This is a genomic window from Paenarthrobacter sp. NPDC056912 (genome assembly GCF_042786555.1).
Lineage (GTDB): Bacteria > Actinomycetota > Actinomycetes > Actinomycetales > Micrococcaceae > Arthrobacter.
This window is the reverse complement of sequence record NZ_JBHUCD010000001.1, coordinates 111051-168388: the sequence shown is the minus strand read 5'-3', so window position 1 is coordinate 168388 and position 57338 is coordinate 111051. Positions and strand designations below refer to the sequence as shown.

Annotated in this window: 49 protein-coding genes, 1 tRNA gene, 1 other RNA gene and 1 pseudogene (2 of these 52 cut by a window edge); 32 read left to right on the top strand and 20 right to left on the bottom strand. The window is 63.2% G+C overall.

The window, feature by feature from the left end:
* Positions 1 to 125, bottom strand: partial view of a MarR family winged helix-turn-helix transcriptional regulator gene (locus ACFRJ9_RS00820; protein ID WP_377663375.1) — the 5' portion only. Its footprint begins 253 nt before the window's first position; 125 of the gene's 378 nt are visible here — the first part of the coding sequence; it begins with the start codon at positions 123 to 125; its stop codon lies off the left edge, out of view.
* 96 nt (positions 126 to 221) lie between these two features.
* On the opposite strand from ACFRJ9_RS00820, the gene ACFRJ9_RS00815 reads away from it, so the two are divergent.
* Both ACFRJ9_RS00815 and ACFRJ9_RS00810 read left to right on the top strand, forming a co-directional pair.
* Positions 222 to 1664: an MFS transporter gene (locus tag ACFRJ9_RS00815; RefSeq protein WP_377663373.1), complete on the top strand. Its 1443-nt coding sequence runs from the start codon at positions 222 to 224 to the stop codon at positions 1662 to 1664.
* Positions 1665 to 1703: 39 nt separating this feature from the next.
* The gene (locus ACFRJ9_RS00810) at positions 1704 to 2615 is read left to right on the top strand and encodes an oxygenase MpaB family protein (RefSeq protein ID WP_377663371.1); all 912 of its coding nucleotides are present in this window, start codon (positions 1704 to 1706) and stop codon (positions 2613 to 2615) included.
* Between the two features lie 138 nt (positions 2616 to 2753).
* On the opposite strand, the gene ACFRJ9_RS00805 is transcribed toward ACFRJ9_RS00810, so the two are convergent.
* On the bottom strand, positions 2754 to 6215 hold the full coding sequence (locus ACFRJ9_RS00805) for a bifunctional proline dehydrogenase/L-glutamate gamma-semialdehyde dehydrogenase (protein WP_377663369.1): 3462 nt from the start codon (positions 6213 to 6215) through the stop codon (positions 2754 to 2756).
* A 123-nt stretch (positions 6216 to 6338) separates the two neighbouring features.
* Between ACFRJ9_RS00805 and ACFRJ9_RS00800 the strand changes: the two genes are divergently transcribed.
* The gene (locus ACFRJ9_RS00800; protein ID WP_377663367.1) at positions 6339 to 7280 is read left to right on the top strand and encodes a LysR substrate-binding domain-containing protein; all 942 of its coding nucleotides are present in this window, start codon (positions 6339 to 6341) and stop codon (positions 7278 to 7280) included.
* Positions 7281 to 7353: 73 nt separating this feature from the next.
* On the opposite strand, the gene ACFRJ9_RS00795 is transcribed toward ACFRJ9_RS00800, so the two are convergent.
* A tRNA-Ser gene (locus ACFRJ9_RS00795) sits at positions 7354 to 7438 on the bottom strand.
* Positions 7439 to 7742: 304 nt separating this feature from the next.
* On the opposite strand from ACFRJ9_RS00795, the gene ACFRJ9_RS00790 reads away from it, so the two are divergent.
* Positions 7743 to 8066, top strand: a complete 324-nt coding sequence (locus ACFRJ9_RS00790) for a hypothetical protein (protein WP_377663365.1) — start codon at positions 7743 to 7745, stop codon at positions 8064 to 8066.
* Between the two features lie 15 nt (positions 8067 to 8081).
* Here ACFRJ9_RS00790 and ACFRJ9_RS00785 read toward each other — a convergent pair whose 3' ends face one another.
* Complete coding sequence (locus tag ACFRJ9_RS00785) at positions 8082 to 8570, bottom strand: hypothetical protein (RefSeq protein WP_377663363.1); 489 nt, start codon at positions 8568 to 8570, stop codon at positions 8082 to 8084.
* A gap of 465 nt (positions 8571 to 9035) precedes the next feature.
* On the opposite strand from ACFRJ9_RS00785, the gene ffs reads away from it, so the two are divergent.
* From ffs to recR, 3 genes are all read left to right on the top strand, one after another.
* Positions 9036 to 9132, top strand: an RNA gene (gene ffs, locus ACFRJ9_RS00780) — signal recognition particle sRNA small type.
* Positions 9133 to 9165: 33 nt separating this feature from the next.
* The gene (locus tag ACFRJ9_RS00775; RefSeq protein ID WP_377663361.1) at positions 9166 to 12456 is read left to right on the top strand and encodes a DNA polymerase III subunit gamma and tau; all 3291 of its coding nucleotides are present in this window, start codon (positions 9166 to 9168) and stop codon (positions 12454 to 12456) included.
* Positions 12457 to 12489: 33 nt separating this feature from the next.
* Positions 12490 to 13089, top strand: a complete 600-nt coding sequence (recR, locus tag ACFRJ9_RS00770; RefSeq protein ID WP_377663359.1) for a recombination mediator RecR — start codon at positions 12490 to 12492, stop codon at positions 13087 to 13089.
* Positions 13090 to 13148: 59 nt separating this feature from the next.
* Here recR and ACFRJ9_RS00765 read toward each other — a convergent pair whose 3' ends face one another.
* Entirely contained in the window at positions 13149 to 14228 is a 1080-nt protein-coding gene (locus tag ACFRJ9_RS00765) for a hypothetical protein (protein ID WP_377663357.1), read from the bottom strand.
* Positions 14229 to 14421: 193 nt separating this feature from the next.
* Here ACFRJ9_RS00765 and ACFRJ9_RS00760 point away from each other — a divergent pair, with 193 nt between their 5' ends.
* Positions 14422 to 15768, top strand: a complete 1347-nt coding sequence (locus tag ACFRJ9_RS00760; RefSeq protein WP_377663355.1) for an aspartate kinase — start codon at positions 14422 to 14424, stop codon at positions 15766 to 15768.
* Positions 15769 to 15840: 72 nt separating this feature from the next.
* Here the strand turns inward: ACFRJ9_RS00760 and ACFRJ9_RS00755 are convergent, their stop codons facing one another.
* Positions 15841 to 16512 (bottom strand): TetR/AcrR family transcriptional regulator, encoded by a 672-nt coding sequence (locus tag ACFRJ9_RS00755; protein WP_377663353.1) that lies wholly within the window; start codon positions 16510 to 16512, stop codon positions 15841 to 15843.
* Between the two features lie 110 nt (positions 16513 to 16622).
* Here ACFRJ9_RS00755 and ACFRJ9_RS00750 point away from each other — a divergent pair, with 110 nt between their 5' ends.
* The 3 genes from ACFRJ9_RS00750 (at position 16623) to ACFRJ9_RS00740 (ending at position 20847) form a co-directional block, all read left to right on the top strand.
* Positions 16623 to 17894 (top strand): MFS transporter, encoded by a 1272-nt coding sequence (locus tag ACFRJ9_RS00750; protein WP_377663351.1) that lies wholly within the window; start codon positions 16623 to 16625, stop codon positions 17892 to 17894.
* Entirely contained in the window at positions 17894 to 20392 is a 2499-nt protein-coding gene (locus ACFRJ9_RS00745) for a beta-glucosidase (RefSeq protein ID WP_377663349.1), read from the top strand. Before ACFRJ9_RS00750 ends, ACFRJ9_RS00745 begins: the two co-directional genes overlap by 1 nt.
* A 155-nt stretch (positions 20393 to 20547) precedes the next feature.
* Positions 20548 to 20847 (top strand): DUF4193 domain-containing protein, encoded by a 300-nt coding sequence (locus tag ACFRJ9_RS00740; protein WP_011773410.1) that lies wholly within the window; start codon positions 20548 to 20550, stop codon positions 20845 to 20847.
* Between the two features lie 116 nt (positions 20848 to 20963).
* Here ACFRJ9_RS00740 and ACFRJ9_RS00735 read toward each other — a convergent pair whose 3' ends face one another.
* The 3 genes from ACFRJ9_RS00735 to ACFRJ9_RS00725 form a co-directional block, all read right to left on the bottom strand.
* Positions 20964 to 21323: a lipopolysaccharide assembly LapA domain-containing protein gene (locus ACFRJ9_RS00735; protein WP_377663347.1), complete on the bottom strand. Its 360-nt coding sequence runs from the start codon at positions 21321 to 21323 to the stop codon at positions 20964 to 20966.
* Between the two features lie 5 nt (positions 21324 to 21328).
* Positions 21329 to 21562, bottom strand: coding sequence for a hypothetical protein (locus tag ACFRJ9_RS00730; protein WP_377663345.1), 234 nt, complete (start codon positions 21560 to 21562; stop codon positions 21329 to 21331).
* A 189-nt stretch (positions 21563 to 21751) separates the two neighbouring features.
* The gene (locus tag ACFRJ9_RS00725; protein ID WP_377663343.1) at positions 21752 to 21976 is read right to left on the bottom strand and encodes a hypothetical protein; all 225 of its coding nucleotides are present in this window, start codon (positions 21974 to 21976) and stop codon (positions 21752 to 21754) included.
* Between the two features lie 97 nt (positions 21977 to 22073).
* Here ACFRJ9_RS00725 and ACFRJ9_RS00720 point away from each other — a divergent pair, with 97 nt between their 5' ends.
* The 4 genes from ACFRJ9_RS00720 to ACFRJ9_RS00705 all read left to right on the top strand — a co-directional run bounded on the left by ACFRJ9_RS00720 (position 22074) and on the right by ACFRJ9_RS00705 (position 24550).
* Positions 22074 to 22553 (top strand): MarR family winged helix-turn-helix transcriptional regulator, encoded by a 480-nt coding sequence (locus ACFRJ9_RS00720; RefSeq protein WP_377663341.1) that lies wholly within the window; start codon positions 22074 to 22076, stop codon positions 22551 to 22553.
* A 128-nt stretch (positions 22554 to 22681) separates the two neighbouring features.
* Positions 22682 to 23206, top strand: a complete 525-nt coding sequence (locus ACFRJ9_RS00715) for an SSI family serine proteinase inhibitor (protein ID WP_377663339.1) — start codon at positions 22682 to 22684, stop codon at positions 23204 to 23206.
* The gene (locus ACFRJ9_RS00710) at positions 23193 to 24131 is read left to right on the top strand and encodes a 3-methyladenine DNA glycosylase (protein ID WP_377663853.1); all 939 of its coding nucleotides are present in this window, start codon (positions 23193 to 23195) and stop codon (positions 24129 to 24131) included. Before ACFRJ9_RS00715 ends, ACFRJ9_RS00710 begins: the two co-directional genes overlap by 14 nt.
* A 29-nt stretch (positions 24132 to 24160) precedes the next feature.
* Positions 24161 to 24550 carry a serine protease inhibitor gene (locus ACFRJ9_RS00705; protein WP_377663337.1) on the top strand — a complete coding sequence of 130 codons (390 nt, stop codon included), beginning with the start codon at positions 24161 to 24163 and terminating at the stop codon, positions 24548 to 24550.
* A 32-nt stretch (positions 24551 to 24582) separates the two neighbouring features.
* On the opposite strand, the gene ACFRJ9_RS00700 is transcribed toward ACFRJ9_RS00705, so the two are convergent.
* Positions 24583 to 25971 carry an MFS transporter gene (locus tag ACFRJ9_RS00700; protein WP_377663851.1) on the bottom strand — a complete coding sequence of 463 codons (1389 nt, stop codon included), beginning with the start codon at positions 25969 to 25971 and terminating at the stop codon, positions 24583 to 24585.
* Positions 25972 to 26223: 252 nt separating this feature from the next.
* Between ACFRJ9_RS00700 and ACFRJ9_RS00695 the strand changes: the two genes are divergently transcribed.
* Positions 26224 to 27099 carry a helix-turn-helix transcriptional regulator gene (locus tag ACFRJ9_RS00695; RefSeq protein ID WP_377663335.1) on the top strand — a complete coding sequence of 292 codons (876 nt, stop codon included), beginning with the start codon at positions 26224 to 26226 and terminating at the stop codon, positions 27097 to 27099.
* Between the two features lie 56 nt (positions 27100 to 27155).
* On the opposite strand, the gene ACFRJ9_RS00690 is transcribed toward ACFRJ9_RS00695, so the two are convergent.
* Together ACFRJ9_RS00690 and ACFRJ9_RS00685 are read right to left on the bottom strand one after the other, a co-directional pair.
* The gene (locus ACFRJ9_RS00690; RefSeq protein ID WP_377663849.1) at positions 27156 to 30239 is read right to left on the bottom strand and encodes a S8 family serine peptidase; all 3084 of its coding nucleotides are present in this window, start codon (positions 30237 to 30239) and stop codon (positions 27156 to 27158) included.
* A 366-nt stretch (positions 30240 to 30605) separates the two neighbouring features.
* Positions 30606 to 33611 (bottom strand): exo-alpha-sialidase, encoded by a 3006-nt coding sequence (locus tag ACFRJ9_RS00685; RefSeq protein WP_377663333.1) that lies wholly within the window; start codon positions 33609 to 33611, stop codon positions 30606 to 30608.
* 129 nt (positions 33612 to 33740) lie between these two features.
* Here ACFRJ9_RS00685 and ACFRJ9_RS00680 point away from each other — a divergent pair, with 129 nt between their 5' ends.
* Positions 33741 to 34679 carry an NAD(P)-dependent oxidoreductase gene (locus tag ACFRJ9_RS00680; RefSeq protein WP_377663331.1) on the top strand — a complete coding sequence of 313 codons (939 nt, stop codon included), beginning with the start codon at positions 33741 to 33743 and terminating at the stop codon, positions 34677 to 34679.
* A 66-nt stretch (positions 34680 to 34745) separates the two neighbouring features.
* Here the strand turns inward: ACFRJ9_RS00680 and ACFRJ9_RS00675 are convergent, their stop codons facing one another.
* Positions 34746 to 36002 carry a nitrate/nitrite transporter gene (locus tag ACFRJ9_RS00675; protein ID WP_377663329.1) on the bottom strand — a complete coding sequence of 419 codons (1257 nt, stop codon included), beginning with the start codon at positions 36000 to 36002 and terminating at the stop codon, positions 34746 to 34748.
* An 848-nt stretch (positions 36003 to 36850) separates the two neighbouring features.
* Here ACFRJ9_RS00675 and ACFRJ9_RS00670 point away from each other — a divergent pair.
* Positions 36851 to 37606: an alpha/beta hydrolase family protein gene (locus ACFRJ9_RS00670; protein ID WP_377663327.1), complete on the top strand. Its 756-nt coding sequence runs from the start codon at positions 36851 to 36853 to the stop codon at positions 37604 to 37606.
* Positions 37607 to 37942: 336 nt separating this feature from the next.
* Positions 37943 to 38410, top strand: coding sequence for a MarR family winged helix-turn-helix transcriptional regulator (locus tag ACFRJ9_RS00665; protein WP_377663324.1), 468 nt, complete (start codon positions 37943 to 37945; stop codon positions 38408 to 38410).
* Positions 38411 to 38460: 50 nt separating this feature from the next.
* On the opposite strand, the gene ACFRJ9_RS00660 is transcribed toward ACFRJ9_RS00665, so the two are convergent.
* Positions 38461 to 39630, bottom strand: a complete 1170-nt coding sequence (locus ACFRJ9_RS00660; protein WP_377663322.1) for an FAD-dependent oxidoreductase — start codon at positions 39628 to 39630, stop codon at positions 38461 to 38463.
* Between the two features lie 268 nt (positions 39631 to 39898).
* Here ACFRJ9_RS00660 and ACFRJ9_RS00655 point away from each other — a divergent pair, with 268 nt between their 5' ends.
* The 6 genes and pseudogenes from ACFRJ9_RS00655 to ACFRJ9_RS00630 all read left to right on the top strand — a co-directional run.
* On the top strand, positions 39899 to 40696 hold the full coding sequence (locus tag ACFRJ9_RS00655) for an alpha/beta fold hydrolase (RefSeq protein ID WP_377663320.1): 798 nt from the start codon (positions 39899 to 39901) through the stop codon (positions 40694 to 40696).
* A 124-nt stretch (positions 40697 to 40820) separates the two neighbouring features.
* Positions 40821 to 41804 (top strand): Rieske 2Fe-2S domain-containing protein, encoded by a 984-nt coding sequence (locus ACFRJ9_RS00650; protein ID WP_377663318.1) that lies wholly within the window; start codon positions 40821 to 40823, stop codon positions 41802 to 41804.
* On the top strand, positions 41797 to 42744 hold the full coding sequence (locus tag ACFRJ9_RS00645; protein WP_377663316.1) for a PDR/VanB family oxidoreductase: 948 nt from the start codon (positions 41797 to 41799) through the stop codon (positions 42742 to 42744). The genes ACFRJ9_RS00650 and ACFRJ9_RS00645 overlap by 8 nt, the downstream gene beginning before the upstream one ends.
* A gap of 673 nt (positions 42745 to 43417) precedes the next feature.
* The gene (locus tag ACFRJ9_RS00640) at positions 43418 to 43786 is read left to right on the top strand and encodes a hypothetical protein (RefSeq protein WP_377663314.1); all 369 of its coding nucleotides are present in this window, start codon (positions 43418 to 43420) and stop codon (positions 43784 to 43786) included.
* Positions 43787 to 44113: 327 nt separating this feature from the next.
* Complete coding sequence (locus ACFRJ9_RS00635) at positions 44114 to 44344, top strand: hypothetical protein (RefSeq protein WP_377663312.1); 231 nt, start codon at positions 44114 to 44116, stop codon at positions 44342 to 44344.
* A 28-nt stretch (positions 44345 to 44372) separates the two neighbouring features.
* Positions 44373 to 44618 (top strand): annotated as a pseudogene (locus ACFRJ9_RS00630) (recombinase family protein); the annotation flags it as partial.
* 73 nt (positions 44619 to 44691) lie between these two features.
* Here ACFRJ9_RS00630 and ACFRJ9_RS00625 read toward each other — a convergent pair.
* Positions 44692 to 44982: a DUF1540 domain-containing protein gene (locus tag ACFRJ9_RS00625; protein ID WP_377663310.1), complete on the bottom strand. Its 291-nt coding sequence runs from the start codon at positions 44980 to 44982 to the stop codon at positions 44692 to 44694.
* A 125-nt stretch (positions 44983 to 45107) separates the two neighbouring features.
* Positions 45108 to 45293 carry a hypothetical protein gene (locus ACFRJ9_RS00620; RefSeq protein ID WP_377663308.1) on the bottom strand — a complete coding sequence of 62 codons (186 nt, stop codon included), beginning with the start codon at positions 45291 to 45293 and terminating at the stop codon, positions 45108 to 45110.
* Positions 45294 to 45623: 330 nt separating this feature from the next.
* Between ACFRJ9_RS00620 and purS the strand changes: the two genes are divergently transcribed.
* From purS to purL, 3 genes are read left to right on the top strand one after another with little or no spacing between them, the layout of a single operon-like run.
* On the top strand, positions 45624 to 45875 hold the full coding sequence (gene purS / locus ACFRJ9_RS00615) for a phosphoribosylformylglycinamidine synthase subunit PurS (protein WP_028265707.1): 252 nt from the start codon (positions 45624 to 45626) through the stop codon (positions 45873 to 45875).
* Between the two features lies 1 nt (position 45876).
* A complete protein-coding gene (gene purQ, locus ACFRJ9_RS00610) occupies positions 45877 to 46647 on the top strand; it encodes a phosphoribosylformylglycinamidine synthase subunit PurQ (protein WP_377663305.1) in 771 nt (256 codons plus the stop codon).
* The gene (gene purL / locus ACFRJ9_RS00605; RefSeq protein ID WP_377663303.1) at positions 46644 to 48953 is read left to right on the top strand and encodes a phosphoribosylformylglycinamidine synthase subunit PurL; all 2310 of its coding nucleotides are present in this window, start codon (positions 46644 to 46646) and stop codon (positions 48951 to 48953) included. The genes purQ and purL overlap by 4 nt, the downstream gene beginning before the upstream one ends.
* 65 nt (positions 48954 to 49018) lie before the next feature.
* On the opposite strand, the gene ACFRJ9_RS00600 is transcribed toward purL, so the two are convergent.
* The 3 genes from ACFRJ9_RS00600 to ACFRJ9_RS00590 are packed head-to-tail and all read right to left on the bottom strand — an operon-like array spanning position 49019 to position 52118.
* Positions 49019 to 50443 (bottom strand): putative bifunctional diguanylate cyclase/phosphodiesterase, encoded by a 1425-nt coding sequence (locus ACFRJ9_RS00600; RefSeq protein ID WP_377663301.1) that lies wholly within the window; start codon positions 50441 to 50443, stop codon positions 49019 to 49021.
* Positions 50440 to 50943, bottom strand: a complete 504-nt coding sequence (locus ACFRJ9_RS00595; RefSeq protein ID WP_377663299.1) for a hypothetical protein — start codon at positions 50941 to 50943, stop codon at positions 50440 to 50442. The genes ACFRJ9_RS00600 and ACFRJ9_RS00595 overlap by 4 nt, the downstream gene beginning before the upstream one ends.
* The gene (locus tag ACFRJ9_RS00590; protein ID WP_377663297.1) at positions 50940 to 52118 is read right to left on the bottom strand and encodes a GGDEF domain-containing protein; all 1179 of its coding nucleotides are present in this window, start codon (positions 52116 to 52118) and stop codon (positions 50940 to 50942) included. The genes ACFRJ9_RS00595 and ACFRJ9_RS00590 overlap by 4 nt, the downstream gene beginning before the upstream one ends.
* A 331-nt stretch (positions 52119 to 52449) precedes the next feature.
* On the opposite strand from ACFRJ9_RS00590, the gene ACFRJ9_RS00585 reads away from it, so the two are divergent.
* The 4 genes from ACFRJ9_RS00585 (at position 52450) to ACFRJ9_RS00570 (ending at position 55993) form a co-directional block, all read left to right on the top strand.
* Positions 52450 to 54546, top strand: coding sequence for a TNT domain-containing protein (locus tag ACFRJ9_RS00585; protein WP_377663294.1), 2097 nt, complete (start codon positions 52450 to 52452; stop codon positions 54544 to 54546).
* Positions 54546 to 55073 carry an Imm61 family immunity protein gene (locus ACFRJ9_RS00580; RefSeq protein ID WP_377663291.1) on the top strand — a complete coding sequence of 176 codons (528 nt, stop codon included), beginning with the start codon at positions 54546 to 54548 and terminating at the stop codon, positions 55071 to 55073. The genes ACFRJ9_RS00585 and ACFRJ9_RS00580 overlap by 1 nt, the downstream gene beginning before the upstream one ends.
* Positions 55074 to 55164: 91 nt before the next feature.
* Positions 55165 to 55494, top strand: a complete 330-nt coding sequence (locus tag ACFRJ9_RS00575) for a TNT domain-containing protein (protein WP_377663288.1) — start codon at positions 55165 to 55167, stop codon at positions 55492 to 55494.
* On the top strand, positions 55484 to 55993 hold the full coding sequence (locus tag ACFRJ9_RS00570; protein WP_377663286.1) for an Imm61 family immunity protein: 510 nt from the start codon (positions 55484 to 55486) through the stop codon (positions 55991 to 55993). The genes ACFRJ9_RS00575 and ACFRJ9_RS00570 overlap by 11 nt, the downstream gene beginning before the upstream one ends.
* Before the next feature lie 45 nt (positions 55994 to 56038).
* On the opposite strand, the gene ACFRJ9_RS00565 is transcribed toward ACFRJ9_RS00570, so the two are convergent.
* A protein-coding gene (locus ACFRJ9_RS00565; RefSeq protein WP_377663284.1) for a glycosyltransferase family 2 protein crosses the window boundary here: on the bottom strand, positions 56039 to 57338 show its 3' portion. It continues 659 nt past the right edge of the window; the window shows 1300 of its 1959 coding nt (coding positions 660-1959); the start codon falls outside the window, past its right edge; it ends in the stop codon at positions 56039 to 56041.

Sequence of the window (57338 nt, the reverse complement as noted above, 5' to 3'; positions counted from 1 at the left end):
AACTCATTCAGGCCGATGTCGAACTTGGCTTCCAAGGCGCGGTCAATTGCTCCCGCGGTACGGAAGTAGGAGTTCTGGATGCTGCGCCACTGCTCAACCAGCTGACGGTCACGCGTCGTTGCCATGCCCTGATTCTAGTTCATGACGCCGTTAGAATCCACGTCATAAGATGACACGTCATATTCCTTGTCATTGAATGACGTGTCATATACATTGAACGCATGACTTCACCCACCACCCTCAAAACCTCCGCCGAGCCACCCTTGGTCTCAGCCGTCCGCTGGACGCGGTCCCAGTGGCTGCTGCTCATGGTTGTATGCACCGTCCTGGCCCTCGACGCCCTGGACGTCTCCATGGTTGGCGTTGCCCTGCCATCCATCGGGCGGGAGCTCAACCTCGGAACCGACTCCCTGCAGTGGATCGTGTCCGCTTACGTCCTGGGCTACGGAAGCCTGTTGCTCCTTGGTGGCCGACTCGCGGACCTGCTGGGCCGCCGTCGTATCTTCCTCATTGCGTTGACGGTGTTCGCCGCAGCCTCGCTCCTTGGCGGGCTGGTGGACGATCCCGCCATCCTCATCGCAACGCGTTTCATCAAGGGACTTGCAGCGGCCTTCACTGCGCCCGCTGGCTTCTCCATCATCACCACCAGCTTCGCGGAGGGCCGCGAGCGCAACAGGGCGCTGTCCATCTTCACCACCTTCGGTGCCAGCGGGTTCTCGCTGGGCCTGGTGGTAGGCGGCCTGATGACCAGCCTGAGCTGGCGCTGGACGTTCCTGGTCTCGGTGCCGATCGCCGTCGTCGTGGTCCTGATGGGTATCAAATACATCCCCAAGGACAAGCCGTCCGCCGAAAACAGCGGGCACGATATTTGGGGAGCCGTGACGCTCGCGCTGGGCATGCTCGGCCTCGTGTACACCTTGGTTTCAGCACCGGAGCAGGGCTGGGGATCTGTGGCAACAATCGCCGGATTCGCAGTTTCTGTTGCCGTGCTGGCAGCCTTCGCGGTGATCGAAAACAAGGTCAAGCACCCGCTGATCCGCTTCAGCATCCTCAAGGAAGGCTGGGTTGCGCGGGCCAATCTGAGCGCGGTGGGGCTCTTCGGCTCCTACCTGAGCTTCCAGTTCATCCTGACCATGTACCTGCAGTCCGTCCTGGGCTGGTCGCCGTTGGGGATGGCGCTGGCCCTGCTTCCCACGGGATTGTTGGTGGCCAGCAGCGCACCCTTCGCCGATCGGCTGATTGAGAAATTCGGTGCCACCCAGCTCATCATCACTGGCCTCACGGCGCTCGGATTGGGCTACGTCCTGTTCCTACGGGTGGGTACCTCGCCGAACTACGTCCTGGACATCCTGCCCTCGGTCATCCTCCTGGGCATCGGCTTTGCCCTGGCGTTCCCTTCCATCAACGTGCAGGCGACGGCCGGCATCCGCGACTCGGAGCAGGGCCTGGCCGCCGGGTTGATCCAAACAAGCACCCAGGTCGGCGCAGCTTTGGTTCTCGCGGTCACCACGGCCATGGTCAGCGGGCACGGACAGGCCGCCGGGACCGTGAATGCCCAGGCCATGCTGGAGCAGTACCGGCCGGGACTCATCCTGAGTGCCGCCGTCGCGATTGCTGCCCTGCTGGTGGCAGCCGCGCCGTCCCGGCGCAAGATCCGCGCCTAGCTCTGTACACCTCCGCCAAACAGCGGTCGAATTGAAGGCATGAGGAACTACCTCACCGAGTACAGGCACGAACTCCAGCGGACCTTCACAGGGACGTCGGGCACCCCGCCTGAGTGGGTGCCGCGACTCGCGGACGGGAACGACGCCGGATATCACCTTCCGGGGTCGGCCGTCTGGGCGGTCCACGGCCATGTGGCCACCATCGTAGCGGGGATCAGGGTCCTGCTGATGCAGGCCCTGCACCCCGGCGCGCTGGCGGGAGTGTACGAACATTCGGATTTCCAGAAGGACCCCTTGGGGCGCTTGGCGAACACCGTCCGGTGGATCTTCACAGTCACCTACGGATCAACGGAGGCTGCCGAAGCCGCAACGTATAGGGTCCGGAAAATCCACGAGCGCGTCCGCGGAAGCTACGTGGACGGCAACGGCACCCTGCGGGAGTACGCCGCCAACGATCCCGAGCTTCTCCGCTGGGTCCATGTGACCTACGCGGACTCGTTCATCACCGCCAACCGCATCTGGGGGCGGCCGATCCCCGGCGGACCCGATGCCTACGTCCGGGAGTGGGCCGCGGCCGGCAGGCTCATGGGGGTGGAGAATCCCCCGCTCACCGAAGCGCAGGTCCGCGACGAATTGGAAGCCTGGTATTCCTCCGGGGTGCTGCGGTCCGACGAGCGTCTCGCCGAGACCGTATCCTTCATCCGGTACCCTCCACTGAGCCCGCTGCTCAAGCCCGGTTACCGCATTCTGTTCGCGGCCGCCGTCGCGAGCCTTGAACCCAGGTACCGCACCATGCTGGGGATCCGCGCCGCTCGGCTTGGCCCGATCCCCTGGCCCGTGATCACCGCAGCCAGGGCGGTGCTGTGGATGGTTCGCCTGGCCCTGGGCTCCCATGGACCGAGCGAACAAGCTGCCCGGCAGAGGTTGCAGAGGCTCGGCTACGCCGTTTGAATGCCTTCGCCGAGGGGTGAGTTCTCACCTCTTTCGCACGCCAATAACGCCGAAAGCTAACCCCTCGGCGAGACCTCACGTGATGTGGGGTTCGCCGAGGGGTTAGCTTTCAACTTTTACGCCTCCCGGCGGGCGGCCTTAGATCAGGTGGTCCGAGAGGTGGTTCGGGGTACCGAAGCGGTGCGCGGTGATGGACACGGCCTGCTCGCGGAGGAACGGCAGGATTTCGATACGGCCAGCCTGGGTCACCTCACCGTGGTAGACCGCGACGTCCGGGCGGCCACCCATTGCTGCGCTCAGCGCGGCGAAGTCTCCACCGATCAGGCGGATCCGGCCGGCGTCGAAGTTTGCCGCACGGGCCAGCCACGCGGCGTCGTCCTCGATCCGGACGCTGACGCCCAGGTTCGCGAACACGGTCACCACGGCGTCGGGAAGTACGACGGCGGAGCTCACCTTGAGCGCCGAACCCGCCACTGCGCCGGCTGCTACGACGCGGAGCAGCTCAGCGAGTCGCCCGCCTTCGGAGAGACGGATGGTCACGGGGAGGGAGCGGTAGCGGAAGACGTTGCGCTCTGCGGAGAGGGCGGAGACGTCCTTGCTGGTGCCGAATTCGGATTCCCATGCTGCGGCATCGCTGAAGAGCGACTGCTGGAGGGTCTGAAGTTCCTCGGCGGTCACGTCAGCGGACTTGGCGGCGGCGAGGAGCTGGGCGGCAGCACCCTGGAGCACGGTGCCGCGCTTGGCCTTGGCTTCGGCGGGGAGCCAGCTGCCCAGGCCGATCAGGTAGTTGGGTCCACCGGCCTTGGTTCCGGCGCCCACAGCGGACTTCTTCCAGCCACCGAACGGCTGACGCTGGACGATCGCACCGGTGATGCCGCGGTTGACGTACAGGTTTCCGGCCTGGATGGTGTCCAGCCAGACGCCCATTTCTGCGGAATCCAGGGAGTGCAGGCCAGCCGTGAGGCCGTACTCGATCTCGTTCTGGATAGCGATGGCTTCCTCGAGGGTTTCAGCGGTCATGACACCCAGCACCGGGCCGAAGAACTCGGTCAGGTGGAAGTAGGAGCCGCGCTTGACGCCCGAACGGATGCCCGGAGACCACAGACGGCCCGTCTCGTCGAGGCGCTCGGGCTTGACGGCCCAGGTCTCGCCGTCGCCCAGGGTGGTGAGGGCGTTGAGGAGCTTGCCGTTGGCCGCTTCGATGATCGGCCCCATCTGCGTTGTGGCGTTGTCCGGGTAGCCAACGGTCAATGAACGCGCGGCGTCGACGAGCTGGTTGTGGAAGCGGGCGCTCTTCGCGACCGAACCCACCAGGATCACCAAGGAAGCGGCCGAGCACTTCTGGCCGGCGTGACCGAATGCCGAGTACACGACGTCCTTGGCAGCGAGGTCCAGATCAGCACTCGGGGTGACGATGATGGCGTTCTTGCCGGAGGTCTCGGCGAGCAGCGGCAGGTCCTGGCGGAAGGAACGGAACAGCTCAGCCGTTTCGTAGCCACCGGTGAGGATGACGCGGTCAACGCTCGGGTGCGAGACCAACTGGGTGCCCAGCGCACGCTCTTCGAGCTGCACCAGCGCCAGGACTTCACGCGGCACACCGGCTTCCCAGAGCGCGTCCACCATGACCGAACCGGAGCGGCGGGCCTGCTTTGCCGGCTTGATCACGACGGCGGAGCCTGAGGCGAGCGCTGCGAGCGTCGAGCCTGCGGGGATCGCCACCGGGAAGTTCCACGGCGGGGTCACTACGGTGAGGCTTGCTGGGACGAACGTGGCGCCGTCGACCGTTTCCAGGTCTTTGGCACGCTCGGCGTAGTAGTGGGCGAAGTCGATTGCTTCGCTGACCTCGGGGTCGCCTTGGTCGATGGTCTTGCCGGTTTCGGAAGCCATGACTTCAAGGAGCTCGGCGCGACGCGCTTCAAGGACCTCGCCGGCACGGTGCAGGATGGCTGCACGCTCGGCAGCGGGGCGGGCGCCCCAGGCCTTGCCGTGGTCCACGGCGGTAGCGATGATCTGGTCCAGGTGGGCGGCGTCGGAGACCTTGGTGGATTCAACGATCGCGTCGCCGGCGGTGGAACCGGGGATGCGGCTGAGGATGTCGCGGCCCCAGGCGCGGTTGGCCGGGAGTGCAGGGTCAGTGTCCGGGGTGTTGCTGAAGCCCTCGAGCGGGGCGGGCTCGGCCGGGAGACGACGGTCCTGTTTGCGGTTCGGCGCCGGGACTTCGTCGGTCAGCTGCGCGAGGGAGTCCAGGAAGCGCTGCTGTTCACGCTTGAAGAGTCCCTCGTTTTCGCTCAGTTCGAAGACAGCGGACATGAAGTTTTCCTGGCTGGCGCCTTCTTCGAGGCGGCGGATCAGGTACGCGATGGCGACGTCGAACTCGCCCGGGTGGACCACCGGTGTGTAGAGCAGGAGGCTGCCGACGTCCTTGCGGACCGCGGTGGCCTGGCCGGTTGCCATGCCCAGCAGCATCTCGAACTCGATGCCTTCGGTCACACCGCGCTGCTTGGCCAGGAGCCAGGCAAAGGCGACGTCGAACAGGTTGTGGCCGGCCACGCCGATGCGCACGGCGTCAACGCGTTCCGGAGTCAGGGCGTAGTTGATGACGCTCTTGTAGCTGGTGTCAGAGTCCTGCTTGGTGCCCCACGTGGCCAGCGGCCAATCGTGCAGCGATGCTTCCACCTGCTCCATGGGGAGGTTGGCGCCCTTGACCACGCGGACCTTGATGGGCGCGCCACCGTTGGCGCGGCGGGCTGTGGCCCATTCCTGCAGTTCCTGCATGGCGCCGAGGGCGTCCGGGAGGTAGGCCTGCAGCACGATCCCGGCTTCGAGGTTCTTGAACTCGGGCATGTCCAGGATGCGCTTGAACACCGCAATGGTCATGCTGAGGTCCTTGTACTCCTCCATGTCCAGGTTGATGAACTTGGGCTTGGGGAAGGACGCTGCGAGGCGGTAGAGCGGGGTGAGCTTCTCCACCACGTGGTCGACGGCTTCGTCGAAGGCCCACGGGGAGTGCGGTGCCACGGTGGAGGATTCCTTGATGGAGACGTAATCCACGTCATCGCGGGCAAGGAGCTTGAGGGTGCCTTCCAGGCGGCGCTGTGCTTCATGCTCGCCCAGGACTGCTTCGCCGAGGAGGTTCACGTTCAGGTGCACGCCATCCTGGCGGATCTTGGCGATGGCCGGACCCAGCTTGGCGTCGGTGGCGTCCACGATCAGGTGGCCCACCATTTCACGGAGCACGCGGCGTGCGATCGGGATGACTACCTGCGGGACGATCGGAGCCATGACGCCACCCACGCGGACAGCGCTGCGCATGTACCACGGGAGGAACTTGGGCACCTTGGGCGCCAGTTCTGCCAGTTTGCGGCCGGCGACCGAGAGATCCTCGGGGCGGATGACGCCGTCGACGAATCCAACCGTGAAGTCAAGGCCGTTCGGGTCCTTCAGGACCCCGGCAAGGCGCTGCGCGGAAACGTCAACCGGGATCTTGCCGGCTTCAGTCAGCCAGTGGCGGACCAATGCGATGGCTTCCTGTGCCAGGGCATCGAACTGCCCTGAATCCTGGGTGCGCGGGGCGGTGGCATCCGGGATGGTGCTGGTCATGAGGGCTCCTTTTGAAGCGGAGAAGTTTGTTTGTTTCCATCAGTATGGATCTACAATCACGTTAGGAAAAGCGATCTTTTCTGACGAATATTCATTAATCATTCCGATCCTTTGGAGGCTGCCTTGCTGGACGTCCGCAGGCTGCGTTTGCTGCACGAATTGAAGATCCGCGGAACCCTCGCCGAGGTAGCCGATGCCATGCAGTACAGCCCCTCCTCAGTGTCCCAGCAGCTCACCCTCCTGGAGAAGGAAGCCGGGGTGGAACTGCTCCGCAAAGCGGGCCGCCGCGTCCAATTGACGCCCCAGGCCGAGATCCTCGTAGCGCACACCGCAGCCCTGCTGGAGACCCTGGAACGTGCGGAAACGGAACTGGCAGCGTCCCTGTCCATGGTGACCGGAACGGTGCGCCTTGCCGTTTTCCAGTCGGCTGCACTGGCCTTGCTGCCCGATGTCCTCAGCATCATGCGGCAGGAATACCCCGAGGTCCGGGTGGAAATGACCCAGCGCGAACCCGAGACGGCGCTCTATGAAACGTGGGCGAGGGACTTCGACATCGTGGTGGCCGAGCAATATCCCGGACACGCCGCACCGCACCACCCGGGACTGGACCGCGTCACGCTCACCAGCGATGCCATCCGCCTGGCCACTCCCCCGTTGGGTCGGGGTGGCGAGTCCGTTGCATCCCTCGCCGATACCGCCTCCATGCCGTGGGTCATGGAACCCCGCGGCGCAGCGTCAAGGCACTGGGCCGAGCAGGCCTGCCGATCCGCCGGCTTCGAGCCCGATGTGCGCTACGAAACGGCAGACCTTCAAGCACAGATCCGGCTCATCGAATCCGGGAACGCCGTGGCCCTCATGCCGGACCTCGTATGGACGGGCCGCACCCGCCCCGTCCAACTGTTGGACCTCCCGGGCCTACCCAAGCGGACCGTGTTCACCTCCACTAGGACGGCGGGCCGGATCCACCCGGCGATCCTGGCGTGCCGTGAAGTGCTGGAGCGCGTGGCTGCGGCGCAGCAGGTTGACGCGGAGCAGCAGGCAGATGCATCCCAGCTAACCGACTGACCCGGGCTGGGCGGACCGAAAGCGGGTGCCCCGGAAACGCAAAAGGCCCCAGTCCGAGGACTGGGGCCAAACGCGGAGAATGGGGGATTTGAACCCCCGAGGGCGTTAACCCAACACGCGTTCCAGGCGTGCGCCATAGGCCGCTAGGCGAATTCTCCTTGCTTCCGATTCGAAAGCAGATACTACTGTACCTGAGAATTTCAGCATCGTGTAATCGGGCTGAATTGCCACCCCAGGGCGGCGCGCAGGAAGCACCCGTTAACGGAAAAATGGACGCCCCCAACGCGCCCATTCTTGCGGTACCGCCGTTGAGCTGCCGGGTCCGGCCCCTCGCCCCCAGGCCCCGCAGCTCACAATCTTGAGATTGCCCCAATCGGTGTACATACCCATGGTCCGCTGTGACCTATGGATATGCAATGGTTTGGGCACCGTTTTGGCCAAAGTTACTGACAAAATGTCTCTATGTCTCAGCTTCACGCTTTGGTGGTTTACGTGCCCAATTCCCACCTTGAGGCCGTACTCATGGCCATCGGCAACGCCGGCGCGGGACGGATCGGCGACTACTCGCACTGCGCTTTCACCTCGCCGGGAACCGGCCGCTTCACTCCGCTGGCGGGTGCCCGGCCATTCATCGGCAACGTCGGTACGGGCCAGGAAGTGCCCGAAACCCGCGTTGAGTGCGTGGTCGAGGAGGAAATTCTCGACGGCGTTGTGCTGGCCTTGCGGGCGACTCACCCCTACGAAGAGCCGGCTTTCATGACGTGGCCGGTCAATGGGTGGCGGTGAGTGACTGAGTCCCTTTCAAGCAAAGATGGGCATTCGTCCAGCCGCCAGCTCACCGTTGATGACTGCAATCTCGTCAGCCGACAAGAGCGTCACAGCCTCGTCAACGGCATGATTCGAGGCCAGGGCCCAGTCCACGACGTCAGACCAGCACCATAGCTCGACTCCCGCCTGGATAGCTGGGTGGGGGAACGGGAAGTCCGCCTGACGCAGGCCCGCAACCCAGTACGCAACAGCCTGCCTGGTTGCACCGAGGCGATCAGCGATCTCGGTCCTCGTGACGTAGTCGAAATCGACGGACTGAACGTTGCCTCCGAGATCACGCACTCGGGCAACGATGCGGTGCGCGGCCTCCCTGCCGCTCGGGGCGTCTTGGAGCACAGTGGCATATGGGACGCCCGCAAAGCGCGAGACGACGGCATCCAGTTGCCTCACCAGAAGGTCTTCAGTCTCCTCAGAAAGTTCGCCAAGCCTAAGGCGCAACTCGAATGATTGCTCAACGGTCATGGTTCTACAATAACGCCGGGTGTTGACGTGTGACAACACCTAGCGTCGACCTCTGAGTAAGTCATGCTGCCCCGGGCAGCGTCGGGCGTCGCGCATTAGGATCTTGGCCCGCTGGGAGGCGTTTCTGGGCGTACCGTCAACCCGCAGTTGCGCCCCGTCGGGACCGCAGGGGCAATACAAATAGAACTTGTGCCCCTGTCTGCGTAGCGTCCAACCCGACGTGGTCAATATTCGAACCACCGCCAGGACATCCTTATGAATCTCATTGGAGACATCCGCTGCATCCAACCAGTCGCCGTTACCCATGGCACCTCACAGCCGCAGCCCTCTCGGATATCCGTCGTATTGGCAATGGGTTTACCACCGGGCACCGACATGAAAGGGGCATGACCACCCGCCGTCGAGCGTTATCCACAGCCGCGCAGGGGCGATTCGAACCCCGAAGTAAGTTCGGGTAAGCTTATCGACGGCCCCTCATGTGGCGTCATCCTGTTGAACTCCCCCAGGACCGGAAGGTAGCAAGGGTAGATGGGCTCTGGCGGGTGCATGAGGGGTCTCTTATTTAAATGTCAGTCCCTAAAGGTAGGTTTCCCCTGTGACTGTTACAACTGCCCTGTATCGAAGGTACCGCCCGGACTCTTTCGCGGACGTTATCGGGCAGGAACACGTCACAGAGCCGCTGATGACGGCGCTCCGCAAGAACCGCGTGAACCACGCCTACCTCTTCTCCGGCCCTCGAGGCTGCGGCAAGACCACCTCTGCGCGCATCCTTGCCCGTTGCCTGAATTGCGCCGAGGGTCCCACGGACACCCCCTGCGGCAAGTGCCCCAGCTGCGTTGAACTAGCCCGAGGCGGCTCAGGTTCCCTGGATGTCATCGAGATCGACGCCGCCAGCCACGGCGGCGTTGACGACGCCCGGGACCTCCGCGAGCGGGCAACCTTCGCCCCCGTGCGCGACCGCTACAAGATCTTCATCATCGACGAGGCCCACATGGTCACGTCGGCCGGCTTCAACGCGCTCCTGAAGATCGTTGAAGAGCCGCCGGAACACATCAAGTTCATCTTTGCCACCACGGAGCCGGACAAGGTCATCGGGACCATCCGCTCGCGCACGCACCATTACCCCTTCCGCTTGGTGCCGCCGGAACCGCTCATGCAATACCTTGAGCTTCTTTGCCGGCAGGAGAACGTTCCCGTTGCGCCTGGCGTACTTTCGCTGGTGATCCGCGCGGGTGGCGGTTCCGTTCGCGACACCCTCTCGGTGCTGGACCAGCTCATGGCCGGCGCCGGCCCCAACGGCCTGGACTATGAGCTTGCAGTCGCGCTGCTCGGCTACACGCACGCCTCCTTGCTGGACGACGTCGTGGATGCCGTCGCCGCCGTGGACGCCGCCACGGTCTTCCGCGCCGTGGACCGCGTTATCCAGACCGGACACGATCCCCGCCGCTTCGTTGAGGATCTGCTGGAGCGGTTCCGCGACCTCATCATCGTCCAGGCGATGCCCGAAAGCGCCCAGGCCATCCTCCGCGGGATGCCCGCGGACCAGATCGCCCGCATGCGCAACCAGGCCACCAATCTGGGCGCAGCCGAGCTGTCGCGGGCAGCGGACGTCACCAATACCGCCCTCACGGAGATGACCGGCGCCACGTCGCCGCGCTTGCACCTTGAATTGCTCTGCGCGCGCATCCTCCTGCCCAGCTCCGAGCAAACGGAGCGCGGCATCGCTGCCCGCATCGATCGCGTGGAACGTCGCCTGAATTACGCGGGCGACGGCGGCACACCGCCTGTTGCTGGTACCGCGCCCGTTGCTGAAACTGCTTCAGCAACGGCAGGACCGGCAGCCCACGCCGCGCCGGTTGCCCCCGCCGTGTCGGAATCCGCCATTCCATCAGCGCCGGTCACGGCTGCTCCGGAGCCTTCAGTCGAGGCACCGTCCAGGAACGGCCTCACCGCTCCCCGCGTCTCCACCAACGATTGGCCTGTGGAGGACAAGACGGCTTCCGCCCGCCCCGCCGCGCCGGTCCAGGCCGCGCCGGTCCAGGCGGCTCCGGTCCAAGCGGCTCCGGTTGAGGCTACCCCCGTGCCCCAGCAGGCACCGGCACCAGCCCAGCCAGCGCCTACTACGCAGGCCCAGCCTGAGAACCAGGCGCAGCCGGCACCGCAGGCTCAAGAACCACCGCAAGCATCTGCCCCGGCAGCACCGGCATCCGCTCCTAGCGGCGCCGGAGACGTGGAGGCTCTCAGGCGTGCTTGGCCGGATGTCCTGCAGACACTGACCAAGATCAAGCGCAGTACTTGGGCGCTGGTTGAACCGAATGCCCAAGTTGCCCAGTTCGACGGCCAGGTGCTGACGCTCGCGTTCACTACAGGTGGACTTGCGGGTGCATTTGGACGTGCAGACCACTCTGAGAACCTCCGCCAAGCGATCCACAAGACCATCGGCATCGACTGCCAGATCGTCGCAGTGGCTGGCGGCAACAGCTCAGCGAGCTCTGAGCCAAACCCAAAAGCGCCTACTAGCCGGCAAACTCCGGCATCGGCGGGCGCAGCCATGCCTGCGGCAGAGCCGTCGGCAGCGGCAACGGCATCGGCAACGGCTCTGCCGCAGCCGTCGGCAGCGGCCACGCCATCGCCAATGTCTGCTCCTGCTGCTGCTCCAGCTCCAGCTCCTGCTCCTGTTTCGGCCGTCGATTCCGCTTGGGGTCTGGCCCCCGCCAGCCCCGCAGCACCATCCAGCGCCGCAGCACCACCCAGCCGCTCAGCAGCACCCGCCTCACCGGTCCACGAGGAACCAGCACCGGGTCACGAACCAGCAGAGGCTCCGTCGGTTCCACCTCAGGCAACTGAGTCCACGGTTCCCGCCACAATGGCTCTTTCCGAGCCAGGCTCCCCTGCCCCGGCTGCGGCGCCCATCGCCCAGGCTGCGCCGGCGACCCCGGCGGCTGCCGGTGAATACTCCTACCCGGACGACGACTGGGGTCCGCCGCTCGACGAAGACGCTCCGCCGTTGGACGAAGAGCCGCCAGCGGACTGGGAACCGCCAACCGGCTACTCCAGCCGCAGCACACCTGGATCCGACGCGCCTGCCTTCGCCACACCCGCGCCCGCCTTGGCCGCACCCTCGCGGGCACACCCGGCGCCATCGCCCGTCATAGCATCGCCGGTACCTTCCACGAGTTCCACCGTGGCGGAACCAGCCCCAGCGGCAGAACCAGCCCCGGCCGCAAACCCGAGCTCCGGCGTCGTAGCCACCGGCACGTCCGCGGACCCCTGGTCCAGGGCGGTCGAGCAGGCGCCGGGCACCTGGGTAGTGGGTACGGAGTCCAATGTTGGCTCGCGGCCGGGCAGTTCCTCGGAAGACGCCGCCCCCGCACTGGACGCCCCCGATTACGAGCCCGCTGCGGCGCAGGTTCCCGCCACCCCGGCCGGAACATACGGTCATCCAACCGGCGCTGAGCAAAACGCAACCTCCAGCTGGGACGTCGCTCCGGCGTCGAGCTGGCCCGCAGCCGCAACCGCACCCGCAGCGGCAGCTGCCCAGGCACCCGCCAGCGCCCCCGCGGCCTGGCCGTCCACGGCAACGGAAACCCAGGAGTCACGAGGCTCCGTGGCCACGCTGGAGGAGGCCGCGCCGTCCACCGTTCCCGGGGCCCGGCAGAGCCTGTACCAGCGGCTGACCAACAGCCCGGAAGCCCAAGCAGGCCGTGTGCAGGCGCCGGTGAGGACGCAGGCAAAGCCGGACGCCGTGCCTGAGGATATCCCCAGCCCCGAGGACGAAACCATCGAGGAATCGAGGGTCTTTGGGCGTGCTGCTGTGGAGCGTATTCTGGGCGGAAAGCTGATCGAAGAGCGCGCCTTGGACGGTTCTCCCCTGCAAACCCGCTGATTGCAGCATTGATTTCAAACGAACGAGGACATTGTGTACGAAGGTGCAGTTCAAGAGCTGATTGACGAGCTCGGCCGGCTTCCCGGCGTGGGCCCGAAGTCGGCCCAGCGCCTGGCGTTCCACATCCTTGAGGCTGATCCCGAGGACATGAAGCGCCTGGTCACGGCGATCACCACGGTGAAGGAACGGGTGAAGTTCTGCACGGTGTGCTTCAACGTGACTGAGCAGGATTTGTGCAACATTTGCCGCGATCCGCGCCGTGACCCCTCAGTGATTTGCGTCGTTGAGGAGTCCAAGGATGTCCTCGCGGTGGAGCGCACGCGCTCGTTCCGCGGGCGCTATCACGTGCTCGGCGGGGCCATCAATCCGATCGCCGGGATTGGCCCCGAGCAATTGCGCATCCGGGAGCTCCTCACGCGCCTCAATGACGGCGCCATCCAGGAAATCATCATCGCCACGGACCCCAACCTTGAGGGCGAGGCTACGGCAACTTACCTTGCCCGCATGCTCAAATCGATCGGAATCACCGTGACCAGGCTGGCGTCCGGGCTGCCTGTTGGCGGAGACCTCGAGTACGCCGACGAAGTCACTCTCGGCCGGGCGTTCGAGGGCCGGCGCAACGCCTTGGCCTAAAGGCCATCACCACAGAATCGCGCACTTCCATGCCCCCTAGCGCGGACTGAGCTGGCACGTCACGAGGTCGCCCTCCGGGACGTCAACCAGCGTCCCGGTACAGCCACCAGCGCCGCCACCACCACCTGCACCGCAAGGCCGGTCAGGGCAACGGGCACGGTGGGGGCCAGGCCGTCGCTTGATTCCCCGCCCAGGCACGGCACCTCGCGCGCTGGGCCGTCTGCAGCCCATTGGAGCCCGGACAGCACCCACGCCACGTCATTATCCCGGGGCACCAGGTCCGCGGCGACGCTGCCCAGTAGCAGGGCCGGGTTGCTCGCGGCCAGCCACGCGGCCCGTTCCGTGTGCGCCACTTCAACTGGACGAAGGTCGCCGACGCACTCATAGGCAGTGATCCGTCCGGAGTCGTCCCGCTGCACGTTCACGGGCACTGAAGCCTGGTCCATACCCGTGGTCCCGGGCAGCAGCATAAGGGTGAGGGCCACATTCCCGATGCACAGGAATGCCACGAGCACCGCTGCCAAGGCCGTACCCGGCGCGGCTCCGGCAAAGCATGCCCGCGATCCTGCACCGATCAGTCCAAATAGGGCCGATTCCAGGACAACAACTACGACGGCGGCCCCCGCCACGGCGAGTGGCCCGCCAACACTGGCGCCCACCACGAGCAGGACCACGCCGGAAATCACGGCGAAGGCGGCTCCCCGGATGGCTCCAGCCAACAGCAGGGCTGCGATGCTTCCCCGGGAATGCCGGAACCCCCACACTGTCCCGAGGACCGCTGCGGCAATGGCCAGCCAAGCCGCCATGACCAGGTAGATGGCGCTCGGCACGCTTGATTCAAACCATCCGTTGGCTTGGCCCCAACCGGCGACCGCTGCGGCCAAGCCACCAGCGATCACTACCCCCAGGGCGCAGGCCAGCCAGAACCGCCACGACGAAAACGATATCCGGGTATCCTGCCATGCCGCGGCCGCGGCGGCCTTGAACGGTGAGCGGACCGGTGAGGGCCTGGTCGCAGAGTTGTTGAGCCCGCCGTGGGCACGTGGCAGGTCGTCAATCATCCCGCCACCAATGACCTCATATTCAGGCTCATTCCGGCGCGGACCCGAGAGGCCAGGCTCGTCAGGAACCTTGGCCATGGCTCCACGAAATCTTCATGTCATGGATGCTACGCCGGGCGGTGGTGCGCCGGAATGGTGCATGTGGCCGCCATGTGGTCATAATTCCTGCAAGGACTGCACCCGGCGATAAACTGGCCAAATAAGCTACGCGCGCGTACCCAAATTGGTGTGTGCCGCGTTCGAACCCTATTGATGCAGTGAGGGTGCGCGCATGACTATGCCCACTACCGAAGTGAAGATCGAAGAGCTCTCCAACGAGGCTGCCATTACCAAGCAGCTGATCGTTCAGAAGTTCGGCGGTTCCTCGGTTGCCGATGCTGATGGCATCAAACGGGTCGCACAGCGCGTCGTGGATGCGCAGAAGGCCGGCAATGAGGTTGTGGTTGTTGTTTCCGCCATGGGCGACACCACCGACGAACTCCTGGACCTCGCGAGCCAGGTGACGGACTCCGCCCCCGCCCGTGAAATGGACATGCTGTTGTCCGCCGGGGAGCGAATTTCCATGGCGCTCCTTGCCATGGCCATTAACAAGTTCGGTGCCTCCGCGCAGTCCTTCACCGGTTCCCAGGCCGGCATGATTACCGATGGCATCCATGGCAAGGCCAGGATCATCGACGTCGACCCCCACCGCATCCGGACAGCCCTTGATAAGGGACACATTGCGATCGTGGCCGGGTTCCAGGGCATGAGCCGCATTACCAACGAGATCACAACCCTGGGCCGCGGCGGGTCGGACACCACGGCTGTCGCCTTGGCTGCGGCGCTTGAGGCCGATGTGTGCGAGATCTACACGGACGTGGATGGCATCTACACCGCGGATCCCCGCGTTGTGAGCTCCGCCCAGAAGATTGACCGCATCTCCAGCGAGGAAATGCTGGAACTGGCAGCGTCCGGCGCCAAGATCCTGCACCTGCGTTGCGTGGAGTACGCCCGCCGCTTCGGTGTGCCGCTGCACGTCCGTTCTTCATTCAGCCAGCACGAAGGCACCTGGGTCATCCCCGGCGCCGAAGAAAAGTTCAACATTCAAGAGGGAGTTGCCTTGGAGCAGCCAATCATCTCCGGCGTTGCACACGACCGGTCCGAAGCCAAGGTCACCGTTGTGGGCGTCCCGGATATCCCCGGCAAGGCTGCTGCGATCTTCCAGGTGATCGCCGATGCCCACTCGAACATCGACATGATCGTCCAGAACGTGTCCACCCACGGCACCGGCCGTACGGACATCTCGTTCACGCTGCCCATCGTCGAAGGTGCTGACGCGCTGGCGGCCCTGCGCGCAGCTGAGGACCAGATCGGCTTCGAGAGCATCGAGTACAACGAGCACGTTGGCAAGCTCTCCCTGATCGGTGCCGGCATGCGTTCGCACCCGGGCGTTTCGGCCACGTTCTTCAAGGCCCTCTCCGATGCCGGCATCAACATCGACATGATCTCCACCTCGGAAATCCGCATCTCCGTTGTCACCAGCGCTGACAAGCTGGATGACGCCGTCCGCGCCATCCACAATGCGTTCGAGCTCGACGGCGACGCCGAGGCTACCGTCTACGGCGGAACCGGCCGCTAGGGTCCCCACGGGCAACGCCCAAAAGTAAGTAACAGATAAGGCCGTTCTGAGCTCTCAGAACGGCCTTATCTGTTACTTACTTAGGTGGGACGGGTTTGGGTGGGACGGGTTTGGGTGGGACGGGTTTGGGTGGGACGGGTTTGGGTGGGACGGGTTTGGGTGGGGCGGTGCCAGCAGGACGTCGACGAGCTTCCGCAGCCCCTCGGCCATGTCCACGCCCTTGTCATAGAGCCATTGCAGCTGCAGGCCGTCAAAGGCGGCTACTGTCAGCCTGGCCAGCATCACGGCGTCGACGTCTGTCCTGACATCGCCTGAAGCCTGGCGCCTTTTAATATCCGCTGCGATGTCCCGCACCACCGTTTCGTAGCGCTCTTTGAAGTAGCCGTGGGAATCGTGCCCGGGATCGTTGGCGGTGGCCGACGCTACGGCGTAGAGGGTGGTCAGCCCCGGTTCGTGGCGGTTCCGTTCAGCGATGGGGGCCATGAGCCGCAGGCCCACCTCAGCTTCGCCGCTGGTAGCTACGGACCGCTTGTCCCGTTCTGCCAGGACAGCCGTGAGGAGCTCCTGCTTGCCCTTGAAGTAGTGGAACAGGGTGGCTTCCTTGACGCCTACGAGCTCAGCGACGCGCTTGAGTGCGGTCCCTTCGAACCCTTCTGTGGCAAAGACATCCGTGGCCGTTTGGATGATTTGTTCGCGGCGTTCGGCGCCCTTTGCATACTGGCCCCGGGGCTTGGACGTAGACATTGTTTCAGTCTATTTCAACCATCTTAGCCAAAAACCTAGTCAGACTCGATTTTAGTCGCTAGAGTTTTCGTCAGAGACCCAACGGTGGGTCACCGTTCACAGGAGGCAATGTGGCCCTCGATACCAACCAGCAGGCTCCAGCTGCCAGCACCCTGCCTAAAACTGCAGCGATCGGCCCGGCGCCACGCGCCTACGTCATCGGCATGCCCATCGCGAGCGCCGGCCTGTGGATGGCCGTCCTCGCCCCGGCCTTGGTAGTACTCGCCATCAAGGTTTCAGAAATCACCACCCCGGACACCCGGGCCGGTGCACTCAGCCTGGTGGCCGGTGTTGGCGCCTTGGTGGCACTGTTGGCCAACCCGCTGTTCGGACGCCTGAGCGACCGCACCACGTCCCGTTTTGGCATGAGGAAGCCGTGGATTGTCGGCGGCGCCCTCGTGGGCCTGGCTTCGCTCTTCCTGCTGGGCTCCGCAACAGACGTGGCTACGGTCCTGCTGGCCTGGATCCTGGCTCAGCTTGGCTTCAACGCAGCATTGTCCGCTCTGGTGGCAACCCTTCCGGACCAGGCAGCCCCTGCGGAACGTGGACGCCTGTCCGGCCTGATTGGCATGACCTTGCCCGTGGGCCTGGTGGCAGCGGCCTTCTTCGCCCAAATGTTCGACAACGCGCTGCAAATGGCAGTTGTACCCGGCGTTGTGGGTACGGCAGTGGCCATCGCCTTCGCGTTTACATTCAAGGACCGCGTCCTGACGGAGAAGCCCGCACCGTTGAACTTCAAGGAGATCCTCGGTTCGTTCTACTTCAACCCCCGCGCCTACCCCGGCCTGGGCTGGGCCTGGCTCACCAAGTTCATGGTGTACATCGGCTACTGCGCGGCACTGCTCTACCTTCCCTACTTCTTTGCGGACCACCTCAACGTCCCCGAAGCGCAGATCACCAGCCTGGTCTTCCAGGCAACGCTGGTCAGCTCGGTGGGCACCGTCATCACCAGCCTCCTCGGCGGTTACATCAGTGACCGCATCGGCAAGCGCAAGGTCATGGTGATCATCTCCGCCCTGGTCATCATGGTTGGCCTGGTGGTCATCGCAACAAGCAGCACCACCGACCAGGTCATGGTGGGCCAACTGATTGCCGGTCTGGGTCTTGGCTGCTTCGGCGCAGTAGATGTGGCGCTCATTGCCGACCTCCTGCCCTCCAGCCAAACCGAGAATGCCAAGACCTTCGGCGTCTTCAACATCGCCCAGGCCCTCCCCCAGTCCCTGGTTCCCGCGGTCGCCTTCCCTGTCATAGCTTTCGGCGGCTATCCGGCCTTGTTCCTCGGAGGTGCTGCCATCGGCATCATTGGCGCCCTACTCGTCACACGTATCAAAGGAGTCAAATAATGAACCCGACACTGTCCCCCGCCGTCACTGCTCCCGCCCCGGGTTCCCCGGACACTGAGGCCAGGATCCGCGAACTCGCCGGGAGCCTTTCCCTCGAACAGCAGGTCCAACTCCTGACCGGCGCGGACGTCTGGTCCACCCATGCCATTCCGGAGATCGGCCTGTCCCGCGTAGTTATGTCCGACGGCCCCGCGGGCGTTCGCGGCGAAGACTTCGATGAGCGGCATGACTCCGTTTCCTTGCCTTCGTCGTCGGCGCTCTCCGCTACGTGGAGCGTCGAAACTGCCCGCCGCTACGGCCAGGTCCTGGGCCAGGAAGCCCGGCGCAAGGGTGTTCACGCCGTCCTGGGCCCCACCATCAACCTGCACCGCTCCCCGCTGGGCGGCCGCCACTTTGAATGCATGAGCGAGGACCCTCGGCTCACCGCGACCATGGCGGCCGGGTATGTTGCCGGCGTCCAGTCCATGGGCGTTGGCGCCACCCCCAAGCACTACCTGGCCAACGAGGCCGAGACGGAGCGCTTCACGGCTGACTCCATAGTTGACGAGCGCCCGCTCCGGGAGCTTTACCTCGCCGCATTCGAGGACGCCATCACAGAGGCCCGCGCCTGGCTGGTGATGAGTTCCTACAACTCCATCAACGGCACTACGGCCAGCGAGAACAAGCTCCTGGAAACGCCGTTGTCCACGGAGTGGGGCTTCGACGGCGTTGTGGTTTCCGACTGGACCGGTGTGCGGTCGATCGACGCCGCCAACGCCCACCAGGACCTGGAAATGCCCGGTCCCGTAGGGCACTGGGGCCCCAAGCTGCTGGCGGCGGTCAACGATGGCCGGGTCAGCAGGGATGCCATCCTGGAAAAGGTCACCCGCATCCTGCGCCTGGCAGCAAGGGTGGGCTCACTCGAAGGCTTCGAGCCCGCAGTGACCCAGCTCCCCGCCGAACTGAACGGTGCCGCCGTCGCGCGTGAAGTGGCTGTCCGCGGCGCTGTCCTGGTCCGCAACCAGGGCGGCGTCCTGCCGCTGGACGCCACCAAGCTCACCAGCATCGCAGTGATCGGCCACAACGCCGAGGAAGCCCGCACCCAGGGCGGCGGCAGCGCCACGGTGATGCCCAAGTACACCGTCTCGCCCCTTGACGGGCTCAGGAAAGCACTGCCCGACGACGTCAAGGTCACCTATGCGCGCGGCGCCAAGGTAGCCGAGGGCCTCCAGGCCTTTCCCCGGACTTCCCTGCGCAACCCCGTCTCGGGAGTGCCGGGAATCCGGGTCACCTTCCTTGCGGAGGACGGTTCGGAGATCTCCGGCGAAGACCGTTTGGCGTCCCACCTGATCTGGTTCGGGGTGGGTATTCCCGGCGGTGCTGCCTCCATCCGCATCGAAGCGGACTGGACTGCCGAAACGGCGGGCGTGCACCACCTCGGTGTCGGCACCGTGGGGCAGATCCGTTTCGCCCTTGACAGAGCCGAGGTGTTCAACAGCGAGCTTGAGGACGACACGGAGGTCTTGGGAGCCGCGTTGTTCGATCCCCCCAAGACCGTCCACGCAATCGAAACCACAGCGGGCCAGAGCGTTCGGATCGAGGCTGAGTACCAGCTGCCCAAGGATCAGGTCATCCCGTTCACGGCCATCCTTCTGGGTGAGGAAACGGTGGTGGAGGATCCGCAGGCAGAAATCGCTGCTGCCGTGGAGGCTGCCCGGACTTCCGACGTCGCAGTAGTGGTGGTGGGCACCAGCGCCGCCATCGAATCGGAGGGCTTCGACCGCAAGGACCTGGATCTCCCCGGCTACCAGAACCGGCTCGTAGAAGCAGTCGCCGCCGTCAACCCCCGCACCGTGGTGGTGGTGAACTCGGGTTCGCCGGTACTGCTGCCGTGGCTGGACACCGTCAGCGCCGTCCTGCTGGGCTGGTTCGGCGGACAGGAGTTCGGCCATGCCATCACGGACATCCTGCTGGGTGCGGAAGAACCGGGCGGGCGCCTGCCCACCACCTGGCCGGCAGCGCTGGAAGATGTTCCGGTCCTCAACACCACCCCGGTGGACGGCAAGGTGGCGTACACCGAGGGAATCCACGTCGGATACCGTGCGTGGCTTCAGCAGGAAGCCACTGGCGGCGCCGCACCGGCCCTCCCGTTCGGTTATGGACTCGGCTACACTACGTTCGATCTCGGCAAGGCCCACGCACCGCAGGTGGTGACCGCGGGGAACGATGTTGTGGTTCACGTGCCCGTCAAGAACACGGGCACACGCACGGGACGTGAAGTGGTGCAGGTCTACCTGGACCGTGCAGATTCGGCCGTTGAGCGCCCCGTCCGCTGGCTCGCCGGCTACGCCGGAACGCATCTGGCCCCCGCTGGCACCGACAGCGTAGAGGTTCGTATTCCAGCCAAGGCGTTCGCCCATTACGACGGCGGGTGGCAGTTTGAGCAAGGCAAGTTCCGGCTGCTGGTGGGTCGCCATGCGGCTGACAACTTCCAGTCGCTGGACATCGAACTCCGGTAATAGAATGGCAAAATCACCGTGGGTGGCGGCTTTTTTGGGCTGCCACCCACGTGGTTTTCGCCACAAGCTGGAGAAGTGGGGTATGGTATGGAATTTTCGTGGCATGCTGTACGTTGCATACCCGGTAACCCCCTAACACGAAGAGGCATTAAAAAGTGGCAGCCGATTACGACGAACTCCGTACCGATGTAAAAGAGAACCAGGAGCAGTCCCTCCAGGCTCTGCAATCCGCCAGCGCTCCCACGGCCAAGAGTGTCGTGCTTGAACTGGACGAAACCGATGGCCTCGACGCCAACGGCCCCGGCGGCGAAATCGTCGCCGAAGAACTGGTCATCCAGGTTATTCCGCAGGCAAACGACGAGTTCACTTGTCACTCCTGCTTCCTGGTCCGCCACCGTTCGCAGATCGCACGCGAAAAAGATGGCGTCGCCTACTGCACTGACTGCGAAGGCTAAGACGACCCACCACCCCGGCGGACTTAACATCGTCAGGGAGTGCCGCCGTCGGGATTAAATTGCGGAAGGACCGGAGCAAACGCTCCGGTCCTTCCGCAATTAAGGGGCTGCACCACCTAGGGTGCCGCGCCCGGACCACCCACGGCTTTCTGCCTGCGGCGGTTGGTCAGTCTCAATTGAAGGATGCGGGCTCCGCCCGCGAGGGCGACGAGAACGCCGCCTCCAACGGCAGCAATGAACAGGGTGGTGCCTAGCGCGAGGGTTCCTTCCAGCCCGAGGAAACGGACGGTGATCTCGTCCTGGTTTTGTACGAAGAACACGATCAGCAGGACCAGGACCACCAGGCCGACTGCCACTGCCACCCAGACGGCGGCCGTGCGTGTTGGCCGGGAGCTCTCCGCTGCTGGCGGCGTCATCACCCGATCGGGGCTTGCGGGACCTGCAGGGATCCCTGCGGCGTCATCCTGGAAACTCATTGCACCTACTTCATGGAGTAGTCGGTACTGGTTGGACCTGGATCGTTGTTCCGGACTGCGTAGTGATGCCCCTCGGAGTCCGTCTCGACATCGAAGTTCTTCAAGTCTTCCTCGGAAGCCGATTCGAAATCGTCGTGCTTATGCACCACCGGGGTGTCCGTGTCGCCGTGGGTTGCTGGTCCAAAGACGTACGTCAGCCTTTCGGTTACATGCTGGAAGCCTTCCAACTTGCGTCCCATGTTCTTCCACCTCCTTTCTTACGGGAGAGAAAAAACGGCAGGGCCTGCGCGCGCCGTTCGGTGAGGCAATTTTACGCCCGGAGAGCGAAAAAGGCGCGGCCTTCTGGCTCGGCAAATCAACGCCGAGTTGCCAGTTAATGGCAATGTTCCGCGGAAACATGGGCATTAAATGCCATCTCGCGGGGGGATTTAGCGCAGCGACTTGTCTTCCGGGTTGCGGGGAACCACGTAGGTGCTGCCATCGGGCCGGCGGAGGGTTTCCCATTGCTGCGTCTCGGCCTGGCGCTGGATGAGCAACTTCCGGTTGGCTTCCGTCATTTCATGATCAAGGGAACTGCTCTGCGCCGGGCCGAAAATAACCCGGAACTTCCCTGTGGCGCGCATGAACTTCCGGGTAAGGGATTCCTTTGCCACGCTGGATCGACTCCTCTTATTAGATGGTTCAACATGTCCATAGTACGCTAATAGTTAGTACACTAACCAATCGGGGCAGCGAGTGCAGGAGAAAGCCATGACCACCGTCAGCGACACCACCCAGGAAGACGACCTCCTCCTGGAGCGCCAACTGTGCTTCGCCCTCACCGTTGCGTCGCGAAGTGTTGTGGGCGTCTACAAACCCGTGCTGGAACGGCTGGGACTGACCCACCCCCAATATCTGGTGATGCTGGCGCTGTGGGAACGAAGCCCCCGGAGCCTCAGGGACATCAGCGACAGCCTCCTGCATGAACCGGCCACGCTGTCACCACTGCTCAGGCGCCTGGAAGAAGCAGAGTTGGTCACCCGCGAGCGCGTACCGGGCAACGAGCGCGCTTTGGCCATCAAACTGACTGCCAAAGGGGCAGCCCTCCGCGAGCAGGCTACTGCTGTTCCGGGCGAAATCCGCGAGCGCCTGCAGCTCAGCCGCGAGGAAGTCGCCGAACTCCACCAGGCCATGACGGGGCTGATCGCGGCCACGCAGCGCAGCAACGAACCCGTCAGCGAAGCCCGATAGTCGCCACCGGCCAAACCCACGCGCCAAACACAACCTCCCAACCCCCTAGCCAGGCGCCCGGCCGTGGTGGTGTCCTTGAAACGAGCACCAACAGTGCCACGTAAAATGGACGCAACCAAGGAGATTCCATGCGCATGCGAATTGTTCGGCCCCTACTGGCAGTCCTGGCCGTCGCCGGGCTAGCTGCGTGCTCAGGCAGCCCCACACCGGGCACGTCAGGCAGCGCGAGCAACGCGCCGTCGTCGTCGGCTCCCTCAAGCAGCACAGCTACCAGCAGCGCCTCCCCCAGCAGCATGCCGTCAACGCCGGGGCAGGGCAACGCCGAACTGTCCATCACCCTGATCGAGACCCCGGAAGCCGCGCCCAAGACCTTCACACTGGTGTGCAGCGGCGGCGCCCCTGCGGGGGAAAGCAACCACCCCTCCGCTTCCGCGGCCTGCACGTCCATCAAGGACAACCCGTCCTTGCTGAGTCCTGCCCCCACCCGGACAGACCAGGCCTGTACCCTGCAATACGGCGGTCCCGCAACGGCGAAGGTGACCGGCTCCGTGGACGGCAAGGAAGTCACGGCGTCCTTCAGCCGCACCGACGGTTGCCAGATAGCACTGTGGGACGCCGCCAAGAGCGTCCTTGGCTCCGATGGTGGCCTCTAAGCGGCAGCACCTCCCCCAAGAGCAATGGCTCGGGTTGGAGGCTGCCCATCACGCACGCGTCGCGCGTTACGCAGACCCCTACCTGGGCCGGCGCTCGGCCGGGAAAAAGCACCCCGTGGAGGATTTCCTCTTCACCTACTACACGCAGAAGCCGGGCCAGCTGCAGCGCTGGCACCCCGGCGACGGAGTAGTCCTCAGCGGCGATCGCGCCGTCGAGCGCGTCGGGTGGAAGTTCTACCGAACGCTCGACGATGGCGAACTCACCTCACTGGGGCTCACTCCGGGCACGCCGGCGGTCACCTTTGACCGGAACAGCTTCCTTGCCGACCGTACCGAGGCTGTCCGCTTCGCAGGGATAATCCTCGCGGGCACGGCCAAGCGCCCTGCCCAATTCGGTTGCTTCGGCCTGCACGAGTGGGCCATGGTTTACCGGCAGGAGAAGTTCGAACTGCGTCACGAATACCTCAAGCTAAGGCTCGGCGGCGAAGGAACGGACACGGTGGTGGAGGAGAACCGCATCCGTTGCTCCCATTTCGATGCCTTCCGTTTCTACACCCCGGACGCCGTCCCGCTCAATGAGCTCGCTCCCACGCGCGAGAACCAGCGCACCATGGAGCAGCCCGGCTGCCTGCACGCCAACATGGACCTCTACAAGTGGGCCTACAAGCTGACGCCAGCCCTGCCGAGTGAGCTGGTGATGGACTGTTTCGAGTTGTCGTGGCGGATCCGGGCAATGGACATGCAGGCTTCTCCCTACGATCTTGAAGAATGGGGCTACCCGCCCATCAGGATTGAGACACCGCAGGGCAAGGCCGAGTACGTTGAATACCAGCGGGCTTTCGCGGCCGAATCCCAGGAGCTGCGGGTCCGCGTGCTCCAGGCAGTAGGACCGCTCTTGGATGAGCTGAGCGGTTTAGCTGCCTGAGCACCCGCCGCCACCAGCGAAAGGTCACCATGGTTTCCGCAAACAAGAGCGAGTACGACGTCGACCTGACAGTCACGCTGACAGAGGCGCCTGGCGCCGACAGCCGGGAGTTCCACCTCCGGTCCGCCGCCGGCATCCTCTCGCCTGACCCGGAATCGATGCACTCAAACTTGCCGGACGCGCCTGCGGCGCTTGCCGCCGTCGAGCAGTTCGGGGAGGAAATCTTCTTCCCCGAGCCGCGTCCGGACCGGATCTGCACGCAGCAGTACGGCGGCCCGCAAGTGGCGGTAGTGACGGGATGGTTCCGCGGACGCAAGGTCCACAGCCAGTTCAGCCGGACCGACGGATGCGAGATCGCGCGCTGGAAAACGCTGGCCGCCTTGCTGGGGAACACCGGGGGCTCCACGGGCGCCGTGTAAGTTCCAGTCGTTAAGTTCCGCGGGGAATTCCCTCAGCTGATGGCCGGGGCGGGCTTGCGGAGGAACAATCCCACCACCAGGGCCGTGAGCAGGCACAGGCCCGCATTCACCCAAATGGCTGTGGCTACTCCGCTGAGGACGGCAGGGGCATCGTTGTTCCCGATTGCCAGAACCCGTGCCGTGAAGATGGCGCTCATGATCGGGATACCCATGGTGATGCCGATCTGCTGGCTCATGGTTGCCAACCCGGTGGCGAGGCCTTCCTCGTCATCGGGCAGGCCGGAGGTTGCGGTGACCATGAATCCGACGATGACCACGAGGTTGGCCACGCCGCCCACAAATGTGGCGACCAGCAGCAGGGCGATGGAGGCTGGGCCGACGCTGAGCAGCACCAGGGCGCCTGTGGCGATTGCCTGGACGATGAATCCGTAGACGATCGCTTTCTTGTTGCCGATCTTTCCGATGACTTTGGGGCCCAGGACGCCACCCAGTACGGTTCCGAGGCCCAGGACCGCGAAGGCCAAGCCGGCACCGAGCGGGGTGTAGCCGAGGACCTGCTGCAAGTACAGGGTCAACAGGAATACCAAGGATGTTTCCGTGACGAAGGCAAGGATGCCCGCGATGTTGCCCCAGGCGACGGTGGAACGCTTCAAGATCTCCAGCGGCACCAGAGGTGTTAGTGTCCTGCGTTCCACGGCCACGAAGGCAACGAACAGCACCACGGCTGCTGCGAGGGAGCCCAGCGTCAGCGGATCAGCCCAAGAGTGTTCAGCGGCGTTGGTCAAAGCAAATACCAGGGCCAGAAGGCCGAGGGTCACCGTGATGGCGCCAGGAACGTCCAGCCTCAACTTGGTGGCCGGCTTGCTCTCGGCCAGGACAATCGGGGCAATGATGAGCACGGCGATGGCCACGGGAACATTGATGAAGAAAGCCCATCTCCAGCTGAGCAGGTCCGTCAGCAGTCCGCCCAGGATTGCCCCCGTGGTGAACCCGGCAGCCATCAGGGAACCGTTGAGGCCCAATGCTTTATGGCGCACTGGACCTTCCGGGAACGAAGCCAGCAGCAATGAAAGCGCCGCCGGAACAACGATTGCCGTCGCAACGCCCTGCCCAACGCGGGCGATGAGCAGCAAAGCGGGGTCGGCGGCCAGGCCACCGGCGAACGACGCTGCGCCCAGCAAAGCCATACCGATGATGAACATCTTGCGGCGGCCTGCGATGTCCGCGACCCGCCCGAACAACAGTGTCAGCCCTGCGGCGCAGAGCGCGAACGCCGTCGCGATCCACTGGAGGTTTTCCAGGCTGAATCCGACATCTGCGCCGATGGTGGGGAGCGCAACGTTGAGGATCGAGAAGTCAACAGCGAGGGTGAAGCTCGCCGTGAGCAGGACAATGAGCGCTACCCTTTGGCGGCCAGTCATCTGCGTTGAAGGTTCGGCCCGTTCTGAAAATTCGCCGGGCCGTTTGGCGTCGATGAGGGGTGGAACGTCGAGTCCCGTGGTGACTTCCGGTTGCGTGGTCATAGGAGTGTTCCTTCTCTGGAGGGGTCACCGCCCGCGGACGGCATCTTCACAACTCCACATTCACGGAATGCCCAGGGATCAACCACACCCCCTTCTGCCTACCCCTGACAGTGACAGGACAGGATAGGACAACAACGGCAGAATGGGCCCATGAGTAATCCAAGCGAACTTGGGGAGTTCCTTCGCGTCCGAAGAGCTGCCTTACAGCCAGAGGACGTTGGCCTTCTGAACTACGGCATCCGCCGCGTACCTGGCCTCCGCAGGGAAGAACTCGCCATGCTTGCCGGCGTCAGCAACACGTACTACACCCGCTTGGAGCAGGGCCTCAGCAACAACGCCTCCGAAGCGGTCATCGATGCCATCGCCCGGGCGCTCGACCTGAACACCGACGAGCGTGCGCACCTTTTCAATCTCGCGCGGCCGGGGACAGCCAAAAGGCGAACCCCCACCAAGCCGGACAAGGTAAGACCCGGCACGTTGCGTCTTATCAGGTCGATGCCCGGCACACCCGCCATCGTCTTGGGACGACGCAGTGAAGTGCTCGCGTGGAACCGCCTTGGTCACAGACTCGTGGCCGGCCATCTGGATTTTGATGCGCCCGGGACGCCTTCAACGCGGCCCAACATGACGCGACTATTGTTCCTCGACCGCCACACCCGTGAGCTTTACACGCGATGGACCGAAGAGGCCACCCGTGCCGTGTCGTCGTTGCGACTGCTCGCAGGCCGGGCCACCAATGACCCCGAACTTGCATCATTGGTTGGCGAATTGACCATGAACAGTGAAGAGTTCGCCACGTTGTGGGCACGGCACCCTGTTGAGAACTGCATGTCCGGGTTGAAGTACCTGCATCACCCCGAGGTAGGCGATATTGAGCTCAACTTCGAGGTCCTGTCCCCACCCGACGAATCGGGACACCGGATCCTGATGTACGCCGCCGACCCCGGGACGCCCGCGGCCGAAGCCCTGCAATTGTTGACTTTCAGCGATGCCGGCGTAGCGGACAAGGCCCACGTTCGGGGGTAAGCAAAGTGGCCGGCGGGAAACCCGCCGGCCACTGCCGTTATTGAATCAGGTGCCCACTAGCCGGCGTTGTTGCTCTGCGTCGGCTCGTCAGCGCGGATCTTGCCGCGGTGCTTCTTGTCCTTCTTGTCCTTCTTCGGGTTTTCATCGTCCGGAACCACTACCGCGCCGCCCGGGTTCACCAGGACGGTGACGAAGGTGGGCTCACTGGTGCCTGCGAAAGTGAGGCGGCCGATGTACGAGCCCGGAGTCAGCTTCTTCCAGTTCAACGAAATCTGCCCGGTCTGGCCGTTGGCGAGACGGATCGGGTTGGGCGTCACACTGGCATTGCCTTGGTTGGCCCCCAGGACAGCGGCATCAACGGTGGCCTTGGTGGGCTGGTTGTTGGGGCTCGCGTAAAGGTTGGCGAAGACGTAGTAGTCACCTGGCGCCGGGTTGGGGACGGACAGGGTTTCGCTGGCCGATGCAGTCGCGGCCGGCAACTGCTGTCCGGCCGGAGTGAGGACCAGCATGTCGAAGTCCGCGGCCTCGTTGGAGGATATGACCGAGAACTTTGCCAGGGCACTGCCCGCACCCACGGTCACCTTCTTCACGTAGTTGGAGGCATTGGTCTCGCCCGCGAACGGACCGGGAACCAGTTCAACTGCGGAGGAATCGGCCTTGGAGAGGCCATCGATGGTGACTCCCACCGGCAGGTTGGTGCCGGAGGTGATGTTAATGGTGGCCGAGCCGTTGGGGCCCGTTCCTGTGAAGGCCAGGGCCTTGTCCGCGATGACGGACTGCGGCCGGACGGCGATCGGCGAGGTGACGGTCTTGTTGGCACCCTGCCAGCTCAGCGAACCCATGGCGAACTTACCCAGCTCGGCGTTCTTGTTTTCGAACTGCACCTTGAACGTCTTCTTCTCACCGGGAGCACCGAAGTTCAGTACTGACGGCGTGACCTTGACGTTGACGCCGGGAACGTTGACCGTGGCGCGGTAGATGCCCGGAGTCAGCGCGGTGACCGTACGGGTGACCTCGATCTTGCCGGCGAGGTTGCCCAGCGCGAAGGAGGGGACGTTCATGTCGCGAGGCTGCGTGGTTCCCAGCCCCTCAATGCCCAGGTCCATGCCCGTGCCTTGAACGAACTTGAGGTAGTCCTCGGTGGTGGCATCGTAGACCAGGCCGGGGCTGAGGACCTTGGCCGGGTCCACTTGGCCGGCACCCGTAGCGAAGACGTCCTTGTTGACTGTGCCGTTGGCCAGTTTGACCGGGCCGGCGGTGGTCATCATGGCGGACTTCACGGTGGCCGGGGACCACTGCGGGTTCTTGCTCAGGATGAGCGCGCCGAAACCTGCCACGTGCGGGGAGGCCATGGAAGTTCCGGACAGGAAGCCGAAGTTGTCGCCACCGGTACCGATGGGCGAAACACCCGCGAGGATGGCAACGCCGGGAGCGGACACGTCAGGCTTGAGCAGGTCCGAGTCCGTGGCGAGCAGCGGTCCGCGGGAGGAGAACCCGGCGATCTGCGGCTGCGCTTCAGCAGGCAGGCCCGTGGTATCGCGGTTCAGCAGGGACACGGTGATGGCCGGGTTGGCCGTGACCTTGTCCTTGATGGTCTGCGTGGCAGGCGGGTTCACGTGAACGGTAGGAATGACGTGCTTGTCGGTGTCCAGGGAGGAATCCGTGAGGTTCACCAGGATCATGCCAACGCCGCCGCCGCGCAGCACTTCGGCGCTCTTGGCGGTGCGGTCAACAACGCCGCGGTCACAGACAACCACCTTGCCGGCCACCTTGGCCGGGTCCAGGGACCCGGGAGCACACAGCGCCGCGTCACCTGTGCCGCTTGCGGCGTTGGTGGAAAGCACGACGCCGGCCCCGCTCACCTCGCGGTTCATGATGCTCGCTCCGCGGAATTTGCTGCCGTCGGAGAACTGGATGGTGCCTTGGAGTTCCTGGGAGAAGGAGGTGGCGGCAACCGTGGTCAGCCAGGGGGCTCCGTGGTTGACGGTGCTGGCCGTGGGGCCGGAGTTGCCGGCGGAGGTTGCCACGAAGATGCCGGCGGACGCTGCGGAAAGGAAGGCCAGCGAGACCGGATCAGTGGTGGACGTGGTGGAGCCGGAAATGGAGTAGTTCAGGACATCCACGCCGTCCAGGATTGCCTGCTCGATCGCGTCAACCGAAGCGGAGCCGTAGCAGCCGCCTGTAGCGGGATCGGTGTCTTCCCAGCAGACCTTGTAAATGGACAGCTTGGCGGCCGGTGCGATGCCGCTGGTGATGCCAAAGCTGCGTCCATCCACTACGGCGTCAACGTTGGCGTTGCCCGCTGCGGTGCTGGCCGTGTGGGTTCCGTGGCTGTCCACGTCCACGGCCGAAATGACTTCTTCAGGGGCGCGGTTTTCCGGGGGAACAGTCTCGAGGAAGGCGTCCGCGAAGTAGTGCGTGCTGAGGACCTTGGAGTTGCAGGCGGAGCCGTCGTAGTCGGCCCCGGTGTCGGTGCCGGCCTGGCACTCGCCAATGAAGGTATCGCCGTCCGCCTTGAGCATGGCGATCTTGCCGTCAGCGGTGCGGTAGGGAACGCCCACCTTGGGGTTGCCCACCAGGGGGCCTACGGGCTCACCGGCGAAGAAGGGGTTCGAGGGGGTGTAGCCGGTGTCGATCACGCCAACTACGGTGCCCTTGCCGGCGTTTTCCTGGCCCCCGTATTGGGTGGCCCAGGTGCCCTTGGCGCCGCTGAGCTTCAGGAAATCGGTGGTGGAGTAGTCGGGGGCGTATTGCGTGTCCGGTGCCACCATGAGGACTTTGGGATCCTTGGCCAGGTTGACGGCCTGGTCCGCTGTCAGGTTGGCACTGAAGCCGTTGACGGCGGTAGTGAAATCACGCTCGATAGTGATGTTTTCCTGCTGGGCGACTTCCTGCTGCTTCTGCTGCAGGTGCTCCTGGTATTCCTTCACCTGGGTGCTGTCGGCGTCGAGCTTTTTGCCTTCCTCCGGTTTGGTCGGCGCGAGACCCGCCGTGCCGCCGTCGTAAGTAGCCGCAGGCTTCTCGGCGAGGACCACCATGTAACGGCCGTCCTTGTAAGTGCTGGGGTCAAGGTTCTTCTTGGCCACCCCTGCAACATTCCCGGGTGCTGTCTCCGGCGTGGGAGCGGCCTGGGCCGGCATCGCCAACGAAGAGAGCAGCAACGGCAAACCGACGGCGAGTGCCGCGGCCTTTCGAAGCCCCCCGCTTCTGACGAAGCTCTTTCCTTGTGATTTCACTAGTGCTTGCACCTTTCACTGAGGGAGGCCCGGGCTCCATCGCCATGGCCTGTCAACTTTAGTCGGTTGGATTAGTGACAGTTCTTGTCAAAAATGCCCAACCAGCCGAGTCACAGAGTACCTAGTGAGAGCCGAATATGACATACAGCACATTTCAAGAATTTTGTCTTGTCACAGCTCCGGTGATTCGTCATGAAACGACCAACAACGGACCGCAGGAATGTCCTGCGGTCCGTTGCCCGTTCACGTTCACGTTCACGCCGGAAGGGGTCAGCCCTTGGGCGTTACCTGCAAGCGGTCGAAGGAGACTTGAACGCCATCCTTGTCCAGGACCACCACGTCATCGCGGCCGTTCTTCACATCGGAGGGAAGGATGAACTCCACAATGTTGTCCGTGGTAGGGAAGATCCAGCCCAGCCGATACTCCGTTTTGTTCAGGTACACGTAATACCACTGCCCGTAGTCGAGGCCCTTGAGCACCACCTTTTGGCCGGTCCGGTACTTGTCCGCGGTGCCCAGGTCAGTGGGCGGCGTACCCAGATTCTGCCGGGAGATTGCAGGCTCAGAGCCCGGCTGGGCCGGCTGAACCGTCAGTGACAAGGGGTCACCCTCCACGGCTGTCGCGGCCTGCTTGGAACCGTTCCACGCCGTCGCCTCGAAAGTGATCGCGCCTAGGCTGCCGGACGCAACATCTGCTGCCGTCAGCACGTGCTCGTGTGTAGCGGTCACGCTGTCACCGGCAGCAAGGACCGCCGCGGAAATGCCCGCGTCCTGCGCCTCCACGCCGGTCAGCGCTACGTTGCCGGCATTGCCCACCGTGTACGTATAGGTCACGGGATCGCCCACACTGGCGAAGCGGTCTCCATCAGCGTCGCTCCATTCCGCGGACACTGTTCCTTCAAGCTTGGGCTCGCGGACTTTCAGGTCCACTTCTCCGCCGTTCACCGTGATGGTCTTGGTGCTTTGGCCGGCCGAGCTGACGTCCCACGAGGTGGCGGGAACGAAGAAGCCCCGCTCTGCTTCCTCTGCGGTCACTGTGTGGCGCGGGGTGGTGCATTGGTAGCTTTGGCCCGCCGGCAGCACACCGTAACGGCAGTTGCCCGGACCTTCCGGAAGGAACGGGCTGAAGTTGCCGACGGTGGGCACTACCTTCTCCACCAGCTGGCTCGTGTTCTTCACCGTGAAGGTGTACGGGACCAGGTCACCGGCCGCGTACGGCTGGGTTGCGAGGTCACGCCCGACGTCGGCACGCGCCCCGCTGATCTCGGCAGTCAGCAGCCCATCGCGCAAGGCGACCGCAGCACCGGTGAACGGCACCGTCTTGGTGAGCGACGGCGTCGTGCTGGCTGTGATGCTGAAGCTCGCCTCCGGCACGAAGTAGCCGCGTTCGATGTCGGCCGCCGTGATCACATGCTTGGCAGTGGTGCAGTTGTAACTGGCGCCCGCGGCGAGGTTGTTGAACCGGCAGTTGGGGGCCGACGGCGGCAGGAACCCTGAGTCGAAGTTCCCGGACACCGGCACTGCGTTGGCCGTGACGTTGGCAGTGCTCTTGACGTTGAGCGAATAGCTGAGGACCTCGCCCACCTGGTAGGGACTGGCCACGACATCGCGGGCCGGTGCCGTACCGGTGATGGCCAGGCCTACCTGCGGCGCCACCGGCACGGTAGCCGTGAAGGTGAATTGCGAAACCCGGCCGTTCGCCGTCGTGAAGGCGGCATTGAGGTTCTGCGGACCGCTGGCATTGGACGGAGCCGTCAGGGCAACGTTGACGGTCACCGAGGCGCCGGGGGCGACGTCGGGAACCGGCACCGTGGTGGCGGACCAGCCACTGGGTGTGTAAACGGTGGCCGTGGCGCCGGACAGAGTGCCGGATTCCTGGTTGGTGACGGTCACGGGGACCTGCTGGGTAGCCCCGGGAGCCGTGGTCACAGCGGGGACTGACAGCGGGGCACAGGCATAGTTCAGCCAGGCGTCGTCGAACTTGGCGAACGGCATGTTGTCCGTGTAGTTGCCCTCGTAGAGCACGCCGAACTTACCGTCCTCCAGGCGGGTGACCGTGGAGTAGGCGGAGAAGCCGGAGCGGATGGTGCGGACGCCCGGCCAGGTGGCGCCGTCGTCGCAGGAGACGCGGGCCGAGACATTTTCGCGGCCGGTCTTGGAGTTGGCGTTGGTGAAAATGAGCTTCTTGGCGTCGGCCGAACCCTGCGCTGCGTTCGGGAACATGCGCGCAATGGCACCGTTGTTGGCCGGATCCGGGAGTTCAGTGTCCTGCGTGACCGGGCCATACGTGGCGCCGCCGTCGCTGGAAATGGCCACCTTCCGGTAGCCCAGGTTGGCGTTGTCGCGGGAGTTCAGGAGCACCCGGCCGTCGGAGAGTTCCACGGTTTTGTTCTCGTCCATCCGATCGCCCACATTGGCACCCTTGTGCCACGTGGCGCCGTGGTCATCGGAGTAGACGCTGTAGGCCTGGATCTTGTTGCTGCCATCTGCCTGGCGTACGTCACCGGCGTACTGCTGGATCAGTCGGCCCTTGTACTGGCCGTACTTGAGCTGGATGCCCTCGCCGGAGGACGCGAAGTTGGAGCGGACGTCGCCGGCCACGGGGCTGGACTTGCTGGTACCGGGCTTGGTGACGTTGGTGATGAGCTTTGGCTGGCTCCAGGTGAGGCCACCATCCGATGACTCGATGACCGCTGAGGAGATTACGGTCCTGTCGGCGTCGTCGTTGCCGAACTGGCTGCCACCGAAGCCCTGGTCTTTGGAGAACACAAACAGGGCGAAGACCTTGCCTGCCTCGGCGTCGTAAATGTAGGAGGGATCGCTGTAGCCGTACTTCGGTCCGTTGGCATCGCCCACGTGCCCGGCGGCGATGACGGTAACCGGCCCCCAGGTCTGGCCGCCATCGGTGCTCCGGCGCTGCACGATCGAGTTCGCGTTAGGGGCATCTGCGGCAGAGCCGGGACGGCCGTCCCAGGCAGCCAGCACCACATTGTTGCCCAAGTACGTCAAGGCGGGGATCCGGTAGAAGAAGTTGGCGGCCGTGCGGTCCGCCCCGATATTGGCTTCAGTGAAGCTGCCGGGTGCTGCAGCAGGGTTGCCGGGTGGAATCGGAGCTGCCATGGCCGGGAGGCCGAGTCCGGCCAGGAGGCCCAGGCTCACGGTGCCAACCGCGGCGATGCGGGTGAGGGGGAATGCAAGGGATCTCAAATCCAGTGTCCTTTCGAAACGGCAGAGAGCAATCGACGAGGCATCCAACGGGCTTGTGTTACGTGCCACGTCGAACGTCCTACAACCATAGGGTGTTGGTCGTCACATTGCTAGGGATGAAGCTGAAGGAGCCGCTCGCTGCGGTGAAGCGGTAGCCTCATTGCGTACCGGCTACCCCTTTTAAGCAATGGAGCTGCAGTGAAAATCCTCATCCCGGACACCATCGAGCTGGACCTCTCGGCCCTTGCGGACCACGCAGTGGTTTACCAGGTGGACAGGCCCATTCCCGAGGAGCACCGCGACGCAGAGGTCCTGGTTGTGTGGAGAAATACCTCGGAGAACCTGGCCGACGCAGCCCAGGGAATGCCCCACCTCAAGCTCGTCCAAACGCTTGCCGCCGGTCCGGATTCGGTACTCTCCGCGGGTTTTGCGGACACCGTGGCCATCACGTCCGGCCGCTCACTCCACGACGGCCCGGTCGCTGAACACGCCCTGGCGCTGGTCCTTGCATCCGTGCGCCGGCTGGATGTCCTGCATGAATCCCAAAAATCTGCGACGTGGAACAAGCCCTACAACGCGGAGCAGTCCGCTCCTGCCACCGAACAGCTCTACACGCTCGACGGCGCCAACGTCACTATCTGGGGCTTCGGCTCGATCGCAGGGCGGCTCGCTCCCCTGCTGGCCGCGCTAGGTGCGAACGTCACCGGCGTCGCGGGTTCCAAGGGCGAACGCTACGGCTTCCCGGTAGTAGCCGCAGATGAACTTCCCTCGGTCCTCGCCAGCACCGATGTCTTGATGTCCATCCTGCCGGCCACACCCGAAACCGCCGACGCGCTCAACGACGAGATCCTCGCCGCCCTGCCTCGGACCGCCGTCTTCGTCAACGTCGGCCGTGGCGCCACCGTTGACGAAAACGCCCTCTTGGCCGCCCTGCAGGAGGGCCGCTTGCGCGCTGCGGCTCTGGACGTCACCAAGGTTGAACCCCTACCGGCCGACTCGCCACTCTGGAACGCGCCGAACCTGATCATCACGCCCCACGTCGCCGGCAACCGCCCCAAGGGTTCGTCCGCGCTCATCACCAGCAACGTCACCTCGCTTCGAGAGGGGAAGGCGCTCACCAACCAGGTTGCCGGCTGAAGAGGTGCCGGCAATCCCCTGCCCATCCGCATCGAAATTGCGATGCCGGCGAGCGGCCGAGAGCGGTTAGACGTTATCCCCCACCGGCAGTTGGGCGGATACAGATTGCTCCTGGGTGGTTATTGCTGAGGGGCGAGACTTTCCCGCAAACCCGATGGCCACAGTGACCAGGGAAACAACCGCAAGGAAGAGCCAGCCGGCCGCGTAGCCCGACCCTGGAACGATAACTCCGAATAGCGTCGGAACCAGGAAGCCTCCCACTGCTGAGAGCGTCAGCATCACACCGACGGCGGTCCCAAGATGCTCGGCGTCAACTTTGGAGAGCGCTGCCGGCACGGAGAGCCACGCGGGGAATGCGCAGAGGAAGGTGAATCCGACGACGAACGAGATGATCCAGAGGCCTTCAGCGGGCACAACCGGAATCAGCCCCATCGAGGCAGTCATGATGACGAGGGGGAGGAGAATAGCGATCTTATAGTTGGAGGTTTTGTCTGCAAGCCAGCCGCCAATGTAGCTTCCGGGTATGCCCGCAAGGGCAAGGACGGCACCGAGTAACCCGCCCTCTTCCGGCGTGAAACCCCTCGTGGTGACGGCGTAGTCTGACAGGAGTTGGGATGCGGTGAAGTAAGCGCCGTAGACGCCGATCATGGCCACGCCGTAGATCCAGAGTTGCTTGTCGACCAGTGCCTTCATGAGGCCGGCCCGGCTGATGTGGCCGCCACGGAGCGCAGTCATGTGCTTGGGCGTGTGGAACAGAACGGCTGTCAGGGCTCCCACCAGGACCCCGAAAGCGCCACAGATAAGCATCATGGGCCGCCATCCGAGCGCGGCAGTGATGTACCCGCAGATGTAGAGACCTACAGCTACACCGGCGCTGAAGGCAACGCCGGCGGAGATGCCCATAGCCAGATTAATTTCCCGGTCCTGGAACCAGACGCTAACTGCAGCGACTGATACGGCTATGAATATTGAAGCCCCGACACCGGCCACCGCACGGTACAGCGCGAGCTCAACATAGTTGCTGGCAATTCCTGACAGTGCACCGCCCACGGCCTCCATCAGGACGCCAATGACAAGGGTCGGCTTCATCCCGATGCGTGCGGCCAAAATGCCGCCCGGCACATGTGCGACGCCGTAGGCGAGGACGAAGATGGAGATGAGCAGTGCCAGCTGCGGAAAAGAGGCATCGAGATCAACGCTGATCGGAACGAAGGCGGCCGCGATATTGAACCAATTCAGTGTCAGTGACACGTAGCCCAGGCTAAGAAGGACCAACATGCCCCAGCGAGCTGAGAAGAGTTTTTGCTCAGGAGATTTTGCCATGACAGATTCCTTGTCTTTACAGAGGAAGACATGAGGGGCGAGTGCCGTCAACCAGTACAGTTCCGTATCGGCCGCTGACTGTTGACTTGAAGGTTTCGGAGCCCGCGGGCTTTTCCGGATCACCGTCGACATCATGTATGGAGGGGGTGTACTGCGCATGTGGCTGAGAGCGACAGACCATGACCACCCGAGCAAAGAGACTTCCGGATGGCACTTGATGTGAAAAGCAAGAACGGCTGCATCTGCACCTGCAGCAACCACTGGACGCTACTCGTGGTATGTCGAATTTTTTGCGATCGTCAAGTATGGTCAAGTTACCATGACCCGGAGGTTCTGAGAAGGGGGTTCTCAAAACCTCTCACAGCGCCCCAAGGGGAGCGTCGACCCAGCGTTCCGGCTACATGCCCTGGAGGCGGACTTACGTAGAATCCGGCCAACATGACAATCGGAACGACGTCGACAACTAAAGTCCGAACGGGCCTCAGCCGCGGGACCTCGGGGGCCGACGGCAAACAAAAGCCGCGCGTCATCCTTAGTGGCGCGGCATTGAAAGAGAATCAAACCATCCCCGGCAGCAAAGCGGATATGTCATTATATTTACTATCGCCACGAAAGTGTGACATCGTGGCTGAATGGCTGTCCTTCGAGGCACAGCCTCCTCTGACATTAGAAAGAGAGAAAGCTATGACGCGGCCTCTACATAATGAAACATGCACCACCTCCGTACCTATGAGCCTCATTGAACAACTGGCATTCTCCCCCACACAAAACGAGTTAATCGCCAGCCCGGCTCACGTTTGTATGCGCTTTGGCACATTGTCCGTCGGCAGCCTTTACGGGGTGCGGTGATGACAATGGAAATTGAGCGCTATGGAGAACATCCTTCCCAATTTGTGGAGGCTTGGATTCCCGATAACTGGTCACGCGACAGCGCGGTCGTACTGCTCCATGGAGGCTGGTGGCGGGCTCAACACGACCTGCACCTGATGGACGGACTTGCTTCCGATCTGCGTAAACAGGGGCACCTGGTTTGGAACGTGGAATACAGAAGAATCGACGGAGATGACGGAGGCTGGCCAGAGACGTTGGATGACGTCCTGGCCGCCGTTCGATGCCTGACTTCCGGCCCCCTGAAGGTCGAGCCATCCTCCATCACTGTGGTCGGACACTCCGCAGGGGGACACCTCGCCTTGCTCGCGGCCAAGACTGCACGGCTGGCTGCCGTTGTGGCTTTGGCGCCCATAACGGACCTTGCCCGGTGCGCTGTCGAGGGACTGGGTGAAGACGCCACGAGGGCCTTTCTCAAAAGGGCCGGACAGCTGAAGAAAGACTTCGAAGAAGCTTCTCCGCTGGAACAGACACCAATCGGCGCCCCTCAGTTGATAGTCCATGGCACTGATGATGCCCGAGTTCCCGTGAGCCATAGCAGAGCATATGCCTCCAGGGCCGCAAGTGCGGGTGACGAGGTTGAACTAATGGAAGTCCAGGGGGGTGACCACATGTTCGTTCTGCGGCCTGAGCATGCGTACTGGCCAAGGGCAGTGCAGTGGATGAACAGAGCGGCTAAGGTCTCTGCTCATGACGCAGTTGTCGAGGCGGAATAAACACCAGGCGCAGTGGCGTCGCTGAAATGCTGCCACGGAATTCAGCAGCCCATTGGAAGCCCTCTCATGCGGGCAAAGACAAAGAATGGACCCCTTCCAAGAATTACCCACCTCAGTTGCATTCCCCTCAACCAACAAACGCAACGCTCTGGTGAACCTCTATGCAAGCACATAGGTTTTGAAGTGGTCGTTTTCTTATCTATTTGGCCCTATCAGGCAACCGCTACGTAAGCTGAATTTGAACCTCTCCCGCGGGAGGCCATTTATGGGATTTGATGAGCCTTGCGTCTCCGACTAATATTAACTAAAGATATTTCATCTCAAAGGACCGCGAACATGAGCAGGCACGACGTCCCACCCGAACTGCTAGACGACTGGATTCGTGCGTGCAATGACGTATATCGCGTCCTGCGTCAGGGACGCAGCCGGGTCGGTCGACTGGGCGAAGGTGAGACGCTGACGGAGGCCCAGGTGGCAGTCTTGGATTCCGTAGCTCAGCGTGGCGCCCTTCCGGTAGGCGAGATCGCGCGCCATGCCGGAATCGCGCAGCCGACCGTGACCCGGATGCTGAATTCACTTGAGGCGCGCGGCATCGTGATCAGGCGTCCAGCTGACCACGATGACCGAGTCACCCTAGTGGAGTTGACAGGTCATGGAGTTGAAATGTGGGAGGTGAAGCGGCGTATTTTGCGAGACCTTCAAGAGGATTCACTTCTTCGGTTTCCGCCAGAATCTCGCGAGCAGGTGGTCTCGGTTTTGCAGCAGTTCGTTCAAATCGTAGAGTCGCAGATCTCACCCAAGTAGCAGGGTACAGCGTTGGGGGTCTCCGCACGCTTCCTTGCCATTTGCTTGCCTTACGCCGGCTCGCCCACCGCCACGGGCGCGTTCACTCCGGAGGGGATCGTGGTCGCTGCCCGCTCGCGGGATTTGCCGATGCGCGGCAGCCTGCCGGCGACACCAAGGATCTCTCTGCGCGCATCGTCAGGGACGTCGTTGAGTTCGCTGACACGTACCGAGAACCGCTGTGTGTGCTCAATGACCGGACGCTCCGTGGCTTCCCAAAGCTCAAGAGCGGACTCAATCGAGCGCCCGGACTCAGAGACTGCATGGGCCAAGCCCAAGGCCGACATCATGGCGCAGCCTCCTCCTTGACCCAAGTACGGTGGTTGCGCATGAGCGGCGTCTCCGATGATGGCCACCCGCCCTGACGACCATTTTGATAGTTCTACCCATTCGAAGTCGTCCCAACGCGGGATGGGCCCCAACCTTCGGATGAGGGACTCGATACCAGGGAACGAGCGGGACCATTCGTCCTGCGGCAAATATCCCCCCATGGCCTGCATGTCTGATGCGGAACAGACCAGCGCAATGTAGAGATCTTCTGTGCTGCTTGGGGTGTACAAGAGGAACCGCTGGCCTGACATGTACTCGATATAGTCATCTTCGATCTCACGGGGAACGTCGCCGTCTGTGCGCGGTAGCAGGAGCCGGGCACACCGCTGCCCCAGGGCCTGTCGACGACGGAGCAGGCCAAGGCTTTCGCGCACCTGCGATCCCACGCCATCGGCAGCGATAATCAGGTCCGCCTTTGCTGTTGTGCCATTAGCCAGACGGAGGACCCCTTCGGGTTCAGCCGCCACAGCAACCGATCCGGTGACTATTTCAACGCCCGATTCAACCGCGGCGTGATGCAATGCGGATATCAACCTCTCCCGCAGCACTGTTAGCACGCGGACGGAGCCGCTTGAGTTGATTGGAACCTGTCCAATCAAGTGTCCGTTACCGTCCCGGCTTTGAATACTCGTCCCGTAGTGAGCTCCAGTTGTGACCATTTCTTCGACGCCCAACTCCCTAAGGACTGCCAGTCCGTTGTCCCAGAGATAGATTCCGGCACCGAAGGCCCTGATGGATGTATTGGCTTCATGAAGACGTACCGTCCATCCGCGCCGGGCCAGTGCTGCTGCCGCAGTCAGCCCGCCGATCCCTCCGCCGGCAATTTCTGCATGTCCTTGAGCTGCGTGCATTTTTCCTCCTCGATCAGATACTTCAGCGAAAAATTCCTTGGGGTGAGTGATCAGTCGGCACCAAAACCGATGATCGGAGACCGGCTGGAACATGTGAGATGGCCCACGCCGAGAAGTATTACATACCAAGCTATACATACCAAGGGGTCGGAAAAATTTACATAGCAGGCTATTGACATGCTCTGTGTGGTCCATAGACTCGTTGTGACGCTCGTCGCATCCAATCAACAAACCCCCATGCCTGGGGTCCTCTCCGAATGAGGTCATCGTGCAACTCAAGACCATGCTCCTCGACGATTCGCCCATCGAATACGTCGAATCTGGCGATCCCGCCGCACCACCGCTCATCCTGATTCATGGATGGGCTCAAGACCACCGACTCTTCCGGCTCCTGGAACCACACCTGAGGGACCACTTCAGAGTGTTGCGTTTGAACTTTCGGGGACACGGCGGGAATCCTGGCACCCCCGGCGACTTCACGGCTGAGGAGCTCATCCAGGACCCCCTGGGTTTCATCGAGCATCTTGAGCTGGAGAATGTCCGCATCGCTTCCACCTCCCACGGGTGCTGGGTCAATATTGGCGTCCAGGACCGATTGGGATCTGATCGCTTCGGCCAGGCAGTGGTGATCGACTGGCTGATGAAACCCTTTGATGGTTTCCACCAGCAGATCGAACAAGGAGCTTCTCCCGAGACCGCTGCCGCGGCGCGGCAGAGCATGTTCGATGAATGGACCGAAGGTACCGATTCTGTCGATGTCATTGATCACGTCCAGCGCGAAATGACGTGGTTCGGAGAAGACATGTGGATCCGCGCCTGTCGAGAGATTCGCAAGAGCTACGACCTGTGGGGAAGCCCCTTGGAACGGATGGCAGCTGTCCAAGGCGGTCTGGAAGTGGCTCACATCTATTCCCAGCCGCTGGACCCCGAATACAAGAAGTTCCAGGAGGATTTCTCTGCACAGAATCCTTGGTTCACACCCATCCACATCCCCGGAAAGACCCACTTCCCCACTTTGGAGAACCCGGAATCAGTGGCCGCCGCGATCAAAACATTCTTCAGCTGAGAATCCGGATCAGCTATCCCACCAACCAGACACCGTCCATGAGATGGACGATGTCGACCGTCAAAGCCCCCCAATAATTTGACGGAGCCCCAGGAGCTTTAGCTCCCAAACACGAAGGAGTGTTATGACCGACATCGCTGCCTACCGCGCCTACTGGCATCCAATCGCCACCTCGATGGAGGTGAACGAAAAGCCTCAACGTTTCACCCTTCTTGGCGAGCATCTGGTTGCCTACCGAGTCGACGGCGATGCCGTCGTAATGCGGGACCTGTGCATCCACCGCGGCGCCGCATTGTCCGTCGGAAACGTCGTCGACGGAAACATCGAATGCGCCTACCATGGCTGGCAGTACGACCGGACCGGTAAATGCGCACGCATCCCTGCCCTTCCCGAGGGTCGCCCGATCCCCTCGAAGGCGCACGCCATTAACTACCAGGTCCGGGAACACGCCGGGCTTGTCTGGGTCGCGATGAGCGATCCTCTGGCGCCGTTCCCGGACTGGCCCCAGGGGTGTGAGTTCGACGCCCCGGGGGTGCGCGGGCACGTAGTCGGCCACTACCCTTGGGACGTCGGAGCCGGCCGCGCGGTCGAGAACTTCCTCGACGTCTCTCACTTCCCATTCATTCATGAGGATGTCCTGGGAGTTCGAGAGGACCCCTTGGTGCGCGACCACGAGATCAGCCGAGACGACTACGGCTATTCCTTCGTCTACCTGCAGAAGGAACCCGCTGACCCCACCGCGGGCGAAGGCGAGGTGCTCGAGCTGAATTATCACTACCGGATGCCGCTCACGGCCCATCTTCAGCGGGTTGCCCCGGACGGGCGCTGGACATGCATCTCGCTCCTCGCTAGCCCAACGTCCGCCACAACCTCTGACTTGTTCATCACCTGCACCCGTAACTTCGACCTGGATCCCTCGGCCGACCAAGGGCTGAGCGACTTCATCGAGATGGTCCTTGCGCAAGACAAGGCGGTCGTACAAAGCGTCCGCCCAGAGCAGATACCTGTCGATCTTCGCGAAGAACTCCACATCAAGGTTCCGGATGCAGCCGGAATGCTGCTGAGACGCTACCTCGGCAGGGTCGAGGGGATCGATAGCGTTGCCTGAACAGCCGACCATCGAAGTTCTGGTTGATCGAATCGAATGGCCGGCCGAGGACATCGTCGTTGCCCGCCTAGTCCACCCCGACGGGAAGCCACTTCCCCGATGGACGGCCGGTGCGCACATCGACGTCGTACTCCCGTCAGGCCTGGTGCGGCAGTACTCCCTTTGCGGCGACCCGGCTGATCCGAACGAGTACCGCATAGCGGTCCTCCGGGTCGCCGAGGGACGGGGCGGCTCCCGTGAGTTGCATGACTCTCTCCAGGAAGGGCAGTTGCTGGCCATACGTGGGCCTCGCAACAACTTCGAGCTACAGGACGCTGACGAGTACCTCTTTGTCGCCGGGGGAATCGGAATCACTCCGATCCTGCCCATGCTGCTCGCCGCTCAATCCAGAGGAGCGAGATCGACCGTGTTCTACGGCGGCCGGACACGACGGAGCATGGCGTACGTGGAGGAGCTCCACGACGTCGCCGACGCCGTCGTCATCGCACCTAAAGACGTGTTCGGGCGACTGGACCTTGCAGACATTGTCTCCAGGGCGAAAGACGTCGGCGCGCTCTACTGCTGCGGCCCAGAGCCTCTGCTCAGTGAGCTAGAGTCGCGGGTACGCGGGGCCGATTGCCCGATCGACCTCCGCCTAGAGCGCTTCCAGGCCAACGACGTGGACGCACCGAACACAACCTTCCAAGTGATGATTCAGTCAACGGGAGCCCTATTCCACATTCCCCCCGACCGCTCAATCCTTGAGGTGCTCCGAGAAAAGGATGTCGATGTGCTCTACTCCTGCGAGGAGGGCACGTGCGGTAGCTGCGAGACAGGGGTTATCGAAGGTGAGCCGGAGCATCGCGACGCCGTCCTGATGTCCGAAGAGCGCGACCAAGGCAAGAAGATGATGATCTGCGTCTCGCGTGCCCGATGCGACAGGCTCGTGCTGGATCTCTGAGACGAGTGCGCCTCAGGCGACTCGGGCGCAGGTGGGTAGGTTGGCAAGGGGCTGGTCGACAAATACGTCACTATGCCTTGGCCACCGGAAGCTACTCACCGCGCCGCTCACCGACACAGTGGGCACCTCCACCTCAACTGCCGAAATGACGATGCATCGGGCATTCGAGCCCCCTTCCATGAGAGCCGATAACCCAGAAACTAAAGGAGGATAAACGTGGCCGACTATCCCGGAGGGCTGATCGCACCCAGTTCGAACACCACGGTACTGTCCGTGAGTATGGGCAGACGGGGTTGCAGCGCCCTCCGTGAGGTGCTTCAGGCGTGGGCCGCTGCGGAAGCAGCAGAACTCATTGAGCATGAGGACACTTTCGATGCAAGAGCTTGGCTCCGGGATAACACCAACGGAAAAGAGCCGGCCCCAAGCGTGGAACCGTCGGGGCGCCCCCGCCGGCCATTCCTGGTCATCGTGGGATACAAACAAGAGGAATTTTGGTCGCTGACAGTTCTGCTGTCACAGCTGCTGGGGCGCGCACCACGAGCGGGGCTCCACGTAGTGGTGGCTGCGGAAGGTCCGCTGTGGGCCTTACCGGTACTGCTGACAGACTTTCCCGGTCTGAGCGTCGTGCCTCCAGGACCTTCAGGCAGCGAGCAATTCGTCCAGATTCTTCAACGTGCCGTCCAGCCTGACGCTGTCCGGGCCCACGAGGTGCCTCACTGTCGGGGTCCCAGCCAGCCAGGGCCGGTACAAAGCCCGGCTCTGGCTGCGTCGGTTCTCTCGATCTATCGAACGCCCCGTCCGACCTGTCCGCGGCGGGAAGGTCCTTGACCACTACCTGCTCACCGTTCACCGGCACGCAGCCGCAAATGCCCTGAAGGTCACCGCGGACCCCTTCGGGATCTTCCATGGGGAAATCAACCAGGGCAGCGACGGCCCACTGGAAGTGTACCTGCCCGTCGACGCGCTCCTGCCTCCCCAAAAAGCCCTGGACAAGCCGACGACACCGTCCGCAGCTACACAGTGTCCGGTGGCCGGTCCGTAGTGGTCAAGGTGGAGGGCGCGGCCGTACGCCGGAACGCGCCTGGATAATCCAGCAGATCGCCCTCGGTCACGCGGGTGTATCGTCAGGACCACACTTGTGGCCCACGCCTTCCCTGTGAACGAAGCGATCTCGGGGACATTTGCGTTATAGGCCCTCTCAGGAGCTTTCCGTGAGTTTGCGAACGACGGCGTCCTGCTTATGTCTGTCCAGCGCCCCGGCGTTAGTTTGCACTTGAACGCGAACGCAATTTGCCATGACCGCCTGAGCCAGGTCTTGGGCGAGGCGCCCGGTGTCGGAAAAGGTTCCCGCAGGTGCGTAACATCAATCATGGGCATGGCAAGCTCCGACGTTGAGTGGCGCAAGGTTCTCGAGCGGTCCGATTTCTCCACCGGGTGCTCGGTGTTGGGCGTCACGGTGACCTCTGACTCCGAGGTTCTGATGCTTGTCGCGACCACGGAAGGAGCCGTCGTACTCGCCCGTGCCCAGCGCGACATGAAACCGCTCGACGACGTACGGGATCAGTTGCAGCGCCTAGGCCGGACCATCGCCGCCGGGTAGCCAGGGAAGCCGGAATTCGGACACGCCACTACCAGCCGCCGGCGTTCGACGCGATGACCCTCTACATCGACCAAGGCGTCTCAGGAGCACGCGGGTCGCGACCACAGTTCGATCCAGCACTCGACGCCCTTATTGAGGGGGACACCCTCGTCATCACGACTTTGGACCGGCTCGAGCGATCCACTCCAAACACGCCGCTTTTGCCGATGAGATACGCCGTCGGGGTGCCGGTCTGCACGTCCCGAACGTCCGCGACGGACTACAAGACCACGCCTGCCATGAACTAGGCCCACACGAAAAAGCGGGCCTGTCCTCGGAGGAGGTCAGGCCCGCTTTTCGCAGACAGATCAGGCGTGCTCGTACGTCAGGCAGTCAGCGGCTTCACGGCCGGGGCCGACCTTGACGGCGGGCGCCTCGCACATAAGGTTGCTGTTGTGGACGCACTCGGTCCGCTGGCAAGCGCCAACGTGGGCGAGGACCTTGGGAAGGCCACCCATGGCATTGGTATCAATGAACGTCGCGCAGGAAGCGTGGTCCTGGCTGCCACCGATCGTGATTCCAAAGGCCGTACATCCGTTGTGGTTGAATCCGCAAGTGCCAACGCTGCAGGCGGATACTTCGGCAACATGTTCGGTCATTGTTCCTCCTGGTTGGATCCTGAATAGTACTGCGGTTGAACCCCGCGTGTACTACCCAAACTACGCCGGAATGGCGCGGTTTAACCCGGTTGAATAGCGCATTTGTACGTGCGCTAATACGGAGGCTATTTGCTGGGCCTGCGGAGGGCGTCGCTGATTCGCGCCCGGGTTTCCTCATCCAACGGGACGGTCACGTGATGGTCCCTTGCTGCACGGTCGGACAAGATCTTTTGGATGACCATCCGGCCCAATCCGGCAAAAACGGCAGCAGCCACAACGCCCAGCACCATCGACTTCGGTTTCTCAGCCATGCCGCAATCCTAGTGACGCCCGCCACGCACGGCCAGTGCCGCCGTCGGGCATCACCGGGTGCCGCCGTCAGGGCCCACCGAGCGCCCCCGCGGACCCTTCAAATTGGTTCACTTTCCGCCGTCACGGCGGGGTGTCCTCGCGGAATCCGGCTGAATAGGGTATGTGCGCCGCTCCCGGTAGAATGGGTGTGCAAGCTCGCGGAGCGCCCCCCACGCTGTTAGAAAACTCTGTACTAAACACTGTTTGAATGCGGTCGAACGGCGTGAGACGGCATCCTCCGCGGCAGCCTTATTTAAGGTTCACCCCAACTCACGCACAGGAGTTACCGGATGCCCCGGATCGTCGTTGACGTCATGCCCAAGCCCGAGATTCTGGACCCCCAGGGGAAGGCCATCGTGGGTGCACTGCCCCGCCTCGGCTTCACCAGCTTCAGCGCAGTCCGCCAGGGCAAGCGTTTCGAACTGACCGTCGACGGCGAGGTGACCGACGCTATCCTGGCCCAGGCCCGCGAAGCCGCCGAGACCCTGTTGTCCAACCCGGTGATCGAGGACGTCGTCAACGTCGAGGTCGTCGAGGCCTGACATGACTTCACTCCCCCTGATTGGCGAGGCTATCGCCGTCGCCGCCGAGCCCAAGCTCGCCGGTGCCAAGATCGGCGTCGTGACCTTCCCCGGCACCCTTGACGACCGCGACGCCGCCCGTGCAGTGCGGCTCGCAGGCGCCACGGCGGTGCCGCTTTGGCACGCAGACTCCGAACTGGGTGATGTTGACGCAGTCATCATCCCCGGCGGTTTCTCCTACGGCGACTACCTCCGCGCAGGCGCCATCTCGCGCTTCGCACCGCTGATGTCCAAGATCATCGATGCTGCGAACTCCGAGGCAAAGCTCCCCGTGCTGGGTATTTGCAACGGCTTCCAGATCCTCACAGAGTCGCACCTGCTGCCCGGTTCCATGATCAAGAACGACCACCTGAAGTTCATCTGCCGGGACCAGGTCCTGCGCGTGGAGAACGCCAACACTGCGTGGACCCTGGACTACACGGACGGCCAGGAAATCGTTGTGCCGCTGAAGAACCAGGACGGCCAGTACATCGCGGACGAGAAGACCCTGGATGCCCTTGAGGCTGAGGGCCGCGTGGTGTTCCGCTACGTGGGCTTCAACCCGAACGGCTCCCGCCGCGACATCGCCGGCATCTCCAACGCAGCCGGCAACGTGGTGGGCCTCATGCCGCACCCCGAGCACGCTGTGGAGACCGGCTTCGGTCCCGAGTCCCTCGATGGCGCTCCCCGCGACACCGACGGCCTGGGCTTCTTCACCTCCGTTTTGACCAAGATTGTGGGAGGCGACAAGTGACCACGGAAACCACCAAGAAGTTCAACATCGACACCGTTGAGCACGCCGCGAAGACCCCGGACACGGAACTCCCGTGGGCCGAGCTGGGCTTGAAGCAGAACGAATTCGACGAGATCGTCAAGGTCCTGGGCCGCCGCCCCACCGGTGCCGAGCTGGCGATGTACTCCGTCATGTGGAGCGAGCACTGCTCCTACAAGTCCTCCAAGAACCACCTCCGCCAGTTCGGCGAGAAGGTCACCGAGGAAATGAAGAAGGACATGCTGGTTGGCATCGGCGAGAACGCCGGCGTCACCAACCTGGGCGACGGCTGGGCCGTGACGTTCAAGATCGAGTCCCACAACTCGCCGTCGTTCGTTGAGCCGTACCAGGGTGCCGCTACCGGCATCGGAGGCATCGTCCGCGACATCATCTCCATGGGCGCACGCCCGGTTGCCGTGATGGACCCGCTGCGCTTCGGCGCAATCGACCACCCGGACACCGCCCGCGTCATGCACGGTGCTGTCGCCGGCATCGGCGGCTACGGCAACTGCCTGGGTCTGCCGAACATCGGCGGCGAAATGGTGTTCGACTCCGTCTACCAGGGCAACCCGCTGGTTAACGCCCTGGCAGTGGGCGTCATGCGCCACGAGGACATCCGCCTGGCCAACGCATCCGGCAAGGGCAACAAGGTTGTGCTGTTCGGTGCCCGCACCGGCGGCGATGGCATCGGCGGCGCTTCGGTGCTCGCCTCCGAGTCCTTCGACGACACCAAGCCGTCCAAGCGTCCGGCCGTCCAAGTGGGCGACCCCTTCGCTGAGAAGGTCCTCATCGAATGCTGCCTCGAGCTCTTCAAGGGCTCCCTGGTTGAAGGCATCCAGGACCTTGGCGCCGCAGGTATTTCCTGTGCCACGTCCGAGCTCGCCTCCAACGGCGACGGCGGCATGGAGGTCGAACTGACCTCCGTCCTCCTCCGCGACCCCACGCTGACCCCGGGCGAGATCCTCATGTCCGAGTCGCAGGAACGCATGATGGCCGTGGTCACTCCGGAGAACATCGAAGCCTTCGAAGCCGTGATGGACAAATGGGCTGTGGAGTACTCCTGGCTGGGCGAGGTCACCGACACCGGTCGCCTCATCATCACGTGGGAAGGCGACGTAATCGTCGACGTCGATCCCCGCACCGTTGCGCACGACGGCCCGGTCTACGACCGTCCGTTCGCCCGCCCGGAATGGCAGGACTCGGTTCAGGCCAACTCCTTCACCGGATCTGTTGAAGACGCGGGCCGTCCGTCCGGTCCGTCGGAGCTGGCTGCAGCCGTCACCGAACTGGTGGCATCACCGAACATGTGCAGCAAGTCCTGGATCACCAAGCAGTACGACCGCTACGTTGGCGGCAACACTGCAATGGCCTTCCCCGACGACGCCGGCGTGGTCCGCGTTGACGAGGAAACCGGCCTGGGCGTTGCCCTGGCCACGGACGCCAATGGCCGCTACACCTACTTGGCGCCTTACGAGGGCGCACAGCTGGCTCTGGCCGAGGCTTACCGCAACGTCGCCACCTCCGGCGCTGTTCCGATGGCCGTCAGCGACTGCCTGAACTTCGGTTCCCCCGAGGACCCGGATGTCATGTGGCAGCTCGCAGAGGCCATCCGTGGCCTCTCGGACGCCTGCATGGAGTTGGGCATTCCGGTGACCGGCGGCAACGTTTCGCTGTACAACCAGACGGGCACGACGCCGATCCACCCCTCCCCCGTGGTGGCAGTCCTGGGCAAGCTCGACGACGTCGCCCGCCGCACGCCGTCGGGCTGGCGCGAGGACGGCCAGGCCATCTACCTGCTGGGCACCACTGCCGCAGAGCTGGACGGCTCGGAATGGTCGAACCTCCGGGGACACCTCGGTGGCTTGCCGCCGAAGGTTGACCTCGCGGCCGAGCGCGCCTTGGGTGAAATCCTGATCAACGCTTCCCGCGACGGCATGGTTGACGCAGCACACGACCTCTCCGAAGGTGGCCTCGCGGCTGCTTTGGTTGAATCCTCGCTGCGCTACGGAGTCGGTGCCCGCATCGCCCTCGAGGAACTCATGGAGCGCGACGGCGTGGACCTGTTCACGGCCCTGTTCTCCGAGTCCCAGGCCCGCGCAATCGTGTCCGTACCCCGCTCCGAGGAAGTCCGCTTCAAGGACATGTGCACCGCCCGCGGCTTCGCGCACCTCCGGATCGGCGTTGTAGACGCTGCCGGCGGAAAGCTGGAGATCAACGGCGTGGACGAGCTCTCCCTGGACGCCCTCGGTGAAGCACACGAGGCAACCTTGCCGAAGTACTTCGGCTAGGAACAGCTAAAAGGACGCGGGGTCACGCAAGTGGCCCCGCGTTCCTGCTTAAACCGCGTTCCTGCTTAAACCGGCCAAGCCTGTCGCAGGGACAGCAGCTCCGTGAATTCCGCCCCGGGCACGGGCCGCCCGAAGAAATACCCCTGACCACTGGCGCAGCCGATGCTCCGCAAGGCCTCCGCTTGTTCAGCGGTCTCGATTCCCTCCCAGATGCCCTCCAGTCCGCACGAGCGAATAACCTGCTGGATGGCTGCCAGGAAACCCAGCTGCAGCGGATCAGACCCCAGGTCCCGCACGAACTGCCTGTCCACTTTCACCCGGTCGACGGGCAACTTCCTGAGGTATCCCATGGACGAGTAGCCGGCGCCAAAGTCGTCGATCTCTAGTCCGACTCCCAGCCTGTGCAGGCTCGCCAAGGTGTACCGGTCAAGCTCGTTGTTGTGGATGATGGCGCTCTCGGTCAGCTCCAGGACCAGCGACTCCGGAGGAAGCCCGGCGTCCGCAAGGGCCTCTCCGACGTCATCAACGAACTCCAGGCTCTGGAGGTCGGCTGCGGAGACGTTGATCCGCATCGAAAAATCTTCCTGGGGAACAACATGGTCATCCCGCCACCGGCGCAATTGACCCACGGCGGTCCGGAGGACCCACCGGCCCAGCTCGGCGATCAGCCCCGTGGCCTCGGCGACGGGAATGAAGTGGTCCGGCATGATGAGGCCATGTACCGGGTGTTTCCAGCGGACCAACGCTTCGCTGCCTTCGATCCTCCCGGTGGCCAGCTCCACAATGGGTTGGTAGAAAAGGACCAGCTGGTCTGAGCGGATGGCTTCGCGGAGTTCCCCCACGATCTGGCGCTGCAGCTGGCGGGCGTGCAAGGTGGCGGGGTCGAACACTTTGAGCTTGTTCCGGCCTTCACTCTTGGACTCTTCCATGGCCATGTCAGCCTCTTGGAGAAGGTCCTCGGCACTGTGGTGCCGCTCTGCAAGGCGCAAGCCCATGCTTGCTCCGCACCGGACGCTGTTGTTCCCGAGGTCGATGTTCGGTTCCAGCGCCGCCAGGATGCGGTTCCCGACGGCGGTGGCCCGGGTTTGCGGGGTGGCGGGCAACAGCACGGCGAATTCGTCGCCGCCGAGGCGAGTGACGACGTCGTTCTCCCGGACTGCCGACGTTATGCGCATCGCAACGGTGACCAGGATCTGGTCCGCCGCCGCATGGCCGGCGGAATTCTTGAGTGCTTTGAAGCCGTCCAGGTTAAGGAGAAGCAGCGCAGGCGGCGCAGCTCCCAGAGCGGCGGCATCCTGCGCTTCAATAAAGGCGTTCACCAGAGCCAAACGGTTGCCCAGCCCTGTGAGGGCATCGGTCATGGCATCCCGGCGTTGCTCATAGCGTGCTTGATGGAGCTCCAGCATCAGTGCGTCGATGTGCCGCTCCAGTTTGTCTATCCGGGGGTGGATCCCTGCTGGAATTGAGCTGCCGGGCTTTTGGCCGGTCACGACTCTTCCAAGCGACGCAAGCTGGTGTCCGCTACAGCCTGCGGTTTGGAGACGGGGTTGCGGCGCTCGTCGAGGAAGAGCCGGTAGGAAGCGATGTCCAGCCTGCCGTCCGGTTCCACCTTGTTCCCGGCCCGGTATACGTGGGTGATCCACGATCCGCCGAGGATCGCTTCGATCCACGCATCGCATTCGGCCAACGGGAGGTGGACGCGGGTACCGGTATTCCTGCGGTGGCCTGCGATGGATACCGTGATGCAGCTGCCCAGGAGGCCCTTGTCCGCCGTGAACCAGGCGAGGCCTTCGACGTCGGCCACGATAGTCAGGTTCGCATTGCCGTCCTCAACGGATTGGACGGGCCCCATCCTGACCGAACGGCGGTCCGCGTTCAGCGATGTGTGGGTCCCTGCTTGGTACGGCGGGCTGGTGATGTCCTGCCTGAACGCGGACAGCTCCTGGTTGTGCTGAACCTGGATCCTGGTGGTGAGCTCATTAAGGGTCATGATCGTGCCTCATCCGCGATAGTGGCCGCCTCCAGGCGGTCTGCTCCTACAATCCGGTTTCTTCCTTGCGCTTTGGCGCTGTACAGCGCCGCATCAGCTACCTCGATCATGAAAGTGAGGTCGGCGGCAGCAGGGATGCTGGACGTTACGCCGTAGCTGATGGTGGGGAACGAGACGCCTTCGGGCTCGGTCATGGCCGCCATCCGGCGACTGATTTCGGCAGCGATGTCTTCTGCCCGTTCCTGGGTGGCGCCGGGCAGGAAAAGAACGAACTCTTCCCCTCCGTAGCGTCCAATCAGGTCAGTGGACCTGACCGACGCTGCGCAAGCCGCGGCGAATGCTTTCAAGGCGACGTCGCCGGCGCCGTGGCCGTGCTGGTCATTGACGGCTTTGAAATGGTCCAGGTCCGCCAGCACTATCGCTGCCCCCGACCCGGTGGAGTGCAGGCGGTTCAATTCAGTGGTGGCCAGGTCCAGGAACGCTCCCCGGTTGAGGAGACCCGTCAGGTGATCACGGGTGGCGCGTTCCCGGAGGCCCTTGATGAGTTGGTCGCTGGTGAGGGCCGTCATGCTGAACGACACCGTAACCAGCAGCACCATGGAGACCAACCCCGACGGCGCCGGACCAAAGTACGTCCGGAAGGTCTCGCTTGCCGGACCTTCCAGTGCATAGACTGCCCAGCGGCCAAGATAGTAGGTGGCCAGGAGTCCGGCAGCCAGGGACAACGCCTTGTGGACCTGCGAGTGGGTGGGCTTGATGAACCAGAGGTCCCAGGCGGCCAGGGCAATGCCGGTGGTCATCATGGCCAAGTACACGAAGCCGCCAGACCAGACGTTGCTCGCCGGACTGTCCAGGACAGAGGCGACAGCCGTGATGCCGGGCGCTATGGCGAGCTGCCAGGGAGCTGCCTTCCGGTCCCGAAGCGTCAATGCTCCTGCCCAGACGCTGAACGCTCCAGCCACTACCAAAACGTTGCCCAGCGGGTTGGCCCACTGTTGGTGCGCGGAACCGTTGAGAAGGAACGCAGCGTTGCCCAACATGAACTCGAGCAGGGCCATGCTCCACCATCCGGCGTAGGGTGACCGCGTGCGGTGGAAGGATGCGCAGAACAGGACAAATAGGGTCACTGTGACCACGCCCAGGGCAACCCTTACGGAAAACGGATCGAGCACCATGTCCAACCCCCTCAGCTGGTCGTCCGGCCTTTGAGTTCAGTGTGATGCTGCTCGCTCAACCTCGCTGCTGTGTTTCCTCAAGATTGGCTCAAGATCGTCCGGCCATTGAGGGATTCACCACCTAGACGTTTTTTGCGCCACCTATTTTTCGTGTTTTTAGCACCTTGGCCCGGATTCAAAACCGCGTGTTTTCAAGGGGTGCCACCACCTAGGGACTTCTTTTCACCACCTAGACGCGCTTTTTGACGGAAGGCTCCTGTTCGGAAGAACGATCACCGAGTGGGGGCCTGATGGCCGGGAAGGCGTTGTGTTGGGCGGGTCCTTTAGTGACGTGTGCATCCCTTCCGCTTCTGGCGGGTCGGGGATCAACGTCGATGCTTTGCCTCCGTTGCCCGATCCGGACGAGTTGGACGCCCGTGTGAGGGACATGGCCGGGGCCGGGGCGGAGTTTCATCACGGCGTGCAGGACGCAGCCAGGAACTGGTCAGGGCTGGAAACGGCGTACCGGACACAGGAATCGGACCAGGTGCTGGGCGCGTTCGCCCCGGTCCTGGCCCGATCCGAACAGGTCCAGGACCTCACGGCCCGCGCGGCCAGGGTCCTGAACGCGTACGCGGACCGGGCCAGGGACATCAAACACCGGATCACGTGGCTACGGGCCGAGGTCCAGGCGCTGGATGCGATCATCCTGGCCAATGACGACTGGCAATCCAAGAACAGCATCGTCGGTGATCACCAAGCCGCCGTGGACAAGGCCAGTGCCCTGGCCCAGGCCATCTTGGACTCCGACACCCAATGCGCGAACGACCTCAGTGCCCTGGTCGGCGGGGGCCCCTACACCAGCGCGCACATCCCTCGGCGGGACAAGTTCACTTCCACCGACCCGGTCTCCAACGGCTTCACCGTCCTCCAGCACTACCTCGGCACGGACGCGACCATCCCGGACCTGCCCTGGGGCCGGACGGTATCCATCCGTCCCGAAGGACGCCTTTCCGCGGTGCAAGGATTCGCGACTGCCGCTGTCGGTGCCGTCGAAGGGCTTTACACCCTGGCCGGGACCACCGACAAGAACCAACAAACCCAGGCTTGGCAGGGTACCGGAGCGTTAGGGCAGGCAGTGTTGACCACCACGGCCGTCATCGCCCGCGGTTTTACGAACATGACCGGACCGGACATCGAAGCGATCCTGACCACAGCCGCCGCGGTCAAGGACACCGTCCATTATGACGAATGGGGTACAGACCCTTGGCGGGCGGGCGGCCAAACCCTGTTCGATGTCGCTTCGATGACTACCGGTGGCGTCCCCGCCGTCGATGCCCGGATCGCGGCCCTCGCCGCCAAACTCCGGAACACCCCGGCAACAATGCCCGTTCTGTCGGAAGCCGGGACTGCCCTGACCGCCACCGGCAAAACCGCCACCACGCTTGGCGACACCGCCGCGAAAGTCAACACACTCATCGCACCGGCCAAGGCCACGGCGTGGATGACGAACCTTGACGCCGCCATCGCCAAGATAGACGCCCACCTCGCGGCCATCGGCAAGTCCCTCCAGGACTACGCACCGAACCCCGCCACCGCAGGGGCTCCGGCCCACGCGGCTCCCAGCCCTCCCGGATCCGGACCGATCACCGGCTGGCTCAACGAACACCACAAGACCGCGCCCAGCAGCATCGCCCCCGCCCCGGAGACCCGCCCCCAAGGCCTGTGGAGCGAAGAAATCCGGAAAACCCCACCGGCGGAAACAGCCAGCACCGAGTCGGTCAACGTTGTCGAACACGCTCCCGCCTCCCTCGACCATCCAGAGCAGGGGCCGACCCCTCATCCGGACGATCCGCCGACACCTCGCGATCAGTTGTACGGAAAACCCACAACGGGGCATGCCGAGCACTCGGCCTATCCCGAGGCGACCGATCTCAACCGAAGAACCATGGAAACTGTCTCGGATCCGAATGCTCCTTGGGGGCGATTCGACGGGGGCCGCGGGGAGCCAATGACTAAAGGAGACTACGACAGGCGCTACACGCTCTTGACGGAAAGCGGAAAGTACCGGGATGACTATCCACCGAACGCTGGTGCAGTCAGAGGCACTCGAACGGACTACATCAGCCTGAAGGATTTTATCCGTGAATACGGCGACAAGCTTGATCGAATTGGTGACGAATCCGGAAAATACTTAGGCATCATGGAGAATGGCAAGGCAGCATCCTTCGAAGAAAGGTCCCTGCCTGTTAATGCCCTCAATCAAACATATGCCGAATACCGCTGGGCCAAGGAATGGCCATCTAGGGCAGAAGGCTGGAAGATCGAGGTTTCCAGAATTGCTCCCGCTTTTGGCCGCAAAGGTGGAGGCCTTCAAGTGGTGGTTCGAGATACATCGGGAACCGTTCAAAGAATTGATAAACTAATCAGCATGGGAGTCTTGTCATAGTGGATGTCACAGTTGGGTCTTTAAGGGAAATGGTCTCCAGAATTAGTCACATCGCCGCTGAAGCGGACGTGGAGGTCAGCGAAGCTTCGCGGGCAGGCGCCTGGCATTTTTATCACGCAGGCATTGAAGACAGGGTTCAGATCGAGGGTGAGAATCTGGTCTTGTCCAACCGCGAAAGAAACCTACCCCTGCAAGATGAATTCATAACTTCAGAACTCGCTGACATGGAGAAGTACCTTATTTATCACTTCTGCAGTATTGCACGGCCATGGAAGGGCTTCTCGCGCCTCTTGGTTGTTCCCATACCCCTCACCAATGACAAAGTCGCCGTGGGGTATGAAATCAAAGGAGGACCGAGCATGTTCGAACTCGTCAGCCCTTTCTCCAACATTCGCCGATATGCCTCGAATACTGAACTCATCAAGTTCTCTCACTACGTCAACCTTTCCCCCGAGGAACTCTACGAGGCCTGCATGGCGCCAAACGGCAAGCCTCCATTCTTTACGCAACCACCATCAAACCGCTGAACAGCCTCGCATTCGAAGGGAATACCCCGCCATGTGGAATGTCTACCCACCAAACGATGCCGTGGAAGGAAGCCACAGAGACCATACAGACTTGCGCGTCTTCCGGTCTGAGTTCGGCGCCATCCTTGACCGCATCGGGCATGAGGACGGCTCTTGTCTCTATCCCCTCATTGACGCCAAGCCCCAGAGTTTCGAAGCCCGCTCGCTTCCCGTCAGTGCACTGGAGCTGCCCTACTTCAGCTATCGGGTGGCGGACGAGTGGCCTGAGGGAATGGCCGGCTGGAAGGTTCAGTCTTCGACGGCTGCCCCATGGTTCGGCAGGCAAGGCGGGGCTACCCAAATCCTCTTTTTTGATGAAGAGGACTCCCTGATCAGTGTCGAAGACCTGCTGAAAATGGGGGTACTGGCGAATGAGTCCTGACATCCAATCAATGATGGACCGGCTTGGCCCTGCCGCATCCTTGGCCGGCTACACCGTGGAGAGTTTTCCTGACGACCCATGGTGCATCTACAACGTCGGCGGCGAGGTGAAGCTCTGGTTGCGGCAGGAAAACGGCTGGTATGTGCTGTCGGAATCTGAGCGAGACCGCGATGAACGGATCTTTTTCGCCGGTGCCAATCTGCGGGATATGGAACTGGTACTTGTGTACAGGATGGCCAACCGACATCGGCGGCGTATCGGCAGCCCCTTGCTTGTGCCAACTTCCGCGCCCGTTACTCCAGATCAAACAGCCAAGGGTTTCGACCTGGGACGGAAGGAGTACGGCGCCTGGGTGCTCCGGGATTCCGCAACAGGCTCAGTCTGGCTGGGCCGAATGATCACGCTGACGGAATTTTCACATTTCGCAGGCATGGCACCCTGGCAGCTCTGGGATGTCATGACCGAACGCGCGCAGTCATCATTCAGCACCTTGAGCTGAAGCTGTTCACCCCGCCATTACCCGGCGCAAGCAACGTCAACTCAACTACATCGGCAAGGGGCCGTCGTCGTGGTATTCCGCTTCCAGGCCGTGCGGTGTCTTCTCCCATTTGTGGGGGCTCGTCACCATCTGCCAGGCGGCGCGCCAGGCGGCCACCGAGTGCAGCACCCAATAGAACGGGTTAAGCAGGGCGAAGATGGCGATCCGCCATCCGTGCCGGCGCATGGTGGCCACGCCGGAGACGAAGATCATCATGGCGTTGCCGAACAGCATGGACACCACGCCTCCCACCAGCAGCCACTGAGGCAGGACCAGCCCAACAATGTCGTAGCCGATGTACGTCACCACCGTGAATCCCACCACCAGTGGGTAGGCGAGGAAGGCCAACGGGGTTCCCAGGATGAGGCCAAGGAAGCCAATGGTGCCCGCGACGCCGGTGCTCTTGATGTAGCGCAGGGAGTTCCTGGTGTTCACCGCCGAGGTCACCATGTAGCCCTTGATCCACCGGGTGCGTTGTTTGATCCAGGCCGGGACCTGCGAGCACGCTTCCTCCCAGGTGGTGGAGTTGATGACGCCTACGCGGTATCCGTCCACGGCAGCCCGGAGGCCCAGGTCCGCGTCCTCAGTAACGTTCCAGGGGTCCCACGCACCCACTTCCTTCAGCAAGGACGTGACGAAGTGGTTGGACGTACCGCCCAACGGCAGCGGAATGCCGGAATTGTCCAGGCCCGGGAGCATCGAGTCGAACCAGTGCGTGTACTCGATGGTGAACAAACGGGTGAGCACGTTCTGGTCCGCATTGAAATAGTTCAGCGCCGCTTGGACGCAGATGAGTGGTTTGCGGTTGGGGTTCAGGTGTTCCCGCTCGAATTCGTCCTGTTTGAAGGCGGCAATGGAGGCGCGGAGCTGGCCCGGGTCAGGACGGTCCTCGGCGTCGTAAATGACCACGTACTCGCCCCGCGCGAACGTGAGTCCGTAGTTACAGGCCCTCGGCTTGGTCTGCGGATCACCCTTGGGGACGATGAGGATGCGGACGTACTCCGGCGGCCTGGAAGCCTTGGCCGCGGCAATGGTCTCGGCGTCGTCCTCCTCCAACAGGACAAGGACATCGAGCTTGGAGCGCGGATAGTCCAGCTGCCCCAGGTTGATCAGCAGCTTGTCGATGATGTTGGCCTCGCGGAAAACCGGCACCAGGATCGTGTACACCGGCAGCTCGGCGTCGGGCACCCGTTCCGTCGCCAAGGGCGGAAGACCCCGGCGGGCACGTTCCCGGTCCCGGGCCTTGGCCACGCCGGCTTCATGCAGGGCGTCGAAAGGACGGCGGAGGCTGGCCAGCGTTTTGAAG

Coding starts and splice junctions, on each gene's coding strand:
- ACFRJ9_RS00815 (WP_377663373.1), top strand. CDS start 222: ATGACTTCACCCACCACCCTCAAAACCTCCGCCGAGCCACCCTTGGTC.
- ACFRJ9_RS00810 (WP_377663371.1), top strand. CDS start 1,704: ATGAGGAACTACCTCACCGAGTACAGGCACGAACTCCAGCGGACCTTC.
- ACFRJ9_RS00805 (WP_377663369.1), bottom strand. CDS start 6,215: ATGACCAGCACCATCCCGGATGCCACCGCCCCGCGCACCCAGGATTCA.
- ACFRJ9_RS00790 (WP_377663365.1), top strand. CDS start 7,743: ATGTCTCAGCTTCACGCTTTGGTGGTTTACGTGCCCAATTCCCACCTT.
- ACFRJ9_RS00785 (WP_377663363.1), bottom strand. CDS start 8,570: ATGACCGTTGAGCAATCATTCGAGTTGCGCCTTAGGCTTGGCGAACTT.
- ACFRJ9_RS00765 (WP_377663357.1), bottom strand. CDS start 14,228: ATGGCCAAGGTTCCTGACGAGCCTGGCCTCTCGGGTCCGCGCCGGAAT.
- ACFRJ9_RS00760 (WP_377663355.1), top strand. CDS start 14,422: ATGACTATGCCCACTACCGAAGTGAAGATCGAAGAGCTCTCCAACGAG.
- ACFRJ9_RS00755 (WP_377663353.1), bottom strand. CDS start 16,512: ATGTCTACGTCCAAGCCCCGGGGCCAGTATGCAAAGGGCGCCGAACGC.
- ACFRJ9_RS00745 (WP_377663349.1), top strand. CDS start 17,894: ATGAACCCGACACTGTCCCCCGCCGTCACTGCTCCCGCCCCGGGTTCC.
- ACFRJ9_RS00735 (WP_377663347.1), bottom strand. CDS start 21,323: ATGAGTTTCCAGGATGACGCCGCAGGGATCCCTGCAGGTCCCGCAAGC.
- ACFRJ9_RS00730 (WP_377663345.1), bottom strand. CDS start 21,562: ATGGGACGCAAGTTGGAAGGCTTCCAGCATGTAACCGAAAGGCTGACG.
- ACFRJ9_RS00720 (WP_377663341.1), top strand. CDS start 22,074: ATGACCACCGTCAGCGACACCACCCAGGAAGACGACCTCCTCCTGGAG.
- ACFRJ9_RS00715 (WP_377663339.1), top strand. CDS start 22,682: ATGCGCATGCGAATTGTTCGGCCCCTACTGGCAGTCCTGGCCGTCGCC.
- ACFRJ9_RS00710 (WP_377663853.1), top strand. CDS start 23,193: ATGGTGGCCTCTAAGCGGCAGCACCTCCCCCAAGAGCAATGGCTCGGG.
- ACFRJ9_RS00705 (WP_377663337.1), top strand. CDS start 24,161: ATGGTTTCCGCAAACAAGAGCGAGTACGACGTCGACCTGACAGTCACG.
- ACFRJ9_RS00700 (WP_377663851.1), bottom strand. CDS start 25,971: ATGACTGGCCGCCAAAGGGTAGCGCTCATTGTCCTGCTCACGGCGAGC.
- ACFRJ9_RS00695 (WP_377663335.1), top strand. CDS start 26,224: ATGAGTAATCCAAGCGAACTTGGGGAGTTCCTTCGCGTCCGAAGAGCT.
- ACFRJ9_RS00690 (WP_377663849.1), bottom strand. CDS start 30,239: ATGCCGGCCCAGGCCGCTCCCACGCCGGAGACAGCACCCGGGAATGTT.
- ACFRJ9_RS00675 (WP_377663329.1), bottom strand. CDS start 36,002: ATGGCAAAATCTCCTGAGCAAAAACTCTTCTCAGCTCGCTGGGGCATG.
- ACFRJ9_RS00670 (WP_377663327.1), top strand. CDS start 36,851: ATGACAATGGAAATTGAGCGCTATGGAGAACATCCTTCCCAATTTGTG.
- ACFRJ9_RS00665 (WP_377663324.1), top strand. CDS start 37,943: ATGAGCAGGCACGACGTCCCACCCGAACTGCTAGACGACTGGATTCGT.
- ACFRJ9_RS00660 (WP_377663322.1), bottom strand. CDS start 39,630: ATGCACGCAGCTCAAGGACATGCAGAAATTGCCGGCGGAGGGATCGGC.
- ACFRJ9_RS00650 (WP_377663318.1), top strand. CDS start 40,821: ATGACCGACATCGCTGCCTACCGCGCCTACTGGCATCCAATCGCCACC.
- ACFRJ9_RS00635 (WP_377663312.1), top strand. CDS start 44,114: ATGGGCATGGCAAGCTCCGACGTTGAGTGGCGCAAGGTTCTCGAGCGG.
- ACFRJ9_RS00625 (WP_377663310.1), bottom strand. CDS start 44,982: ATGACCGAACATGTTGCCGAAGTATCCGCCTGCAGCGTTGGCACTTGC.
- ACFRJ9_RS00620 (WP_377663308.1), bottom strand. CDS start 45,293: ATGGCTGAGAAACCGAAGTCGATGGTGCTGGGCGTTGTGGCTGCTGCC.
- purS (WP_028265707.1), top strand. CDS start 45,624: ATGCCCCGGATCGTCGTTGACGTCATGCCCAAGCCCGAGATTCTGGAC.
- purQ (WP_377663305.1), top strand. CDS start 45,877: ATGACTTCACTCCCCCTGATTGGCGAGGCTATCGCCGTCGCCGCCGAG.
- ACFRJ9_RS00595 (WP_377663299.1), bottom strand. CDS start 50,943: ATGACCCTTAATGAGCTCACCACCAGGATCCAGGTTCAGCACAACCAG.
- ACFRJ9_RS00590 (WP_377663297.1), bottom strand. CDS start 52,118: ATGGTGCTCGATCCGTTTTCCGTAAGGGTTGCCCTGGGCGTGGTCACA.
- ACFRJ9_RS00570 (WP_377663286.1), top strand. CDS start 55,484: ATGAGTCCTGACATCCAATCAATGATGGACCGGCTTGGCCCTGCCGCA.